56 protein-coding genes, 1 tRNA gene and 1 pseudogene are annotated in these 51816 nt (G+C 59.3%); 38 read left to right on the forward strand and 20 right to left on the reverse strand.

Going from position 1 to position 51816, the window contains the following annotated elements; all coding sequences use genetic code 11:
- The first annotated feature begins 613 nt into the window (after positions 1-613).
- The 9 genes from KGA89_RS19010 to KGA89_RS19050 are packed head-to-tail and all read left to right on the forward strand — an operon-like array spanning position 614 to position 9018.
- On the forward strand, positions 614-1525 hold the full coding sequence (locus tag KGA89_RS19010) for a methyl-accepting chemotaxis protein (RefSeq protein WP_371916752.1): 912 nt from the start codon (positions 614-616) through the stop codon (positions 1523-1525).
- 11 nt (positions 1526-1536) lie between these two features.
- Positions 1537-1905 (forward strand): response regulator, encoded by a 369-nt coding sequence (locus KGA89_RS19015; protein ID WP_003203044.1) that lies wholly within the window; start codon positions 1537-1539, stop codon positions 1903-1905.
- Positions 1906-1920: 15 nt separating this feature from the next.
- Positions 1921-2205, forward strand: coding sequence for a lipid asymmetry maintenance protein MlaB (locus tag KGA89_RS19020; RefSeq protein ID WP_003203046.1), 285 nt, complete (start codon positions 1921-1923; stop codon positions 2203-2205).
- Between the two features lie 39 nt (positions 2206-2244).
- Complete coding sequence (locus tag KGA89_RS19025; protein WP_003203048.1) at positions 2245-4347, forward strand: chemotaxis protein CheA; 2103 nt, start codon at positions 2245-2247, stop codon at positions 4345-4347.
- Positions 4348-4380: 33 nt separating this feature from the next.
- Entirely contained in the window at positions 4381-6039 is a 1659-nt protein-coding gene (locus KGA89_RS19030) for a methyl-accepting chemotaxis protein (RefSeq protein ID WP_223472270.1), read from the forward strand.
- 39 nt (positions 6040-6078) lie between these two features.
- Complete coding sequence (locus KGA89_RS19035) at positions 6079-6615, forward strand: chemotaxis protein CheW (protein WP_003203051.1); 537 nt, start codon at positions 6079-6081, stop codon at positions 6613-6615.
- Positions 6612-7448 (forward strand): CheR family methyltransferase, encoded by an 837-nt coding sequence (locus tag KGA89_RS19040; RefSeq protein ID WP_223472271.1) that lies wholly within the window; start codon positions 6612-6614, stop codon positions 7446-7448. Before KGA89_RS19035 ends, KGA89_RS19040 begins: the two co-directional genes overlap by 4 nt.
- Positions 7445-7942, forward strand: coding sequence for a chemoreceptor glutamine deamidase CheD (gene cheD, locus KGA89_RS19045; RefSeq protein WP_223472272.1), 498 nt, complete (start codon positions 7445-7447; stop codon positions 7940-7942). Before KGA89_RS19040 ends, cheD begins: the two co-directional genes overlap by 4 nt.
- Before the next feature lie 2 nt (positions 7943-7944).
- The gene (locus KGA89_RS19050; protein ID WP_003203057.1) at positions 7945-9018 is read left to right on the forward strand and encodes a chemotaxis response regulator protein-glutamate methylesterase; all 1074 of its coding nucleotides are present in this window, start codon (positions 7945-7947) and stop codon (positions 9016-9018) included.
- Between the two features lie 655 nt (positions 9019-9673).
- Here the strand turns inward: KGA89_RS19050 and KGA89_RS19055 are convergent.
- Positions 9674-10207 carry an REP-associated tyrosine transposase gene (locus KGA89_RS19055; protein WP_003203062.1) on the reverse strand — a complete coding sequence of 178 codons (534 nt, stop codon included), beginning with the start codon at positions 10205-10207 and terminating at the stop codon, positions 9674-9676.
- 222 nt (positions 10208-10429) lie between these two features.
- On the opposite strand from KGA89_RS19055, the gene KGA89_RS19060 reads away from it, so the two are divergent.
- Positions 10430-10597, forward strand: a complete 168-nt coding sequence (locus KGA89_RS19060) for a hypothetical protein (protein ID WP_003203064.1) — start codon at positions 10430-10432, stop codon at positions 10595-10597.
- Between the two features lie 39 nt (positions 10598-10636).
- Here the strand turns inward: KGA89_RS19060 and KGA89_RS19065 are convergent, their stop codons facing one another.
- Entirely contained in the window at positions 10637-10924 is a 288-nt protein-coding gene (locus tag KGA89_RS19065; protein ID WP_013693628.1) for a hypothetical protein, read from the reverse strand.
- On the opposite strand from KGA89_RS19065, the gene KGA89_RS19070 reads away from it, so the two are divergent.
- The 5 genes from KGA89_RS19070 (at position 10923) to KGA89_RS19090 (ending at position 16352) form a co-directional block, all read left to right on the forward strand.
- A complete protein-coding gene (locus KGA89_RS19070) occupies positions 10923-12671 on the forward strand; it encodes an ABC transporter permease (protein ID WP_411740644.1) in 1749 nt (582 codons plus the stop codon). The two genes, KGA89_RS19065 and KGA89_RS19070, sit on opposite strands and share 2 nt — an antisense overlap.
- A gap of 11 nt (positions 12672-12682) precedes the next feature.
- Positions 12683-13987: an AAA-associated domain-containing protein gene (locus KGA89_RS19075; RefSeq protein WP_223472274.1), complete on the forward strand. Its 1305-nt coding sequence runs from the start codon at positions 12683-12685 to the stop codon at positions 13985-13987.
- Between the two features lie 64 nt (positions 13988-14051).
- Positions 14052-15110 carry a sensor histidine kinase gene (locus KGA89_RS19080; RefSeq protein WP_080587815.1) on the forward strand — a complete coding sequence of 353 codons (1059 nt, stop codon included), beginning with the start codon at positions 14052-14054 and terminating at the stop codon, positions 15108-15110.
- Positions 15097-15735 carry a response regulator transcription factor gene (locus KGA89_RS19085; RefSeq protein ID WP_038855955.1) on the forward strand — a complete coding sequence of 213 codons (639 nt, stop codon included), beginning with the start codon at positions 15097-15099 and terminating at the stop codon, positions 15733-15735. The genes KGA89_RS19080 and KGA89_RS19085 overlap by 14 nt, the downstream gene beginning before the upstream one ends.
- Before the next feature lie 74 nt (positions 15736-15809).
- A complete protein-coding gene (locus KGA89_RS19090) occupies positions 15810-16352 on the forward strand; it encodes a hypothetical protein (RefSeq protein WP_003203076.1) in 543 nt (180 codons plus the stop codon).
- A gap of 231 nt (positions 16353-16583) precedes the next feature.
- On the opposite strand, the gene KGA89_RS19095 is transcribed toward KGA89_RS19090, so the two are convergent.
- Together KGA89_RS19095 and KGA89_RS19100 are read right to left on the reverse strand one after the other, a co-directional pair.
- Complete coding sequence (locus KGA89_RS19095; protein WP_003203078.1) at positions 16584-16781, reverse strand: MbcA/ParS/Xre antitoxin family protein; 198 nt, start codon at positions 16779-16781, stop codon at positions 16584-16586.
- Between the two features lie 224 nt (positions 16782-17005).
- Positions 17006-17923 (reverse strand): DMT family transporter, encoded by a 918-nt coding sequence (locus tag KGA89_RS19100; RefSeq protein WP_223472275.1) that lies wholly within the window; start codon positions 17921-17923, stop codon positions 17006-17008.
- A 102-nt stretch (positions 17924-18025) separates the two neighbouring features.
- On the opposite strand from KGA89_RS19100, the gene KGA89_RS19105 reads away from it, so the two are divergent.
- Positions 18026-18892, forward strand: a complete 867-nt coding sequence (locus tag KGA89_RS19105; protein ID WP_223472276.1) for a LysR family transcriptional regulator — start codon at positions 18026-18028, stop codon at positions 18890-18892.
- A 106-nt stretch (positions 18893-18998) separates the two neighbouring features.
- Entirely contained in the window at positions 18999-19520 is a 522-nt protein-coding gene (locus KGA89_RS19110) for an HIT family protein (RefSeq protein ID WP_223472277.1), read from the forward strand.
- On the opposite strand, the gene KGA89_RS19115 is transcribed toward KGA89_RS19110, so the two are convergent.
- Positions 19474-20145 carry a DUF2268 domain-containing putative Zn-dependent protease gene (locus KGA89_RS19115; RefSeq protein WP_223472278.1) on the reverse strand — a complete coding sequence of 224 codons (672 nt, stop codon included), beginning with the start codon at positions 20143-20145 and terminating at the stop codon, positions 19474-19476. The genes KGA89_RS19110 and KGA89_RS19115 overlap by 47 nt on opposite strands.
- Before the next feature lie 448 nt (positions 20146-20593).
- On the opposite strand from KGA89_RS19115, the gene KGA89_RS19120 reads away from it, so the two are divergent.
- A complete protein-coding gene (locus tag KGA89_RS19120) occupies positions 20594-20866 on the forward strand; it encodes a hypothetical protein (RefSeq protein ID WP_025569626.1) in 273 nt (90 codons plus the stop codon).
- 662 nt (positions 20867-21528) lie between these two features.
- Here KGA89_RS19120 and KGA89_RS30850 read toward each other — a convergent pair.
- Complete coding sequence (locus tag KGA89_RS30850; protein ID WP_223472279.1) at positions 21529-21999, reverse strand: topoisomerase DNA-binding C4 zinc finger domain-containing protein; 471 nt, start codon at positions 21997-21999, stop codon at positions 21529-21531.
- Positions 22000-22184: 185 nt separating this feature from the next.
- Between KGA89_RS30850 and KGA89_RS19130 the strand changes: the two genes are divergently transcribed.
- Positions 22185-23240, forward strand: a complete 1056-nt coding sequence (locus KGA89_RS19130) for a hypothetical protein (RefSeq protein ID WP_003203096.1) — start codon at positions 22185-22187, stop codon at positions 23238-23240.
- A gap of 153 nt (positions 23241-23393) precedes the next feature.
- Here KGA89_RS19130 and KGA89_RS19135 read toward each other — a convergent pair whose 3' ends face one another.
- Positions 23394-24185, reverse strand: coding sequence for an NAD(P)H-dependent oxidoreductase (locus tag KGA89_RS19135; RefSeq protein ID WP_223472280.1), 792 nt, complete (start codon positions 24183-24185; stop codon positions 23394-23396).
- Between the two features lie 85 nt (positions 24186-24270).
- Here KGA89_RS19135 and KGA89_RS19140 point away from each other — a divergent pair, with 85 nt between their 5' ends.
- The 3 genes from KGA89_RS19140 (at position 24271) to KGA89_RS19150 (ending at position 25960) form a co-directional block, all read left to right on the forward strand.
- Complete coding sequence (locus KGA89_RS19140; RefSeq protein WP_223472281.1) at positions 24271-25188, forward strand: LysR family transcriptional regulator; 918 nt, start codon at positions 24271-24273, stop codon at positions 25186-25188.
- A gap of 86 nt (positions 25189-25274) precedes the next feature.
- A complete protein-coding gene (locus KGA89_RS19145; protein WP_100264056.1) occupies positions 25275-25529 on the forward strand; it encodes a hypothetical protein in 255 nt (84 codons plus the stop codon).
- Positions 25530-25573: 44 nt separating this feature from the next.
- On the forward strand, positions 25574-25960 hold the full coding sequence (locus KGA89_RS19150; RefSeq protein WP_223472282.1) for a hypothetical protein: 387 nt from the start codon (positions 25574-25576) through the stop codon (positions 25958-25960).
- Positions 25961-26323: 363 nt separating this feature from the next.
- On the opposite strand, the gene KGA89_RS19155 is transcribed toward KGA89_RS19150, so the two are convergent.
- Positions 26324-27250, reverse strand: coding sequence for an alpha/beta hydrolase (locus KGA89_RS19155; RefSeq protein ID WP_027913173.1), 927 nt, complete (start codon positions 27248-27250; stop codon positions 26324-26326).
- 122 nt (positions 27251-27372) lie between these two features.
- On the opposite strand from KGA89_RS19155, the gene KGA89_RS19160 reads away from it, so the two are divergent.
- Positions 27373-28317, forward strand: coding sequence for a LysR family transcriptional regulator (locus KGA89_RS19160; protein WP_223472283.1), 945 nt, complete (start codon positions 27373-27375; stop codon positions 28315-28317).
- Positions 28318-28385: 68 nt separating this feature from the next.
- On the opposite strand, the pseudogene KGA89_RS19165 reads toward KGA89_RS19160, so the two are convergent.
- Positions 28386-28763, reverse strand: a pseudogene (locus KGA89_RS19165) (GNAT family N-acetyltransferase).
- An 18-nt stretch (positions 28764-28781) separates the two neighbouring features.
- On the opposite strand from KGA89_RS19165, the gene KGA89_RS19170 reads away from it, so the two are divergent.
- Both KGA89_RS19170 and KGA89_RS19175 read left to right on the forward strand, forming a co-directional pair.
- Positions 28782-29543: an SDR family NAD(P)-dependent oxidoreductase gene (locus tag KGA89_RS19170; RefSeq protein ID WP_223472284.1), complete on the forward strand. Its 762-nt coding sequence runs from the start codon at positions 28782-28784 to the stop codon at positions 29541-29543.
- An 85-nt stretch (positions 29544-29628) separates the two neighbouring features.
- Positions 29629-30324: an HAD family hydrolase gene (locus KGA89_RS19175; protein ID WP_223472285.1), complete on the forward strand. Its 696-nt coding sequence runs from the start codon at positions 29629-29631 to the stop codon at positions 30322-30324.
- A gap of 14 nt (positions 30325-30338) precedes the next feature.
- Here KGA89_RS19175 and KGA89_RS19180 read toward each other — a convergent pair whose 3' ends face one another.
- A complete protein-coding gene (locus tag KGA89_RS19180; RefSeq protein WP_027913169.1) occupies positions 30339-31232 on the reverse strand; it encodes a LysR family transcriptional regulator in 894 nt (297 codons plus the stop codon).
- 94 nt (positions 31233-31326) lie between these two features.
- Here KGA89_RS19180 and KGA89_RS19185 point away from each other — a divergent pair, with 94 nt between their 5' ends.
- The gene (locus KGA89_RS19185; protein WP_003203142.1) at positions 31327-32493 is read left to right on the forward strand and encodes an MFS transporter; all 1167 of its coding nucleotides are present in this window, start codon (positions 31327-31329) and stop codon (positions 32491-32493) included.
- 64 nt (positions 32494-32557) lie between these two features.
- Here the strand turns inward: KGA89_RS19185 and KGA89_RS19190 are convergent, their stop codons facing one another.
- Complete coding sequence (locus KGA89_RS19190) at positions 32558-33412, reverse strand: LysR substrate-binding domain-containing protein (protein WP_013693657.1); 855 nt, start codon at positions 33410-33412, stop codon at positions 32558-32560.
- A gap of 106 nt (positions 33413-33518) precedes the next feature.
- On the opposite strand from KGA89_RS19190, the gene KGA89_RS19195 reads away from it, so the two are divergent.
- Complete coding sequence (locus KGA89_RS19195) at positions 33519-34163, forward strand: FMN-dependent NADH-azoreductase (protein ID WP_013693658.1); 645 nt, start codon at positions 33519-33521, stop codon at positions 34161-34163.
- Between the two features lie 85 nt (positions 34164-34248).
- Here KGA89_RS19195 and KGA89_RS19200 read toward each other — a convergent pair whose 3' ends face one another.
- Both KGA89_RS19200 and KGA89_RS19205 read right to left on the reverse strand, forming a co-directional pair.
- On the reverse strand, positions 34249-34593 hold the full coding sequence (locus KGA89_RS19200) for a cupin domain-containing protein (protein WP_013693659.1): 345 nt from the start codon (positions 34591-34593) through the stop codon (positions 34249-34251).
- Between the two features lie 185 nt (positions 34594-34778).
- On the reverse strand, positions 34779-35666 hold the full coding sequence (locus KGA89_RS19205; protein WP_028237310.1) for a LysR substrate-binding domain-containing protein: 888 nt from the start codon (positions 35664-35666) through the stop codon (positions 34779-34781).
- A gap of 107 nt (positions 35667-35773) precedes the next feature.
- Between KGA89_RS19205 and KGA89_RS19210 the strand changes: the two genes are divergently transcribed.
- From KGA89_RS19210 to KGA89_RS19220, 3 genes are all read left to right on the forward strand, one after another.
- Entirely contained in the window at positions 35774-36148 is a 375-nt protein-coding gene (locus tag KGA89_RS19210; protein WP_223472286.1) for a tautomerase family protein, read from the forward strand.
- Positions 36149-36313: 165 nt separating this feature from the next.
- The gene (locus KGA89_RS19215) at positions 36314-38482 is read left to right on the forward strand and encodes a TonB-dependent siderophore receptor (protein ID WP_223472287.1); all 2169 of its coding nucleotides are present in this window, start codon (positions 36314-36316) and stop codon (positions 38480-38482) included.
- Positions 38483-38617: 135 nt separating this feature from the next.
- Positions 38618-38869: a hypothetical protein gene (locus KGA89_RS19220; protein ID WP_223472288.1), complete on the forward strand. Its 252-nt coding sequence runs from the start codon at positions 38618-38620 to the stop codon at positions 38867-38869.
- Positions 38870-39036: 167 nt separating this feature from the next.
- Here the strand turns inward: KGA89_RS19220 and KGA89_RS19225 are convergent, their stop codons facing one another.
- Both KGA89_RS19225 and KGA89_RS19230 read right to left on the reverse strand, forming a co-directional pair.
- Complete coding sequence (locus tag KGA89_RS19225; RefSeq protein WP_223472289.1) at positions 39037-40101, reverse strand: hypothetical protein; 1065 nt, start codon at positions 40099-40101, stop codon at positions 39037-39039.
- Between the two features lie 47 nt (positions 40102-40148).
- Positions 40149-40260, reverse strand: a tRNA-OTHER gene (locus KGA89_RS19230).
- Between the two features lie 150 nt (positions 40261-40410).
- On the opposite strand from KGA89_RS19230, the gene KGA89_RS19235 reads away from it, so the two are divergent.
- The gene (locus tag KGA89_RS19235) at positions 40411-40977 is read left to right on the forward strand and encodes an RNA 2'-phosphotransferase (RefSeq protein ID WP_003203156.1); all 567 of its coding nucleotides are present in this window, start codon (positions 40411-40413) and stop codon (positions 40975-40977) included.
- An 86-nt stretch (positions 40978-41063) separates the two neighbouring features.
- On the opposite strand, the gene KGA89_RS19240 is transcribed toward KGA89_RS19235, so the two are convergent.
- Complete coding sequence (locus KGA89_RS19240) at positions 41064-41468, reverse strand: acyl-CoA thioesterase (RefSeq protein WP_223472290.1); 405 nt, start codon at positions 41466-41468, stop codon at positions 41064-41066.
- Between the two features lie 121 nt (positions 41469-41589).
- Entirely contained in the window at positions 41590-42339 is a 750-nt protein-coding gene (locus tag KGA89_RS19245; RefSeq protein WP_003203157.1) for a substrate-binding periplasmic protein, read from the reverse strand.
- Positions 42340-42556: 217 nt separating this feature from the next.
- On the opposite strand from KGA89_RS19245, the gene KGA89_RS19250 reads away from it, so the two are divergent.
- The 4 genes from KGA89_RS19250 to KGA89_RS19265 all read left to right on the forward strand — a co-directional run bounded on the left by KGA89_RS19250 (position 42557) and on the right by KGA89_RS19265 (position 45525).
- Positions 42557-43357: a hypothetical protein gene (locus KGA89_RS19250; RefSeq protein ID WP_114731367.1), complete on the forward strand. Its 801-nt coding sequence runs from the start codon at positions 42557-42559 to the stop codon at positions 43355-43357.
- Between the two features lie 161 nt (positions 43358-43518).
- Positions 43519-43671, forward strand: coding sequence for a hypothetical protein (locus KGA89_RS19255; protein WP_003203160.1), 153 nt, complete (start codon positions 43519-43521; stop codon positions 43669-43671).
- Between the two features lie 39 nt (positions 43672-43710).
- Positions 43711-44358 (forward strand): VOC family protein, encoded by a 648-nt coding sequence (locus tag KGA89_RS19260; protein WP_223472291.1) that lies wholly within the window; start codon positions 43711-43713, stop codon positions 44356-44358.
- Positions 44359-44571: 213 nt separating this feature from the next.
- Entirely contained in the window at positions 44572-45525 is a 954-nt protein-coding gene (locus tag KGA89_RS19265) for an alpha/beta fold hydrolase (RefSeq protein ID WP_003203164.1), read from the forward strand.
- A 128-nt stretch (positions 45526-45653) separates the two neighbouring features.
- Here KGA89_RS19265 and KGA89_RS19270 read toward each other — a convergent pair whose 3' ends face one another.
- From KGA89_RS19270 to gabT, 3 genes are all read right to left on the reverse strand, one after another.
- Complete coding sequence (locus KGA89_RS19270) at positions 45654-46142, reverse strand: Lrp/AsnC family transcriptional regulator (RefSeq protein WP_003203167.1); 489 nt, start codon at positions 46140-46142, stop codon at positions 45654-45656.
- Positions 46143-46187: 45 nt separating this feature from the next.
- On the reverse strand, positions 46188-46844 hold the full coding sequence (locus KGA89_RS19275) for a hypothetical protein (protein WP_003203169.1): 657 nt from the start codon (positions 46842-46844) through the stop codon (positions 46188-46190).
- Between the two features lie 90 nt (positions 46845-46934).
- Positions 46935-48227, reverse strand: a complete 1293-nt coding sequence (gabT, locus tag KGA89_RS19280) for a 4-aminobutyrate--2-oxoglutarate transaminase (protein ID WP_003203170.1) — start codon at positions 48225-48227, stop codon at positions 46935-46937.
- Between the two features lie 288 nt (positions 48228-48515).
- On the opposite strand from gabT, the gene KGA89_RS19285 reads away from it, so the two are divergent.
- The 3 genes from KGA89_RS19285 (at position 48516) to KGA89_RS19295 (ending at position 51273) form a co-directional block, all read left to right on the forward strand.
- Entirely contained in the window at positions 48516-49442 is a 927-nt protein-coding gene (locus tag KGA89_RS19285; RefSeq protein WP_223472292.1) for a 2-hydroxyacid dehydrogenase, read from the forward strand.
- Positions 49443-49666: 224 nt separating this feature from the next.
- Entirely contained in the window at positions 49667-50524 is an 858-nt protein-coding gene (locus tag KGA89_RS19290; RefSeq protein WP_223472293.1) for a GNAT family N-acetyltransferase, read from the forward strand.
- Positions 50525-50565: 41 nt separating this feature from the next.
- Positions 50566-51273, forward strand: a complete 708-nt coding sequence (locus tag KGA89_RS19295; protein ID WP_013693669.1) for a cupin domain-containing protein — start codon at positions 50566-50568, stop codon at positions 51271-51273.
- Positions 51274-51816: the final 543 nt, after the last annotated feature.

Consider the following 51816-nt stretch of genomic DNA (forward strand, 5'->3'; position numbering starts at 1 on the left):
GGCATGGGGGCTCTGATGGCAGGTTCGAAATCCAATGCGGGGTAATTTAGCGCAATCCATTCAGTCTGTTTCAGAAGAATCAACCGGAGAGCACTCTTGAGGGTTCTATGTTGCGGCTTATACCTTCGTCGGGTGCATTCGACATTTCACAGACAGCGTCTAATCTGAAGTAGCACAGTGCCACGTACTGTGTAGGCCAATGCCTATGCAATACCGGTATCGGACAGCCGGTCTTAAAGTCCGAGTAGAGGTCGCAGATAACCAGTTATTCGCAAATAACCTGTTAGAAACTCTGTTCAAGGACCGAACCATGACGTCGTACCCACACGGTCATTCCTTCGCCCAACCACCTCGCATCCTCTGGAACACAGTGCTCGTCGCTTTTGTTGCTGCCGTTGGCGTCTTACTGCTCAACGGTCCAAGTGTTCAAAACATCATCCTGGCTGTTGCCCTCCTGGCCGTTGGCGTCGGTGCTGGCGTATGGGGTGCGCGTTCGCAACGTCAGCAGTTCGACCGCGCCATCGCCGCCGCCATGGCCCGCCACGACCTGCAAGCCAGCGAGCACCTGGCCCATAAAACCAGCGAGCAACTCAACGAAGTCATTCTTGGTGCGATGCCGATCTGGGCCAAGCAGGTCGAAAGCTCCAGGCAGCAGACCGAAACCGCAATCGTCTCGCTGACCAGCCGCTTTACCGGCATTTCTTCGCGCCTGGAAGAGACCGTGCAAGCCTCGCAACTGGCCGCCGGTGAGTTGGCCGGCAGCAGCAGTGGCGGTGCCGTACAGGTGCTGGCCCAGAGCGAAAGTGAACTGGTCAAGGTCATCGATTCCCTGAAGGCCACCCAGGCCAGCCGCGATGAAACCCTGGCCCAGGTGCGTAACCTGACCGCCTATACCGGCGAGCTGCGGACCATGGCCGCCGATGTCGCGGCGATTGCCGCACAGACCAACCTGCTGGCCCTCAACGCCGCCATCGAAGCCGCCCGTGCCGGCGAGGCCGGGCGTGGGTTTGCCGTGGTGGCCGACGCCGTGCGCAGTCTCTCGAGCAAATCCAGCGAGACCGGCCAGCAGATGTCGGCCAAGGTCGACATCATCAACAACGCCATCACCCAACTGGTGCATGCCGCGTCCAGCGGCGCGGACCAGGACAGCCATTCGGTCAGTGCCTCCGAGCAAAGCATCCAGCAGGTGCTGGAGCGCTTCAAGAGCGTCACCGGCAGCTTGGCCGACTCGGCCGACATGCTGCAGCGCGAGAGCTTCGGCATCCGCGATGAACTCACCGAGGTGCTGGTCAGCCTGCAATTCCAGGATCGGGTCAGCCAGATCCTCAGCCACGTGCGCGACAACATCGAGGACCTGCATGTGCACATGCAGCAGGCCAGCCAGTCGCCCGAACAGGCTGTTTCCATCGACGCCCGCCAATGGCTGGCGCGCATGGAAACCACTTACGCCACCGACGAGCAACGCCGTAATCACCACGGCGACTCGGGCGCGCAACAGACTTCACAGGAAATTACCTTCTTTTAGGAGCGCCGTTCATGGCTAAAAGTGTATTGGTTGTCGACGACTCCGCGAGCGTTCGACAGGTGGTCGGCATCGCGTTGAAAAGTGCCGGCTATGACGTGATCGAAGCCAGCGATGGCAAGGACGCGCTGGGCAAGCTCAATGGCCAGAAAGTGCACCTGATCATCAGTGACGTGAACATGCCCAACATGGACGGCATCACCTTCGTCAAGGAGGTCAAGAAGCTGGCCAGCTACAAGTTCACGCCGATCATCATGCTCACCACCGAATCCCAGGAATCGAAGAAGCAGGAAGGCCAGGCCGCCGGAGCCAAGGCCTGGGTGGTCAAGCCGTTCCAGCCGGCGCAGATGCTGGCGGCGGTATCCAAGCTGATTCTTCCTTGATAGCCGGAGGCTCCCATGCCGTGGCAATACGAGACACACGATGACACCGCCCAGGTGCACATCGACGGCGAGCTGACGATCTACACCGCCGCCGACCTGGCCGCGCAATGGTTGCCGCACCTGGGCGCAACACCGCGAATGGCCCTCGATCTGTCGCAGATCACCGAGATGGACGGCGCCGGCCTGCAACTGCTGCTGATGGTACAGCGCGAGGCCGCCAAGGCCGGCACCCAACTGACATTGACGGGCCAAAGCAAGGCCGTCACGGAAACACTTGCCCTGTGCAACCTGGTTGCCTAGGGCTGTTGCAATACGTCGGACACGACAAAGGATATGAGCGTGAGCATCAATCTCGATCAGGCACAACAGACCTTCATCGTCGAGGCACGGGAACAGTTGCAGGCGATGGAAGAGTCGCTGCTGCAACTGGAAACCGACCCCGGCGACGATGACGCCATTGGCGCGATCTTCCGGGCGGCGCACACGATCAAGGGCTCGGCCGGGCTGTTCGGCCTGGAACCGATCGTCAGCTTCACCCATATCGTCGAAGACGTGCTCGATCGCCTGCGCAATGGCAGCGTCGAGGTGGACGCCGGCCTGATCGCGGTGCTGCTCAAGTCCAGCGATCACATGCTGGAACTGATCAACGTGGCCGCCAACCAGGGCGGAGCGCTGCCGCCACCGGCCCTGCAGCGGGAAGTGGAGCTGTGCCAGATCCTGCAGGAGTACCAGGCGCCCTCGCCCGCTGCGGCCCCGACATCTACCCCTGAAATCAACACCAGCGAACCCGGCGAAACGCGCCTCTGGCACATCTCCCTGCGCTTCGGCCAGGACGTGTTCCGCAACGGCATGGACCCGCTGTCGTTCCTGCGCTATCTGCAAACCCTGGGTGAAATCGTCGACCTCACCACCTTGACCGACGCCCTGCCCGCCGCCGATGCCTGGGACGCCGAATCCTGCTACCTGGGCTTCGACATCGAGTTTCGCTCGGCCGCCAGCCACGGCGCGATCAACGAAGTATTCGACTTCGTCCGGGAAGACTGCGTGATCGAGATCGTTGCCCTGGATAACGACATCGCCCCCCAGGCCAACACCGGCCTGGTTGCCACGTCTCCGGAACAGGTCGAGGAAAACACCGCCCTGGTCACCACCGGCGAGTTGTTGTCCGACCAACGCAAGACGCCGCGCGTGCCTGCCCAGATCGCCAGCGACAAACAAGCGGTGACCAGCGACAGCAAGGCCAAGGACGGCACCTACGTGCGGGTCAATGCCGACAAGCTCGACGAACTGATCAACCTGGTGGGCGAACTGGTCATCGCCAGCGCCGGTGCCAGCCTGCTGGCCCGCACCTGCAACAACGATCCGTTGCAGGAATCCACCTCGACGGTGTCGTCACTGGTGGAGGAAATCCTCGACGGCGCCCTGCGCCTGCGCATGATCCCCATCGGCGAAACCTTCAACCGCTTTCGTCGGGTGGTGCGCGATGTCAGCCAGGAACTGGGCAAGGACATCGACCTGATCATCAGCGGTGCGGAGACCGAGCTGGACAAGACAGTGGTGGAAAAAATCGGCGACCCGCTCATGCACTTGCTGCGCAACGCCATGGACCACGGCATTGAAACCGCCGAGGCGCGCCTGGCCGCTGGCAAACCAGCCAAGGGGCACCTGCACCTCAACGCCTATCACGACTCGGGCAGCATCGTGCTGGAAATTGCCGACGACGGCGCCGGCCTGAACCGCGACCGGATCCTGGAAAAAGCCCAGGAACGTGGCCTGGTAACACCGGGCGCGAGCCCGACCGACCAGGAAATCTACAACCTGATTTTCGAACCTGGCTTCTCCACCGCCCAGGCCGTGACCAACCTTTCGGGGCGTGGCGTGGGCATGGATGTGGTCAAGCGCAACATCACCCTGCTGCGCGGCACCGTCGACCTGGACAGCCAGCCTGGCAAGGGCACCGTGGTCCGTATCCGCCTGCCGCTGACCCTGGCAATCATCAATGGTTTTCTGGTGGGCATCGGTCAATCGACCTATGTCATTCCGCTGGACATGGTCCAGGAATGCATCGAGCTGAGCGAAGACGATGGGCTCGCCAGCCGCGAACAAGGCTACCTCGACCTGCGCGGCGAGGTGCTGCCGCTGGTCTACCTGCGCGATCACTTCAGCCACGAAGGCCCGGCCGCGCGCCGGCAGAACGTGGTGGTGGTGCGCTATGCCGAACTCAAGGCCGGGCTGGTGGTGGATGACTTGCTGGGTGAATTCCAGACCGTGATCAAGCCGCTGGGCAAGCTGTTTGGTGCCCTTCGCGGCATCAGTGGCTCGACCATCCTGGGCAGCGGCGCCGTGGCGTTGATCCTCGACGTACCGGCGCTGCTCACCCAGATCGCCCAAGTGGAAAACCGCTACACACCGACTCAATTCCAACAAGCCAACGCTCGCTGACGCTTTAGCAATTCCATGGAGAGGTACTTCCCAATGAAATGGTTCTACGATCTTAGAATCGCCACCAAACTGATCACTTCATTTCTTGTGGTGCTGGCACTGACAGCCGTCATGGGTGTGTTCGCGATCATCCAACTGGGCGAAGTGAACGGCACCACGGTCGAGATCCGGGAAAACTGGATGCCGTCCATGCGTGCCGCCTCGGGCATGCGTTTCTTCGCGGCACAGTATCGCCTCAAGGAAAACCGCCACATTACCGCCGACTCCGAGCAGGAGCGCACCACCACTGAGCAAGAAGCGGAAGACGCCAGAAAAGCCTTTGAAACGCGCCTGGACACCTATGAAAAGCTGCTCTCCAACGCCGAAGACCGCCAGCTGTTCGAAACCACCCGCAATGATTGGGCCGCTTACCTCGCGATGAGCAAGGACCTGCTTGCGCTGTCCCGGCAAAACCTGACCGAACAGGCCCATGCCCTGCTCAGGGGCGAGTCCAAGCGTCGATTCGAGCTGGTGACCACTGATCTGCAAAAAATGGTGGAGCTCAATGATCTCGGAGCCGGCAAGGCCAGCGAGCGTGGCGCAGCGCTGTTTGAAAAATCGCGCCTGTCGATCATTGTCGTGCTGATTGCCGCCCTGCTGGTGGGCCTGAGCCTGGCGCTGTTCATTTCGCGGATCATCTCCCGCCCCTTGAAACAGGCCGCGGCCGTCGCCGAACAATTGGCCGAAGGCAACTTGAACGCAAAAATCGAGAGCGGCTCCAAGGACGAAACCGGCATGGTGCTCAACGCCATGCAGAACATGGTCGGCAAGCTCTCGCACATCATCGGCGAAGTGCGTAACGCCGCGGACAACCTGGCCAGCGCCTCCGAAGAAGTCAGCGCCACCGCGCAATCGATGAGCCAGGCCACCAGCGAGCAAGCGGCCAGCGTCGAGGAAACCAGTGCCTCCATCGAACAGATGAGTGCGAGCATCAACCAGAACACCGAGAACGCCAAGGTCACCGACGGCATGGCCAGCAAGGCTGCCAAGGAAGCCACCGACGGCGGCGAATCGGTGCAGCAGACCGTGGTGGCGATGAAGAAAATCGCCCAGCGCATCAGCATCATCGACGACATCGCCTACCAGACCAACCTGCTGGCGCTCAACGCCGCCATCGAGGCTGCCCGCGCTGGTGAACACGGCAAAGGCTTCGCGGTGGTCGCCGCCGAAGTGCGCAAGCTGGCCGAACGCAGCCAGGTGGCCGCCCAGGAAATCGGCGAGCTGTCGTCCAGCAGCGTCGACATGGCGGAAAAGGCCGGGAACCTGCTCAACGAGATGGTCCCTTCGATCAACAAGACCTCGGACCTGGTGCAGGAAATCAGCGCCGCCTCCGAAGAACAGGCCGCCGGTGTGGCGCAGATCAACACCGCCATGACCCAGCTCAACCAGGTGACCCAGCAAAACGCCTCCAGCAGCGAAGAACTGGCCGCCACCGCCGAGGAAATGAGCAGCCAGGCCGAGCAACTGCAACAGGCCATGAGTTTCTTCACCTTGGACACGCCGCCCAAACCGGCCAACCAACCGTTGAAGGTGGACAACACGCCGGGCCCGTCCAGCCGCAGGCCGGCCCGAGCTGCCGCGCCCGCCCTGCCCAAGGCTTTCGCCTACAGCATGGCCAGCGCGCCGGACGAATCCGAGTTCACCCGATTCTGACGGTTGGTTCCCACAGGCTCGCTTAAAGGAGATAAAGGCATGGGCGCCATCGCGACCACACGTCAAACCGCCATTGCGGTCGAGGAAGAAGCGCAATACCTGACGTTTATGCTCGGCACGGAGATGTTTGCCATCGGCATCCTGTGCATCAAGGAAATCATCGAGTACGGCAACCTGACCGTGGTGCCGATGATGCCGGCCTTCGTGCGCGGGGTGATCAACCTGCGGGGCGCGGTCGTGCCGGTGGTGGACCTGTCGGCCCGTTTCGGCCGGCCGAATTCGGCGATCAGTCGCCGCAGCTGCGTGGTGATCATCGAGGCGGCCAGCGCCGACGGCCAGGCCCAGGACATTGGCCTGTTGGTGGACACGGTATCGGCGGTGCTGGAAATCCCGGCCTCGCAGATCGAGCCGCCACCGAGCTTCGGCGCGAAGATCCGTGCCGATTTCATCAGCGGCATGGCCAAGGTCGACGGCAAGTTCGTCATCGTGCTGGAGGTGGACCGCGTGCTGTCCATCGACGAGATGTCCCTACTTGCAGAAGCCAGCCCGAGCGCGCTGGAAGTGGATGCCCCGTGAACGCCGATACCTGCAAGGAACGCACGGTGAATTCACTGGCGCTCACTGATCGAGAGTTCGGCCAGTTCCAGTCCTGGCTGTACCAGGCCGCCGGCATCAGCCTGTCCGAGGCCAAGAAGGCCCTGGTGGCCGGGCGTTTGTTCAAGCGCCTCAAGCACTATGGTTTGGACAGTTACGGCGAGTATTTCAAACTGATCATGAACGGCCAGCGTACCGATGAGCTGCAGGTCGCGCTGGACCTGTTGACGACCAACGAGACCTACTTTTTCCGCGAGCCCAAGCATTTCGACTTCCTGCGCCAACACGTGCTGCCCCACGCGACACCGGGCAAGACTTTCCGCCTGTGGAGCGCGGCCAGTTCATCCGGGGAAGAGCCCTACAGCCTGGCCATGACCCTGGCCGAAGGATTGGGCACCACACCCTGGGAAGTCATCGGTTCGGACATCAGCAGCCAGGTGCTGGCCAAGGCGCGCTCCGGGCATTACCCGATGGAGCGCGCCCGCACCCTGCCCCAGCCGCTGCTGGTGAAATATTGCCTCAAGGGCACCGGCAGCCAGCAAGGCACGTTCCTCATCGACCGGGCGCTGCGCAACCGGGTCAACTTCATCCAGGTCAACCTCAACGACACCTTGCCGGAGCTGGGGGAGTTCGATGTGATCTTCCTGCGCAACGTCATGATCTATTTCGACCAACCCACCAAAAGCAAAGTGGTTGCCCGCTTGTTCCCCCGGCTCAAGCCCGGCGGGTATTTCATCGTCAGCCACTCGGAAAGCCTCAACGGTGTGTCCGATGCATTGAAACTGGTGGCGCCATCGATTTACCGCAAACCATGAACGCCGCCATCAGGAAAGTGGCCGAGGTGTACCTGGCGCCCGGGGAGTTTCGTTTCGCCACCTGCCCGACCCGCCTGCGCACGATCCTCGGCTCTTGCGTGGCTATCACGCTGTGGCATCCGGAACGCAGGATCGGCGCCATGTGCCACTTCATGCTGCCCAGTCGGGTGCGCTGCTCCACCGCACTGAACGGCCTCTATGCCGACGAAGCCATCGAACTGTTTATCCACCAGGCCCGGGCCCACCACACCGAACCCGAGGATTACCAACTCAAGCTGTTCGGCGGCGGCGAGATGTTCCCCGAGCTGCAACGCCACGTGCCCTACGGCGATGTGGCGCGGCTGAACGTCAACGCCGCGCTGGAAATGGCCGCCCTCTATCGCCTCGACCTGATCGCCCAGGACATGGGCAGCACTGGCCACCGCAGCATCATCTTCGACCTTTGCAGCGGCGATGTGTGGGTCAGGCACCAACCTATAAGGACCCGGCACTGACTATGTCAAAAAAGATCAATGTACTGCTGGTGGATGACTCTGCCGTGGTTCGCCAGGTGTTGCTGGCGATCCTCAGCGACACACCGGACATCCACGTCATGGGCGCGGCGTCCGACCCGATTTTCGCCATGGACAAACTGGCCAAGGAATGGCCCGACGTAATCGTGCTGGACGTGGAAATGCCGCGCATGGACGGCATCACGTTCCTGAAGAAAATCATGAGCGAGCGCCCCACTCCGGTGGTGATCTGCTCGTCCCTGACACCCCGGGGCGCGGAAACCACCTTGCAGGCGATGGCCGCTGGTGCGGTGGAAATCATCACCAAGCCCACCACCGGCCTGAAGAACTTTCTGTTGGAGTCGGCGCCGGAACTGGTGTCGGCGATCCGTGCCGCCGCCCAGGTCAACGTGCGCAACCTGGGCAAGCGTCCCGCCCCGATCGCGCTGACGCCCGCGACCAAACTCACCGCCGACGCCATGCTGCCCGCCGCCAACGGCCACGCCATGGCGCAGACCACCGAACGCATCGTCGCCCTGGGCACCTCCACCGGCGGCACGCAGGCCCTGGAAGCGGTGCTCACTGCCCTGCCGCGAGTGTGCCCGGGCATCGTCATCGTCCAGCACATGCCGGAAAAATTCACCGCCTCGTTTGCCGCCCGGCTCAACAGCCTGTGCCAGATCGAAGTGCGCGAGGCGCGCAACAACGACCGCATCCACCCGGGCCTGGCGCTCATCGCACCAGGCGGCAAACACATGATGGTGACCCGCAGCGGCGCGTTCTATCACGTGCAGGTGGTGGACGGCCCGCTGGTCAACCGCCACCGCCCTTCGGTGGATGTGCTGTTCCGCTCCGTGGCCAAATTCGCCGGCCGCAACGCCACCGGCATCATCATGACCGGCATGGGCGACGACGGCGCCCGCGGCCTGAAGGAAATGCTCGACGCCGGCAGCACCACCGTGGCCCAGGACGAAGCCAGCTGCGTAGTCTTCGGCATGCCCAAGGAAGCGATCAAACTCAACGCCGCACAACGAGTGATGGGGTTGCAGGAGATTGCGCAGGTGATTCTGCATCGGTAACAACGACCGTCCCTACAGCGGAGCTTGATCTGGTGAACGATCGTTCCTCACGCTCCGCGTGGGAACGCCGCCAGGGACGCTCTGCGTTCCGCTTCTGGAAGGTGACGCAGAGCGTCACGGGATGCATGCCCACGCAGAGCGTGGGAGCGATCAGGTGGCGGTGGCGGTGAACGATCGTTCCTCGCGCTCCGCGTGGGAACGCCGCCAGGGACGCTCTGCGTTCCGCTTCTGGAAGGTGACGCAGAGCGTCACGGGATGCATGCCCACGCAGAGCGTGGGAGCGATCAGGTGGCGGTGGCGGTGAACGATCGTTCCTCACGCTCCGCGTGGGAACGCCGCCAGGGACGCTCTGCGTTCCGCTTCTGGAAGGTGACGCAGAGCGTCACGGGATGCATGCCCACGCAGAGCGTGGGAGCGATCAGGTGGCGGGGCGGTGAACGATCGTTCCTCACGCTCCGCGTGGGAACGCCGCCAGGGACGCTCTGCGTTCCGCTTCTGGAAGGTGACGCAGAGCGTCACGGGATGCATGCCCACGCAGAGCGTGGGAGCGATCAGGTTGCGGTGGCGGTGAACGATCGTTCCTCACGCTCCGCGTGGGAACGCCGCCAGGGACGCTCTGCGTTCCGCTTCTGGCGGAGGGCAGTGAACGCCGCGGTCAATACCATCGCTGAATCTCAATCAACCCTTCCATCCCCGCATAATTGCGTGCACTGGAGTAGCGCCAATGCTCCGGTAACTCCACGTACCCACGCTTCACTGGGTTGAAATGGATGTAATCCAGTTTCTGGCGCATGACCGCTTCGCTATGGATTTGCTCCGCATGTGAGCCTTCTTGCCAGAGCTGATAGACCCTGTCCTGCTTATGTGCTCGCTTGCTGAACCGCAGGCGTTGCAATGCCCGCGCAGCGCCCTTGCTCTGTAGGTCGTTGATGATCTGGCGCGCCGTAAAGGATTTGAACTGACGCAAGCACTTGCCCAGATTCGGCGCTTGGGCAACGAAATGCAGATGGTTTTCAAGAACGACATAACCGAACAACTGCAAGTTTTGATGGGTTTGCTGATAGCGCCAGCACCCAAGCAGGTGATCAACGAGATAGGGCCGTATGAACAGCGGCAACCACTCCATCAATGTGCAGGTGAGAAAGTGGGGTTTTTCGGGTTCGGTAATGACGTAGCGGCTCCGGCCCATGGGATGCCTTCCTTTGCGGCGTGAGGAACAACTATGTTGCCGGCTTGGAGCCATTTGCGGATAGACGAACAGGGCTCGGAGCATGTGGGAATGGTCGGAAAAAACTCGATGATCGTTCCCGCGCTCTGCGTGGGAATGCAGCCTGGGATGCTCTGCGTCCCTTCAAGAGCCGAACGCGGAGCGTCCGTGGAGGCATTCCCACGCAGAGCGTGGGAACGATCAATGAAATCGCTCTCCGCAGGCTTTCCAGCAGCCGTTGCCTACACGGGCGAAATCGTCGCCAGCACGCCGATCAAAATAGTCAGCGCCAAAAACCCACCTAAAAAAATCGCCATCTTCGCCATGAGCACTCCTGGACCAAAAAATTGCAGTACACGGGCCGTCCGATAGGCAAACCGCGTGGTTATTCTGGGGTGGGGGCCGGGTTCATTACAGAGGCACCTGACGCAGGAAAATACGGATCAGACGAACGCCCTCCCGCCCCCCTCGCGCAACTTTCAATAGGCGAAAAATATGGCGAAGTTCTTTCACCGAAGGGGAACGGATATACCAAAGTATATTTTCATGTCCCAAGTCAGCGTGGTCTTCAGCCCAGGCAGCCCTTAATCTTGCCGGGCATTTAACGCACCCGTTCAAGTGCGCTTCAACTTCATGACTTCCAATGATCGCAAGTGTGGTCGCAGCTCTGGCTTTGAACAGTAAATAGAGGTGATCCATGCGCCCTTCTTTCCTTGCACCTGTATTGACGCCCTTCAAAAACCGGGAACAACTTCCTGCTAATTCCTGGCGGGCCGATATAGCGCTGTTGGGCCTCCTGGTGCTCTTGGCTGCCTTTGTCTTCCATGGCCTGGATCAAATGAACCAGCCCCTCGGCGTGCTTGATGCTTCACCGCTGTCCCTTGATCTGGTGCACCTGCCGGAATATACCTTGCGCACGACTTTGCGCATGTTCATCGCCTTGTTCGCTTCGTTTGTATTTTCCTTGGTCGTCGCCACGTTGGCCGCCAAAAGCCGCAAGGCTGCAATCGTTATCCTGCCCGCCTTGGATATTCTCCAATCCGTGCCAGTCCTTGGCTTTCTTACGTTTACCGTTGTGTTCTTCATGGGACTGTTCCCGGGCAAGGAAACCGGTGTGGAGTGCGCGGCCATCTTCGCCATCTTCACCAGTCAAGTCTGGAACATGACCTTCAGTTTCTATCAATCGCTGAGAACCGTGCCCAACGATCTTTACGAGGTCAGCCGACAGTTCGCGTTTTCGCCATGGCAACGCTTCATCAGGCTGGAGTTGCCCTTCGCCACGCCGGGCCTGGTGTGGAACATGATGATGTCGATGTCCGGCGGCTGGTTTTTCGTGGTCGCTTCCGAGGCCATCACCGTCGGCGACACCACCGTCAGCCTGCCGGGGATCGGTTCATGGCTGGCGCTGGCAATCGAGCAGCAAAACATCGCCGCGATTGCTTGGGCAGTGCTGGCCATGGTCGCGGTGATCATTGCTTATGACCTGCTGTTTTTCCGGCCTATCGTCGCCTGGGCGGACAAATTCCGCTTCGAGCAAACCGCCTCCCAGAAGCGTCCACGGTCCAGGGTCTACGACCTGCTGCGCTCGACTCGCCTGGTGCCCTTGGTGTTGCTGGCGCTGGGCAGCATCAAGGCCTCGTTATTCCTGGAGAAACTCCCCCGGCTGCCGTCCATCCGCTTCAAGACCAGTGCCCGCGTCAGCCGCACAGCCGACCGGGTCTGGCTCGCCCTGGTCGCCGCTGCCTGCATCGCCGGCATCCTGCAGTTGTCGCGGTTCATCGGCAGCACGTTAGGTTGGGAGGACGTCGCCAGTACGTTTGGCCTGGGCCTGATCACCCTGGTGCGCGTCAGCGTACTCATCGTGCTGGCCAGCGTGGTGTGGGTGCCCATCGGCGTCTGGATCGGCTTGAACCCGCGCTGGGCCGAGCGTCTGCAACCCATCGCGCAGTTACTGGCAGCGTTCCCGGCCAACGTGCTGTTTCCGTTCGCGGTGATCGCCATCGTCGCCCTGAAACTCAACCCCGATGTCTGGCTTTCGCCGCTGATGATCCTGGGCACCCAGTGGTACATCCTGTTCAACGTGATTGCCGGCGCCAGCGCCCTGCCGACCGATTTGCGCGAGGCGGCGCGCAGCTTCCACATACGCGGCTGGCAGTGGTGGCGCCAGGTCGCGCTGCCGGGCGTCTTCCCTTACTACGTCACCGGCGCCCTCACGGCAGCGGGCGGCTCATGGAACGCCAGCATCGTCGCCGAGGCGGTGTCCTGGGGCGACCACCATTTGTACGCGTCCGGCTTGGGCTCCTTCATCGCCCAGGCGACCACGGCCGGGGATCTGCAACGAGTGGCGCTGGGCGTTTTGGTCATGTCGATTTTCGTGGCGGGTTTCAACCGGTTGCTGTGGCGCCCGCTGTACGGTTTCGCCGAGCGTCGGCTTCGAATTGATTGAGGGGTGATCCAATGCAAGTGATGGACAAACGCTGCCTCGTGGATGTGCAGCAAGTCGGCCACGTCTACGGCACCGCTGGCGGCGCCGAGCGCCGGGTTCTGGACAACGTCTGCATGCGCCTGGACGAGGGTGAAATCGTTGGCCTGCTCGGGCGCTCGGGCTCCGGCAAATCGACCTTGCTACGCTCCATAGCCGGCCTGATTTCGCCCACCACCGGCGTGGTGGATTTTCCAAGCAATGCCCAAGGGCTGGCGAGCTCGGTGCGCATGGTATTCCAGAGCTTCGCCCTGTTCCCCTGGCTGACGGTGCTGCAAAACGTCGAGGTCGGCCTCGAGGCCCTCGGCGTGGCGGCACCTGAGCGGCGTCGGCGAGCGCTGGCCGCCATCGACATGATCGGCCTCGACGGCTTCGAAAGCGCTTTCCCCAAAGAGCTGTCAGGCGGTATGCGCCAGCGCGTCGGCCTGGCCCGTGCGTTGGTGGTCAACCCGGACGTGTTGTTGATGGACGAGCCATTCTCCGCATTGGACGTGCTGACCGCCGAAACCCTGCGCACCGACCTGCTGGATTTGTGGCGTGAGGGGCGCATGCCGATCAGGTCGATCCTGATGGTCACCCACAACATCGAAGAAGCCGTGCTGATGTGTGACCGGATTCTGATTTTCTCCTCCAACCCGGGGCGGGTCATGAGTGAGATCACCGTGGACCTCAGCCAGCCGCGCAATCGTGCCGACCCGGCGTTCCAAGCCCTGGTCGAACACATTTACGTGCAGATGGCCGGTGGCGCGAATGCCGGCTCCCCACGCCAGGAAACCTTTGCCGGCAGCGGCGTGGGCATGGTCCTGCCGTCGATTTCCAGCAATGCCCTGGCCGGGCTGATCGAAGCGGTGCAGGACCAGCCGTTTGCCGGCCAAGCAGATTTGCGCGAACTCGCCAGTGCATTGCGCTACACCGCCAGTGACCTTTTGCCGGTCGCCGAGGTGCTGCAACTCATGCGCCTGGCCGACATGCAGGACGGCCACATCACCCTCCTGCCGGCCGGGCAGCGCTACGCCGATTCAGCGGTGGATGAGCGCAAGCAACTGTTTGCCCAGCACCTGCTCAAATATGTCCCGTTGGTGGGGCATGTGCGCCGGGTGCTGGACGACCGCCCTACCCGCACCGCACCGGCCAGGCGTTTCCGTGACCAACTGGAAGATTTCATGTCCGAGCACGACGCCGCCATTACGCTGGACTGTGTCACGCAATGGGGCCGCTACGCCGAGTTGTTCGCCTACGACGAAGTGGCCGATCAGTTCAGCCTGGACAATCCATCCTGAGACGCTGCGGTATAAACTGCGTGGATCAGGCCTGGTCGTTGGAGCAATGCGCGATGGACATTCAATGAGAAGAACGGCGTTGACCCTGCGTCTACTGCTTCTGCTGGGATTGGCCCTGGGCATCGCGGCGATCGATACCGTCACCGACCTGGAAATCGCGGTCGGGGTCTTCCAGATCGTGGTGGTGCTGATCGCCGTGAGAATCCTGCCGGCGCGCGCCGTGGCCGGGGTCTCGGTCATCTGCATGGTCCTGACGATCCTCAGTTATCGCTTCACTCGTTTTGGCGACACAGAGGCCGGGCTGATCAACGTGCTGATCAGCCTCGCCGCTATCGCCGGCACCACATACCTGGCGCTGCGTCTCTCGGCCGCCGTGCGCACGGTGCATCAGACCCGCGCCCACCTGGCGCACATCGCCCGCATCAACATGCTCGGCGAACTCGCCGCCTCGATTGCCCACGAAGTCAACCAGCCCCTGGCCGCCGTTGCCGCCAGCGGCAGTGCCAGCCTGCGCTGGATGGCCACCGAGCCGCCCAACCTGCCCAAGGCCCGGCAGGCGGTAGAGCGGATCATCGCCGACACCCATCGGGCCAGCGACATCATTGCAAGGCTGCGCGGCATGGCCCGGCATCAAGCGCCGACGAAGCAATGGCTGAACGTCGCCGACACGGTCCATGCCGCGCTGCGATTGTTGGCCGGCGAACTGAACGAGCAGAACATCACCTTGCGCGTACAGGTCCAGGAAGGCCTGCCGCCGATGCTGGCGGATGAAGTACAAATCCAGCAAGTGATCCTGAACCTGGCGATGAACGCGCTCGACGCCATGCGCCAGGTTGACGTCGACCAGAGGATTCTGCAGTTTCAGGTGACGCTTGAGTCGCCCCAGCAACTGCTCTTTTCAGTGTCCGACCAAGGCAACGGCTTGTCGGCAAGCGACCGGGAACGGGTGTTCGACGCCTTCTACAGCACCAAGCAGGACGGTATGGGGATGGGCTTGGCCATCAGCCGCTCGATCATCGAGGCCCATGACGGGCGGATCTGGGCCGCCAGCAACCCACCGTCCGGCTCGACGTTTCACTTCACCCTGCCAGCCGTTACAAGGGAATCCGATGAGCCAAACTGACATTCATGACCAGGTCGATTCGATGATCTATATCGTCGACGATGACCACTCGGTGCGTGCCTCACTGCAAGACCTGCTGGCCTCCGTGGGCCTGGCAAGCATGGCATTCGGCTCGGCCCGTGAGTTCATCGACGCCCAACGGCCGGACGTGCCGGCGTGCCTGATTCTGGATGTGCGCATGCCGGGCTTGAATGGGCTGGACTTCCAGCAGGAAATGGCCCGCTTGAACATCCTGGTCCCGGTGGTGTTCATCACCGCCCATGGCGACATTCCCATGTCCGTCAAAGCCATGAAGGCCGGCGCGCTGGAGTTCCTGACCAAACCATTTCGCGAACAGGACCTGCTCGATGCCATCACCCAGGGCCTGAACCGCGACCAGGAACGGCGCAAGGCCGCAGCGAGCATGGACGCGTTGAAACGCCGGCATGACACCCTGACTGACGGCGAACGCGAGGTGATGGAACTGGTCGTGTCAGGGCTGCTGAACAAGCAGGTGGCCGGCCAACTGGGTTTGAGCGAAGTGACCGTGAAAGTGCGCCGCGGGTCGTTGATGCGCAAGATGAATGCGGACTCGTTGGCAACACTGGTGAAGATGTCGGAAAAACTCAAGGAAGCAGATCGCTAGCGGCCCATGATCACGGCTATCATTGCCGCTCGCCCTGTTGACGGGCGATGTCGCAGCCCCTCAAGGACTCAGGTATGAACCTTCTGCCGTCACGCTCCACCCTCTTCGTCTCCAGCCTTTTGCTCAGCTCGCTGTGCTTCGCCGAAGGCGAGCCAACCGACGGCAGCCTCATCAAGGACTCAACCAAAGCAGCCGTCTCAACGTTCATTACCGCCGGCAAGAACCTGCTCGGCGGCGTCAGTGAAGGCGTGCTCGATGGCCGCGAATCGGCCCAAGGCACCGATGGCGCCGCGATCATTTCCTCCAGCGAGCAAATGAAAGACCGCATCGCCGTTGAAGTGCTGAAGCTCGAGCCCAGCGACGACAACGTCAGCATCACCCTCGGCTTCAAGAACAGCACCGACACCCAACTGCGCGTGGTCAACCTCGGCCAGACCGGCGTGCTGCTGGCCATCGACCAGGCGGGCTACTCCAACCGCCTCACCGGCCTGGACAACCCGGATGAAGTCACCATTCCGCCAAAGACTGCCGTGCGCCAGAAGTTCGTGTTTGAAGGCATGAACGAGGCGGTCAGCACGGTACGGGTGTGGGGGCAGGATTATCCGGTCAAGAAATAATGCACCCGCTCGTTCGGACGATCGTTCCCACGCTCCCGCGTGGGCATGCATCCCGTGACGCTCTGCGTCACCCTCCAGAAGCGGAACGCGGAGCGTCCCTGGCGACATTCCCACGCGGAGCGTGAGGAACGATCGTTCAAAGTTGTAGGCATAACGCAACCTGTGGCGAGGGGATTTATCCCCGCTGGGCTGCGCAGCAGCCCCAAAAAACCGCGCAGCAGAACACAGGATTCATTGATAAACCCCAAGCTCAACCCGGGTCAGGTAATCCTCTACTAACTTGAAACCCTGCGCATTATCGATCAGCTCCAATGGCACCTGACCGTCCAGGTACGTACAGGGCTTCCTCAACCAGTCTTCAGCCAACCGCTGGCTGCCGAAAACATTGGCGGCGTGTTCCAAGGCCTTGGCGTATGGGGCTCCAGGCATCGATCTGTCCTCACGATATAAAACCAAGCTGAGCGCGCCAGATGCCACGCTGAGCACTGAGACAATCCAGATCGTAAGGCTGGTACTTCCGAAGGCCAACCCTAAAAAGTTGTCAGAGACTTCTGTGATTTATCCCAAAGCGATCGCCTGTCTGTAGGACGGGGGTTCCATGGCACTCCGTGTGGCGACAACATCCAACGTCATTGCCGACACCCACAACAGAATCAACCGACTTTTGCCCCACTCCCCGGCTCAAGCCTCAACGCCAGCACGCTCACCAACACAATCACCGCCCCCACAATAACCATCGCTGACGGGCGCTCAGCCAGCACCAAAGAAGCCATCAACATCGCCGTGGGCGGTATCAGGTAAAGCGCCATGGAAGCGCGGCTCACGTTGCTGTGCGCCAGCACGTAAGCCCAAGCCAGGTACGCCAACGCGCTGGGAAAAATACCGAGAACCAATACCGCCAGATTCACCGAAGCCGAAGCCTGTCGCGCCGCACTCAACATCCCCGGCGCAAAAATGAACAACAGAATCGTGCCCGACCAAACGGTGTAGCAAACCAGGGTCAAACCGTCATAACGATGGGCATGGCGCTTTTGCAAAGCGAAATACAAACTCCAGGACAGCGCCGCCAACAGGATCAATAGCCCATGGGCGTCCATGTCACCCAAGCCACGATCCCCCGCGACCACCACGCCAGCGCCAAGCAAGCCGCACAGCACACACCCCCACTGCCAACCACTGACTCGGTCCTTGAAGACAAAATGCGCCAGTAGCGTGCTGAACAACGGCGTGGACTGGGCCAGCACACTGGCCGCCCCGGCGCTGACGCCCCGCTGACCGTAATTGAGGGCGATGTGGTGCAAGCTGACGGCAAAGAAACCCAACACCGCCAGCAACGGCAAATCCCTGAGACGCGGCGAGGAAATACCCTTCACCATCGCAACGAAGCCCATGAACACTGACGCGATGACAAACCGCATCAACGCCAACTGACCCGGCTCATAAACCTGCAAGCCAATGCGGATACCAATCGGCGAATAGGCCCAGCAAACGATCACCAACAGCGTCGCCAGGATAACCTTCACACCGGTTTTGCCGGAGCAACCTTCAACCCGCGCAAAACGCATTTCCATCTAAAATTCCTGCTCATTGGCCGATTTGCCTCGAAGTATCGAAACCACCCCACCTCAGCACAAGTGACTTAAACTCAGCCCATCATTCACTTTTGGTGAGCTATGGAACTGTCCCAACTGCGCATGCTCAAGACGGTCTGCGACACCGGCAGCATCGCCCGCGCCGCCGAAGTGCTGCACTGCGTGCCGTCCAACATCACCACGCGCCTCAAGTCCCTGGAACGGGAACTCGGCACGCCGCTGTTTTTCCGCGAAGGTCGCGGGCTGCGGGTCAGCCCGGCGGGCGAAGTGTTTCTGGAGTACGCGACAAAAATACTGAGCCTGACAGAAGAGGCCCGCCGCGCAGTCGCCCCCACCCGCGCACCGAGTGGCCCACTGCGCATAGGCGCCATCGAGTCCAGCGCCACCGGGCGCCTGCCGCAGTTGCTCGCTAAATACCACGCGCAGTATCCGCAAGTGTTACTGGAACTGAGCACCGGCACCTGGGCGCAGTTGCTGGACGATATCCAGCATCACCGGCTCGACGGCGTGATCGTAGCGGTGGACATCGAACGGCCTGGACTCAAGCGAGCCGTGATGTACCGCGAAGACCTGGTGCTCATCGCCTCCGAGTCCCACGGCCCGCTGCGCAGCGCCGCCGATTTGCAAGGCAAGGCGATCTTCATGTGGCCCACGGGCTGTCCGTACCGCTTGGCGCTGGAGCGGTGGCTGCTGCGTCACGACCAAGTGCAACCGATCACCAGCATCGCCAGTTATGGCGCCATTGTTTGCTGTGTCAGCGCCGGTGCCGGCGTCTCGCTGGTGCCCCGGGGGATCTATGAGCAATACCGCCAGGGGGCGGGTTGGACGGGGTATGAATTCCCTGAGCTGACGGGGATTGATAACCTTTTTTACTGGCATGAAAACGCTGGGAGGCATCCTGCCAGAGAGGCGTTTTTGACGATGCTGCAAACGGAGTTCGAAGGCTAGTTGCAGCTCTCTCCCCTGTGGGGAGGGAGCTTGCTCCCGCTGGGCTGCGCAGCAGCCCCAATACCCGATTGATAACCGAAGATCCCAACATTAGCAGGAGTCAGCTTTGGAAATAGCCCCACACTTCATCCTCCACGAAACCACCCACTGGATAGTCAACCACCACCTGGCATCCACCCTGCCCGGCTACCTCATGCTCGGCTCCAAGCACCACGTTAATTCACTGGCGCAACTGCCCGAACCCGCACTCGCAGAGCTGGGTGGCCTGATGGCAAACATCCAGAGCGTTCTTGAAACACAACTGAACCCCAAATGGCTTTACATCAGCCGCTTCGGCCACGATCCCCGCTACCCCATCCACTTCCATTTCATCCCGGTGTACGACTGGGTCGAGGCACTGTTTTGGAAAGATGCGCGGTACAGGTTGCTGGAAACCTTTGGGGCTCAAGAGAACACCCAGACATTGACCGATGGCGCAGAGCTGACGTTGTTCATCTGGCGTGAATTTGGTGAGAGCCCCACGCCGCCAGCGATCCAAGGGCCCTCTATCAGCCAGGTAATTGAAAAGTTGCGGCAAGCGTTCAGGACTCAGCCAATACCAAACCTTCCTCCAGCGCGTTGGCCATGATGTCTGCTGCAGGTGCGTTGACCCAGGTCGAAATATCAGTTTCGCCCCTCGACGCAAGCCAACGTTCGACCATTTGATAGCCCAACGAGTAACCGAGCCATTTGGGTTTGTCGCCGAAACCGAAGAACCACTCGTTGTGATCGTAATACCGTGATTCAAGAGTTTGCAGTCCAACCGGTGAGCGTAAAAGATCGGCAGATGCGATGGCATGCTCCCAAGGCTCCGGATCGCTACCAAGCACATGACGAACAAACTGACCGGCAAGCCCTTCGCTGACCAAAGCCTCGCCTAACGTCCAACCATAACCAGGGCCGCCCATGCGCAGGCAATGGTGAACCTCATGAACAACATGTCGACGCAGTGCCCCAGTGCGTAGGCTGGAAAAGAAATTCGGATTGTCGGGATCAAGGGTCATGGTAAACATGGAGCTGCGATACGCCCGTCCTACCAGGCCCATTTCCGGAATGGTTTCGCCCGGTAGCCTCTGAATCAGGACATCGAGTCGCGGCGGGGGCATCAGGCGAGCAATAGCCTCGTAAGCGGCGTCAAACTCATCAACCAGCTCGCGGCGAAGCTCGGCAAGACTCCCCGAGGCCTCCAGCCAGTGCAGCGTCCATTTCTCCATGTCCCCCTCTCCTTTATTAATCAAATCACCAGGCTCGATGACTCCGGGCCGCTCGCGACGGTAGACCCCCGCCGGGCAACTGTCCAGTGTCGATCAGGTTTGACTGCGCCTCTGCCTGCCTGGTTATCTCTGGCAAAAAACTGTCTCGATTCCTACAAGGCTCTCGGAAGCAGGTGTCTTGCCCGTCCAACCTGGCGAAATCTATAGTCATTCCCATCGCCGCAGAATGGCGATCAGGTTTGGCGACCTGAGGGATTGGGTGCAAAAGTACTGCGTTTTTTGCGAAGGCTTTGGCACACTTGCACGGCTGCCTGTTATGGCAGTTGTGCGTGGGAGGCCTTCGGGTCTGCCGGTCTCCAATCCCGGCTCGCCAACCTGCGTACAACTGCCGCCCAATTGTTTGGCGACGATTGAGCGGTTAAAACCTTATTAGATTGGAGTTTAGAACATGGAAAGATACGTCCCCATCACCGGCATCGACTGCACTCCCGCTTCCCTCCTCATAGATACTCAAGCTCCGCTGGACGTCCTGCATGCAACCGCTGATTACCGCATCCGTGTGGTGACGCAGGTACTGGAGAACATTGCGTTTCGCTCTGAAATCACCAGCGATACGGTGGTGCTTTCGGACTTTGCACAGCTTTTGGTGATTCCGTTACGCGATGGGTGTGATTTGCTGGAGGTGATTGGTCGGCGGCTTCAGGCGCAGGTTGAAAGCTGATGGAATGACGGGCGCCTGAAAGCGCCCGTTTTACGTAATTAGAGATGTGTATCTGCAGCGTGCCTCAAATCTGGCCACCTAGTTTAAAGGTCCCAACCGGCAGAGATCGGCCAGGAGCAGACCTTCCTTAAATCTCCAAATAGGTTTACAAGCCAGATACGTTCACAAGTTTAGGCAAGACGGCATGACACTTTCCAAGGGCAGTATCATAAAACTGATCACTATTGACCGGGCGGCGGCGGTACTCAGGGACTGGATGAGTTCTCGGGAGGCGGCTCCTGGAGATATCGCCGTGGTGGAAAGGGTTTCAATGGGGGAGGCTGGATGTACCGTTCTCTTGTTGTGCGAGCCAGAAGTAGGATTCCTTGAGTGGAGAGCATCATATTTTGAGGCTGGGTTGACCTATGAGGTGCTTAGTAGCAGTCCCACTGACGTCGCCTCTTGAATGTCTGCTCAAGGCCGATTTCTACCTGCCGCCACCGTCAGCTTTGGGTCGATAGCGGCCACTTGCGAACGGCTCTTTTGCCCAATTACGGACCGCCAGAACGAGAGCGCTAACCAGTAGCCCTCGAGTTGTACTTCTGGAGTAGGGTAGCTTAACCAGTGCCAACTGCAGAGGTACTCCCTACCAGTCATGCGAGAGTGGCTGGCGAGAAATTAGCTTAGCTAGGCTTGGATTGAGAGCCTCCGGGCTTTGAAGCTCCCTTCACGATCTTTCGCGTTCCTAAGCAGCGAGGGTAAGAGGTGCAGCCGAGGAATTGCTTGCCTCTGTTCCGACCCGTCTTGGCGGTTCTAGTCACCATAGGACTCCCGCAAAGCAGACACAGGGAGAGAGCATCCCACTGTTCTTTCGGAGGCTTTGCTCTCTCAATGGCCTCAAGGCGGGCTGTTTCAGCGGACTTTCTCTCAGCCTCTTTTTTAGCCTCCTTTCGCCCACTGAGCTTGACGAGGGCAAAAAAAACTCCGCCGATGCCGAGGAGCCATAACAGCCCTTTCCCGGACAGTGAGCCTCCTCGGCTGCCTGAGTGACCTCCTCTGCCGCGACCACCTCGTCCTCCTCGTGCAGAAGCGCTATTAGCCAGCAACAGCAGTGGACTGAGGAGAAGCAATCGCCGTGAAATTTTGTCAGCCATTGTCAGCAGTCCTTGCCACGTCGGTGTTCAAGGTAAACGGCCCCGGGAGCCCGAGCCCACCTCATTGCCACGAGAGCATTATCCCAATGGTCGGCTAGCGACCTCATGAGTTTCTCAATCTACACGATGCGGAAACCATAGCTATCATTCTGACATCCTTGTTCGATCATTTGGATGCGCATCGTATGAAATTAAAACGGGAAGCCAGGACGCTCAAGAGCAAAGCCATTGCTTCCCTTCGGCGAGGTCTGGAGGTGTTCAATGGTCACGACGACCACGGCCGTACTGAGGCAGTGCTTCTCCACCTTCAGCACAGCAGCGAAATGCTGACCAAGGCACTCCTGGTCCAGAAATCAAAGGAGGTCTTCGACAAGCAGAAAGGGCTCGCTATCGGGCTCGATAAAGCTCTCAACGTAGCGACCTCAAGCGGTTTTATTAGCGCTGCTCAGGCTGGCTCTATTCGTGCACTAGATACAATGCGGAATGCTGCACAACACTGGATGATTGTTGTGCCGGAGGATGCGTTGTTCGTCACTACTCGAGCGTTGATCACCACGCTGGATGAGGTGCTAGCGCAGCACTTTGCGGATACGCTGGCGAATAACCTTCCACTCCGGGTGATGCCACTGTCCACAACGGCGCTTCCAAGTTTCGATATTTTGGTGGATCGCGAGTTTCGGCACATTGCTGAGCTGCTGGCGCCGAACAAGCGTGCACGAGATGAAGCCCGTGGGCGTATCCGCACGCTGCTGGCGATGGAGGCGCACACGAGTGAAATCGTCGAAGTGTCCGAGCGTGACATTAATCGTATTGAAAAGGCCATCAAAGCGGGTAATCAGGTAGAACAAGTCTTTCCGAGGCTCGTAGCGCTCTCCAGTCAGATTACTGGGGAGGGGCCGACTCTCCGTGTCCATTTCAGCAAGAAAGACGGTGCTCCTGTTCGGTATGTGTCAGGTGATGATCCAGAGGCGGCGGGAGCGATCCGTGAAGTGGACCTCCAGAAGAAGTATCACTTGAGCCCCTCGGTGCTAGCTGAGCGAGTTGGGCTGAATCCCAGCAAGTGCAAGGCTCTTCGCGAAATGCTGAGGGTGGATGAGGATCAAGCGAACATGATGGTGTTCGAGTTCGGTAGCCAAAAGCACCCGCGCTTTTCAGATAACGCCCTGCGCATCCTGCTTGAGAACAATACGCCAGAGCAGGTCGAAACCGCTTGGCAGGCACGCCGAAGACGGGGCCGGTGAAGAATATCTGTCGATCGCGGGTCGAGGGACCACATGAGGATCCCCCCGCGGAGGCCATAACGTTCTGCGTGGTGCCGGACTTGTTCCGGACTATGGGCACCCTCCCCTCCCTGCGTCCAGATCATGGGCTATATAACCGGTTTCTCTATTACCTTAAACACTCTCACCGTCACTGATATGAATACCAAGATCACAACGACCCGATGCAAGATGCGGCTTAAGCGTCAACGCCGGGATTTCGTAATCGCCGTGATTCTGGCGACGAAATGGCAAGGGTTGATCACTGAAGAGCCCATCCAAGCGAGCGGCATAAGCCGTGCAAATGGATTGGAACCGGGCGGTGTCCATCTTGCTGGTTTTATAGATTGGGAAGGCCGGCATGACCGTGAAGCCAGGATAGAAAAGCACCCCATGCTGGATAGGAAATAGCAGGTCATCCAACGCGCCGTTCACCCCTCGGCCACTATAGTGGGATTCCCAACCGCCCATTGTGACCACCAACATGGCGCGCTTGCCTGTCATGCTGCCTTCGCCGTAGCGATCGCCCCAGTGGCTTTCGCTATGTTCGCCGACCCCATAGGCAAACCCGTAAGCGTAGACGCGTTCGATCCAGCCCTTGAGAATCGCGGGCATCGAGAACCACCACAGCGGAAATTGAAAGATGACGGCATCGGCCCAGCGCAATTTGGCCTGCTCTGCCTGGATGTCCGCCGGTTGGCTTTCAGCGGCAAATACACGCTGGGATTCAAGCGCTGGGTTGAAAGGCGTTTCTGCGTCATACCCTGGGGCGTCGTCAGGATCGAGGGATGCTTTCCACTGCATGCCGTAGAGATCTGAGACTTCGACCTCGTGGCCTGCTGCTTCCAGGTGAGTGATTGCAAAATCCTTGAGCGCGCCATTGAGCGAACGAGGTTCGGGGTGGGCGTAGATCAGCAGTATTTTCATGAGGGGCTCCGCGTTGAATGTGTCCCTCAGCGTAAGCATGCATCCGCTATGATAGAAATGAATTCCCGAAACACATGGTATTTGCATGCACAATAGCTTGCGCCGTCTGGATCTTAATTTGCTGGTCACATTGGACGCCTTGCTGGCGGAGCAAAATGTGACGCGGGCAGCGCGCTTGCTCAATCTCGCGCAACCGACCGTCAGCCTGCAACTGGGCAGGCTGAGAGATCTTCTTGATGATCCGCTTTTGCTGCCTTGCCCCCGAGGGATGTCGCCCACCGAGCGAGCTCGCGAATTGCAGGGGCCCCTGCGTGACGCGTTGGCCGCGCTGGAAAGCGCACTGAGTCCTGTTGCCGCTTTTGAACCCGGACGGTCCCATCAAACGTGGAAGATCGCTGCCAGTGATTATGCGACGACTGCCTTGATCTGGCCGTCGCTCTCGCGGCTCAGGCGCCTGGCGCCGTACACGCGGTTGGCGCTTGTGAATAAACCGACTGTCGACTTTGCCAAGGATCTGGAGAACGGCCTTATCGATCTGGCGCTGCACACCCGCGATGAAGCGCCGCCCAAGTTGCGCCAGCGTTCCTTGATTCACGAACGCTATGTGCTGGCGGCGCGGCGCGGCCATCCCGCTCTGGCAAACAGGCTGTCGCTCAAAGCGTTCTGCGCGCTTGAACATGCCGTCATGTCAGCTGATGGCGCCGGCTTCGTTGGCAGTACCGACCACGCGCTGGCAGCTGAAGGTCTGGAGCGGCGAGTGGTATTGTCCGTGTCCAATTTCAACTCGCTGGTCTCGGCATTGGTGCACAGCGATTTGGTTGCGGTGGTGCCGGAACGGCTGGTGAAACATGAGCCAGCGCTTCACGTCCAGGCACCTCCGCTCGCCATTCCCGGGTTTGAAATGCTGATGTTATGGCCCGAGCGACTGCATCGCGATCCTGCCCATATGTGGCTGCGCGACCTTATTGCTTCGACGTTGGAAACAACCGGCTCGCAGAAATAAATGGACCGGACCATGAAACGATGACGACGAACCCCCTGCCCCCGTGTCCCGTTAATAATGTCCAATTTACTCCAAGGAAGAAGCTAATGTCCTCCGATCCCCTATGCCTGGTTTTCGTACCCGCCCTTGCAGCTGTACTCACAGCAGCCGAGTCCAAAAAAGGCGCCCCACTCACCGAACTCGAAGTCTGCAACATCCGAGACCAAGCCACCTGCATTGCAGTAACCTTTGCCACCGCGCTGGCTATGGAACAAGAGCGGGGCTACGCGGATATCGTTGCTGAGGATTGCTGGAATGAGTGGCAACGGTTACGTCGCTCGATTCAACAAAGCCCACGTTGAGGGGCTGCCACCTCAGCCATTGAACACCCCGCCTGGAGCCTTTTATGCCACCCACCTCACGTGACGACGCCCGTATTGAGCGTCGTCTCATCGCCACCCTGACCGAAGCCTGTGAAACCGCCAAAACTGAAATCCCGGGCTTCGCCTGGCTGACCCACACCGTCGACTATCGCGCCTTTCCCCAAAGCTTGCGCGTGATCTGGATTTTCGACTGCCGCGCCAGCCAGGAACACGCCCTCTCAACGGGAGCAGACAAACGCATGCGTGACCTGACCGCCGCCGCCCTGAACGACGCCGGCGTACACGTCCCCCATATGGCCCGCTGCGTCAGTTTCGACTCCGAAGAAGAATGCCGCCTCCGGCATGGCGGCGACTGGCGCCTGCGCCTGGCCAAGGTACACACGACCAACGCGCCTGCGAGCCATCGATGACCCACTGCCGCGGACTCATTCTCGACAGCACCCGAGAGGACATCCGGACAGGTCATCTTGCAAACTGGAAGTCAGCTACGCCCGGAGTAACGGGTTGCTTTCGGCCAAAGCTGACACCGCTGTAATGGTTCGTTTAGCTAAATTAACGTGCGTATATGTTGAGCTGCTCAGGAAACAACTTCTCGGAAAGAGGATGTGGACCGCCAAGAATGTCTATCTCGATGCAATCAACCTTAGTGCCGGACAAAACCAGTTTTGGCCTCGTCGTCGACGCAGGTGCATACCCATCCAGGATGAGCCCCGTTGTTTGAATGCCAAGGGGTGAACCGCGACAGTCGGAAACTGCCGCGGTCGGTTTACGTTTTAGCGATTAGCGTCGGCCAGGCCAACCTCAATGAAGCGCACGGAACTCTCCATTGCCTGCTGACCTTCTGGCAGCATGGTGGCGTAGAAGTGCCAGGCATGGAACATCGCAGGCCATACTTCCAGGTTGACGCGAACGCGGTTATCAGCCAAATGAGTTGCAAGATGCATCGCGTCACTCAACATCAGCTCGTTCTCGCCGATCTGCACCAGAATTGGCGGAAGTCCAGTGACGTCCGCGAACACAGGAGAGGCCAGAGGATGATTGGCCAATGTGTCGCCCAAGAACGCCCTGGCCAGAATATCCAGGACAGGCTTGGAGTTCAGAGGATCCAAACCTTCACGATTGCTCATGGAAGCACCGGTGTGTTCAAGGTTTGCCCATGGCGAAATGGAAGCGCCAACCGCAGGCAATGGAAGTCCTTTGGATTTGGCCGCCACCATCACGCTGACAACCATCGCGCCGCCAGCTGACTCGCCAGAGAATGCAATCTTATTAGCCGGGATTTTCTGCTCAAGCAACCACTCGTAGGCGCGCAATGTGTCGTCAATAGAGGCTGGGAACTTGTGTTCAGGGGCAAGGCGGTAGTCCGGCATGTACACCCGAGCACCAAGCATCTTTGCGTAGTTGCCGCCGATGCCGTGATAGCCGTCTGGACGCCCAACAATGTAAGCCCCTCCGTGGATGTACATCACTACTGCGTCGCTTTTGATCTCGTCCGGAGTGACCAGTGTGCCTGGCACTCCACCCATGTCGACTGCTTCAAATTTGACGCCAGCAGGCGCTGGATTTAGCGCGAGCATTTTTGCGTAGGAGTCGCGGATGTCGCTCATCTTTGTGGTGGTATCGATTCCCTTAAGAACGGGTACCAGATCGCTAAGGCTGTTAGCCCAGGTTTGGACGGCTGCTTGTACTTGAATGTTCATAATGACCTCAATTGATCGCTGGGCAACGGAATGGCTAATTGAGATATTATTCTCATAATTGGGGAATAGGGTTCCCCATAGCCGGGTGCTAAGCCACCCGAACGTTGACGTCCAGAGGTCCCATGGAACTCCATAACCTGAACGATATTGCAGCGTTTGTAAGCTCGGTAAACGCTGGGAGCTTCACTGCGGCGGCCAAGCAACTTGGCCTTACTCGCTCGGCAGTGGGGAAGTCCATAGTCAGGCTTGAGGCTCGATTACAAGTACGTTTGCTGAATCGCACCACTCGTAGTTTGAGCATGACGGATGACGGCCAGGTTCTTTATGAGCGCTGCGTGGGCGTTCTTCAGGATCTGGACGATGTGGAGGATGCCCTTGCGTTTCGTCGTTCGACACCCAGTGGACGACTGCGGATGAGCCTGCCAGTTGCGTTGGGCAGACTTCATGTCCTTCAGCACATTGAGTGCTGTCTGAAGGATTGGCCATCCTTGAGCGTGGATATCACCTTTTCCGACAGGCTGGTCGACCTGATTGATGAGGGATTTGACTTGGCCATGCGCATCGGGCCTCCCAAGGAAGACTCTCGGTTGCTCACGCGCACCGTGGCCTACCAACAAATGATTACCTGCGCTTCACCCAAGTATCTGGCTGAGCATGCCCCCCCAAAAACGCCCGAAGATCTCTTCGAGCATCAGTGCCTGCATTTCGTAAGCGGCGGGAGACTGCTTCCCTGGAATTTTCGAGTGAACGGTCGCTCTTTGCCAATTACTCATGGTGGAAGGCTACAGATGGACAGTGCTGAGTCATTGCACCAGTCAGCTGTCGCAGGCCTGGGTATCGCGACTCTTCCTTCCTATGTGGTTAACGACGATTTGAGAAGTGGCAAGCTCGTTCAATTGCTCGCCGGATATGCAGAGGCCGCAGAGCCTATTCGGGTGATCTACCCTAGCAAGCGGCACCTCTCTCCAAAAATTCGACTCTTCATCGATAAACTTGTGGAGGCTTGGTCGCCTTTTCCACCATGGGAGCATAATCCGGCGAAAGGTACTCCTCTGTCTGCCCCCTGAGCGAAGCGCATGTATCTGGTCGGTCCGCGGCTTATACGCCGTAAATTCATCTCACACCGGCTTCGACTTCAGACTTTGGGCACGAATTCGGAGTAGCCAAGTTTTTGATAGAAGCCGGGGGCCTGAAAGCTGAAGGTCTCCAGCCAGATACCGGTGCAGTGCTTTTTCTGCGCGACTTCTTCGGCCATGGGCATTAGCCGTTCACCAATACCCTGACCACGCATCGACTCGGGAACACTGACAAGATCGATGAGCAGCCATCGATAAGAGACCTTGCCGTACAGTCCGCCAATGACTTAGTTACTGTCAGGGTCTCGTAGCAACAGAGCAAATGTTTCATGGGCGTCGTCTCCACCGTTGGCCAGGTTATGGGCCAGCAACGGGGTCAAAATTCCTAGTCGTTCTGCTTCAGTCGCATTTTCCGAAAGCTGGATTTCTACAGGCAACCCATTCGAGATATCCATATGAAACCCATTCCGACAATCGATAACGTATTACGCGTCGCGTTGGTGACAGGATCCACTTCCGGTATCGGCGCAGCCATTGCGCGTGTACTAAGCCGGGCAGGCTATGCGGTGGTGCTCCATTCGCGAAATTCTGCTGATACGGGACGCGCTATGGTTGCCGAAATGAAGCAGGCTATTTACGTGCAAGCCGATCTTGCTTTCGAAGCTGACAGGGTCAGGCTTATTAACGAGGCGATCGCTGCGTGGGGGCAGCTCGACGTATTGGTCAATAATGCCGGTATTAGCAGAGTCATTCCGCACAACGACCTTGCCGCGGCCAACTCGACGGTGTGGCACGAACTTAACGAGGTTAATGTCGTGGCGCCGTTCCACCTGGTCGCATTGGCCGAGTCGGCATTGCGCGATGCCGCCCGTTACCGTCGAGCCGGTTGCGTCGTAAACATCAGTTCCCATGCCGGCATCCGTCCTAAGGGCGCATCGATTCCCTATGCGGTAAGCAAAGCTGCGCTTAATCACATGACCCGCTTGCTCGCGGTATCGCTGGGGCCAGAAATTCGCGTAAACGCTGTGGCGCCTGGCTTGGTCGACACGCCTCTGACCGCAGAATGGACAGATGCCCAAGAGTTGTGGCGAACTCGCGCACCTATGCGCAGGGCCGCTAGCCCAGACGACATCGCAAAAGCTGTTGTAATGCTGGTCGAGTCGGACTACTTGACCGGCGAGATACTCCTCTCAGACGGCGGGTTGAATCTGACCTAGGCGAGCGTGCTCCGGTGTAGCAGGTGAGAAGACGAGCCACTCTGTAATCAAGTTAGCCAATGCATCGTGATCGCTGGGAGGGAACTTGGCACCGAAAGCTATTCTGTTCGATCTGGACAACACACTCACTCATCGCGCGCTCAGCATTGACCGCTATGCCGAGCGATTTCTGCATGAGTTCAAGACTCAAATCGCTGAAGCAGACATCCGTCAGATCTCTCATCTGATCGCGCGCACCGACAACGGTGGGTATCTGCGACCGGAATCTGAATATTCTTCCATCCGCGAGGCGGTTGGGTACACGCTAGCCCAGGAGCTGAAGTGGACTGGGCCAGTCGATCCCAAGCGATTAATTACACACTGGATGAATCACTTCCCGAGCGCTGCGGTTGAAATGCCAGGCGCTGGCGCGATGGTTCAAGCACTTCATCGCAAGGGTATTGCCATGGGCGTCATCTCCAACGGCGCCGAGCATTCGCGACGGCGGACTTTGGCGGCACTACCTTTCGGCGAAACCATTGAAACCATGATTTGCTCCGAGGCGTGCGGCATCGCGAAACCGACGCCTGAGATATTCCATCTGGGAGCGCAGGCGTTGGGAGTTCGTCCTGAGCATTGCTGGTTTGTCGGTGATCACCCACAGAACGATTACCTGGGAGCTACAGCAGCCGGAATGCTTGCCGTCTGGTTGAGTGGATTCCATCCATGGCCAGCGAGCATAACGCCAGCGGAGCGTTCCATTAAAACATTGGAAGGACTCCTGGACATGCTTACAACCTAGCAACGGTCCGGCGCTTACATCCGGTGATGCTCCACCAAAAAGTCCACAAACAACCGCACCCGCGCCGGCATTGCCGAGCCCCCTACGAACACCGCATGAATCGGTTCCCGATCACCTGGGTTCCAGGCTTCCAGCAGCGGTATCAGGTCGCCGCGCTGCAGGTCCTCGCTCACGGTGAACTCGCCGATGCGCGCAATACCGGCACCTACTCGCGCAAGTTGCGCCAGCGCTTCACCACTGCTGCATTCGATGTTGCCGCTGACCTTCAGGGAGAACTCTCGTCCGTCGCGGATGAACGGCCAGTTGGGTTCGGCACGTCGGAAGTTGAAGCGTAGGCAATTGTGCCGGAGCAGGTCTTCCGGTTCCTCGGGGGTGCCGTGGCGCCGCAGATAGTCGGGCGATGCCACCACTACCTGGCCGGTATCGCCGATCCTGCGCGCGGTCAGTGGGCTGTCGGGCAGATGGCCAAAGCGTACCGCTACGTCGGCCTGGCCGCCGAGAATGTCGACCACTTCGTCGCCGAGGGTGAGGTCGACGACGATGTTCGGGTAGCGGGCGCTGAACGCTGCCACCAAGGGAACGATGGCCAGCCGCCCATGGCCAAGGGCGGCGCTGACGCGCAAGCGACCCCTGGGTACGCCCTGGTCGGCGATAGCTTCTTCGACCTCGGCCATGTCGGCCAGGATACGCCGGGCGCCGCGCAGGAACGCCTCGCCCTCGGCGGTGAAGGTGATCGCTCGGGTGGTGCGCAGCAACAGGCGGGTGCCAAGGCGTTGTTCGGTACGCGCGATGATCCGACTGACCGCCGAGGGTGTCAGCCCCAATGCACGCGCGGCGGCTGAAAGGCTGCCTTCTTGCGCCACGGTGGCGAACACGCTCATTTCACCTGATCTGCCGCTGAAGTCCATTTGTGCCTCTTACGCAAAGGTGATTGCCAAAAATGCTATCTACCGCCTGAAAAAGTTGGATCGTAGCATTGGCGGCATAGATAAGGAGCCTTCCATGCGTATCAATCCACCACTTGTCGCACTCGCCATTGGTGCCTTCGGCATCGGCGTTACCGAGTTCGCCCCCATGGGCATGTTGCCGGGCATCGCTGCGGATCTCGGCGTCTCCATTCCCGCTGCGGGTCTGTTGGTCAGCGCTTACGCCCTGGGCGTTCTGCTCGGCGCGCCGCTGATGACCCTGACCACCGGCAGGATTCCCCGGCGCTATCTGCTGATCGGACTCATGGCGATTTTCACCTTGGGTAATCTGATGTCAGCCTTGGCGACCGATTACTACAGCCTCATGGTCGCCAGGGTGGTGACCTCACTGAACCACGGTGCGTTCTTTGGCGTTGGTTCCATCGTAGCCGCCAGTGTGGTCGCCCCAGAGAAGCGTGCTGGGGCGGTCGCGGCCATGTTCATGGGTCTGACCCTGGCGACCATCGGCGGCGTGCCGCTGGCCGCCTGGTTTGGCGAACTGTTCGGCTGGCGCACCGCTTTCTGGGGTATTACCGGCCTAGGCGTGGCGACCATGGCCGCGTTGTGGTTCGCCCTGCCCAACCTGCCGGCGCCGCAAGGCGTCGGTGTACTGGCCGAAATTCGGGTACTGGGCCGCGGACCGGTGCTGGGAGCGTTGGCCCTGACCGTCGTCGGCTCGGGTGCCATGTTTACCGTCTTCACCTACATCGCGCCGATCCTCAGCAGCGAGACCCATGCGTCCACAGCCTACATCACGGCCATGCTGGTGCTGTTCGGTGTGGGGTTGACGCTGGGCAACATGTGGGGCGGCAAGGCCGCCGACCGCTCGATAGACCGCACCCTGATCGTTTCGCTGAGCGTGCTGATTCTTGTCTTGCTGGCGTTCACCGTACTGATGCGTTGGCCGCTGCCGGCCGCCGTGGCCATCCTGATATGGGGTATCGCCAGCTTCGCCCTGGTGCCGCCGCTGCAGATGCGCGTCATGGAAGCAGCCAAGGACGCGCCCAACCTGGCCTCGGCGGTGAACATCGGCGCCTTCAACCTCGGTAACGCGATTGGTGCGGCGCTCGGGGGTGCGGTGATCAATGCCGGGCTGGGTTATCCGGCGATCTCCCTGGCCGGGGCGGCAATGGCGGGGTTGGGGCTGCTGATGGTGTTGGCTTTTGCCTGGCGTTCCAGAGCGATTGCGGCTGCGGTGGTGTGAGGATGATGTGAGGGGGGGTGTTAGTCGCCATTGAGGCGCTCAAGCAGCCCCTTTGAAATGACAATCAAGCCCTGCGCTTGGCGCAATACTCCAGCATGAGCTGAGTGACCGCTGCCACAATCGTCTGATCCGCATCGGGCGAGGTGAACAGCCGACATTGGGCATCCGGCAAATTCGGCAACCCATGTTCTACCCCAATGACCGCCAATCCTTGCCCCAACTGACTCAGTGGCATGGGCGCTACCGCGAAGCCTGCCAAGGCCGACGCTCGCAACCCGGCCGTGCTGCTGCACAACATCACTGTGCGTTGGGCGATCCCCGCCTGCGCCAGCCTTGTCAGCGCGGCCTCGCGATAAGGGCACGGCTCGGGGAACAGGGCCAGCGGCAACGGCGTGGGTAACCGCGCAACGGGTTGCGCCGACCAGGCCCACACCAGCGGCTCTTGCCATAGCAACAGCCCTGCTTCGCTGGTTTCGCACAGCGAACCAATGACCACCTCCAGATGCCCTTGCTTCATCAGCGCCAGTAACGTCCCCGGAATGTTCACCTGCACCTCGATCTCCATCCCGGGGTACTGCGCTGCAAAATCCTGAACAGTGCGCAGTAATCGAGCCTCGACAAAATCTTCGGACACTCCGATCCGCAGCCGTCCATGAAACGGCGTGCGTGTCAGGTCTGTCCAGGCATCACGGTTCAACGCAAGGATCGTGCGCGCGTAAGAGACCAGGCGCTCGCCATCGGCCGTCAGTTGCTGGGAACGGGTGGTGCGCGTCAACAGGGGTTTACCAATCTGTTCTTCCAATCGCCGCACGTGGCCACTGACGGCAGATTGAGTCAGGTGCAGCTTCTGGGCGGCGCGGCTGAAGCCGTCTTCATCGACGACCGTGACCAATGTCTTGAGCAGCAGAGCATCGAACATAGTTTTATACGTGATCAATTGAGCTTTAATTTACGATTTATATTTCAATTACAACTATGTTGCAATGCTCCCACCTGCCCTGCCTTCCCCTCATTCAAGGTGTGTCATGACGACTCTTCTCCACATTCAGTGTTCTCCACGCAAGCACCGCTCGGCTTCCCTTGAAGTCGCGCGCAGCTTCATTGCGCGTTATCAAGCAAACACCCCGGACACCGAAATCATCACCCTCGACCTCTGGAACATGGCCCTGCCGGAATTCGATGATCTGGCCATGGAGGCTAAATACGCCGGGCTCAATGGCACGCCGTTGACTACCGCACAACAAGAGGCCTGGAACACGTTAGAAGCGTTGGCAAGTCACCTGCACCGCGCGGATGTACTCGTGATGTCCGTACCGCTGTGGAATTTCAGCATCCCGTACAAACTCAAGCACTTCATCGATCTGGTATCGCAGAAAGACATCCTGTTCAGCGTTGACCCGCAACGCGGTCTGGAAGGCATGCTGCACAATAAACTCGCCGTGGTGATGTACGCCCGCGGCCTGGATTTTTCGGCGCAGTCGATCACACCGGCGGAGCGCTTCGACTTCCAGAAACCCTACGTGGAAGCCTGGCTGAAATTTATCGGCATCACGGATGTGCATTCGGTGATTGTGGAGAAAACCATCCTGGGAGAAGACGTCGATCGGCACGCACGTGAGGCCGCGACTCAGCAGGCCAGGAACCTGGCAGACAGCTTTATCAGCACCTGATGATCGATGAGAAGAAGGCAGAAGATCCGGCGTGTGGGCATTTGAAGGATTGGCTGGTTGCTCAGTTCAAGTAAAGTCAACGAACTTAACCTTGCCTGACAATATCGACCGAGATCTCCACCGCCGCAATCGTGCCTCTGTTCTCAAGCCAGTGCGTGGTGTTCCTGTCCTCGGGCCAGCCCACTCCCGGCCCGTAATCCGTGGCGACGCCATTTCGATGGTCAGTGATCGTTCCTTGCAGAATGTAGACGGTGCCTGGTCTGTCGACATGGTTGTGAATCGGCCCGAAGACGCCTCCAGGCTCGATGGTCACCCTGCGCATCCTGAGTTGGCGCCCGGCCATACCCTCGATCTCAGGCCCCAGGTCAATCGTCGACAGTAACGTCACCGTCACCCCTTTCGTCTCAGGCGCCACCTGTTCGTTGCTCATCGCGCGCTCCCAACTTTACTTACAGGGCCTAACTGGAAGTAAAGACCCTGAAAGGTGTGATCCGTTGGAAGGCGACAAAGGGTCGATTGCCGGCCTTCGCGACAGGCCGTTGTAGACCCAGGCTGTGTAAAAACGTATCCCTGCTTTTTGACCTATGTATCAAAATCCCAATCTGACACCTCCCACTACTGCGCAACCGCAAAACCGAACGTGTGCTCTTGCAGGCTCGTTTTGATCAACGCGGCCAGTTGCCGGATGGCCGGCGTCGGGTCTTCTCCACTGCTGTGAAGCACATAGCCAAGGCTTGGTACGGCCGGCAAGCCGGAAACGACAGCGAGATGACTCGGCAGCCCAATGCGAGTTCGCAGCGTCAAGCCCAAACCGGCGGCGACGGCCGCCCAGATACTCGCGACACTGGGGCTGGTCAGGGCGATTCGCCAGGGAATTTTCGCGGCATCCAGTGCCTGTGTGGCAGCGCTACGCAATACGCAAGGCGCGTCGAACATGATCAATGGCAGCGGTGAGTCAGCAAGGCGGGTAAGTGACGGCATGTCACGAGCCCCGATCCAGTGCATCTGCGTTTCGCCCAGCCGCGTGGCATAGGGCGACATATGCCCTGTGTCCCATGTCAGGGCCAAGTCCAGGCCAGCACTTTCGACCAACGCAAGCAGTTCGGCGTTACGCGCGATCCTGACCTCGAGAATCACCATCGGGTAAGTCTGGACGAAGCGTCGAAGGATCTCGCTCAGTAAATGTTCCCCAAAGTCTTCTTGAAGCCCGAGGCGAATTGTCCCCGCGGTTTGGCTTTCATGCAGGGTCTGGAAAATGCCGTCGTTCAGTTCCAGCAACCGACGGGCATGACTGAGCAGTGATTCACCTGCGGGCGTCAAGACTAACCCTCGACCGGATCTGGCCAGTACCGGAGTACCGATCTGCTCCTCAAGTTTCTTCAATTGAGCGCTCACGGCAGAAGTCGATCGACCGAGACGATCCGCCGCTTTGGCAAAGCTGTTGAACTCCACGCCGGTGACGAAAGTACGCAATACATCAAGATCGAAGGTCGGACGGCGCATTGAATAGTCCACTAATTTGGGATGATCTCCTCTATTAAATCTGATATTCGGAACTATCGCGACTTGATAGTTTTCCCCCTGTCGCTTTAGCCATAGGGGTAACTGTCATGCCGTTTTCACGTATTTCACTGCACCGGGGAAAGTCGGCCGAGTATCTACAAGCATTGTCCCAAGGGCTGCACGATGCCTTGGTTGATAGCTTCGAGGTGCCGAAGACCGATCGCTTCCAGGTCATCCACCAACATGAAGTGGGCGAGTTGATATTTGATCCCGACTACCTGGGTGGACCGCGTAGCCATGACTTTGTGCTGATCACGATTACCGCTGGCCGCCCTCGAAGCGTCGAGACGAAACAGTGTTTCTACCGCGACCTGGTCGAGAAACTGAGGCGAGCTCCAGGTCTCGACGCGGAGGATGTAATGGTGGTGATCACCACTACGGCCAGCGATGAATGGTCGTTTGGTGGTGGCCGGGGCAACTAGCCTTCAAGTTTGTGCGGGGTACGACGGCCATCGTGGATGACTGTACGGTGGCGGTACACCCTGCGCACCGCCTACTCCAACCGCAACAAACTTTATCGCTTAGATGAATCCTGTGATACTTAATGCGAATTACTCTCACACGCATTAGCATCTAAGGATCTATCCATGTCGACTTGTGCCACCCCGCCACGTCACTTCACCCCTGCCCGCAATCTTCTGGCCATGGCAATTTGCATGGCCACCCTCGCCCCAGCCTTTGCCGATGACAACAGCACCACCCCACCCGCCACCCTGGAACTAGACGCAACCGAGGTCTCCGGGAGCGGCCAACTGGGGAGTACCACGGAAGGCACCGAGTCCTACACCACCGGCGCGATGTCGACCGCGACCAAACTCCCGCTGACGATGCGTGAAACCCCACAAGCCGTCACCGTCATTACGCGCCAGCGCATGGATGACCAGGTGATGACCGACATCAACGACGTGGTCAAGGCGACGCCCGGTTTGTTCCTGGACTTTTCCTCTGGTCCTGGTCGGCAGATCTACAAGGCACGCGGTTTTGAAATCGACAACTTGATGTATGACGGCATCCCGAGTGGCTACAACGGCGTTAACGTTGGCGCCCAGCCTAACTTGGCCATGTTCGATCGAGTCGAGGTGGTGCGCGGTGCCACCGGCCTGGTGACAGGTGCAGGCAACCCTTCGGCCGCCATCAACCTGATCCGCAAGCGGCCATTGGCCGAGCAGAAAGTCACCCTGACCGGTGCGGCCGGCAGCTGGGACGACTACCGCGGCGAGGTCGATGCCTCCAGCCCGCTCAACGACAGTGGCACGCTGCGCGGCCGGGTCGTGACCTCTAACCAGGCCGCCAACAGCTTCATCGACAATGTCGAGGAGGACCACGGCCTGTTCTATGCCGTCACCGAAGCGGACCTGAGCAAAGACACCACCCTGACCCTGGGATTTTCCCATCAGAAGGACAAGACCAATTACTTCTGGGGCTCTTCGATGATCGGCCAGGACGGCCATCATCTGGACCTGCCACGTTCCTACAATCCGGGGACGGATTGGGAGAACAAGGATCAGGAGATCAACACCGTATTCGCCGAAGTCCGTCATCGCCTGGCCAACGACTGGAACGTTCAGGTCAACGCCAACTACTCCGAACAGAACGCGTTGTTCTCCGGCTCTTACCAATCGCGCTGGGTCAACAACACACTGGCCCGCACGGTCTACCAGGCCGACTTCGATGAAAACCAGGCCGGAGTAGACGCATTCGCCAGCGGGCCCTTCGAGGCGTTCGGACGCAGCCATGAACTGGTGGTGGGCGCCAGCAAGCGCATCTACGACATGACCACCCACAACTACAGCCCGTACGACACCAACTGGCCGTTCAATGCGGGTAAACCGGACTTCGTCCACACCAACAACCAGCGCGAAGTGACCACTCAGGATGGCGTCTACCTCACCACACGCCTGAGCCTGGCCGACCCGTTGAAGCTGATCCTCGGCGGGCGCCTGGACTGGTACGACTACGATAACCGGGATGGCGATGGCGACTACAAGGTCACCCGTAACCTCACCCGTTACGCCGGCTTGATCTACGACCTGGACGAGCATCACTCGGTCTACGTCAGCTACAGCGATATCTTCACGCCGCAGAGCTCCAAGGATACTTCCGGTAGCCCGGTCAAGCCGATCATCGGCAAGAACTACGAGGTCGGCATCAAGGGCGAATATTTTGATGGCGCGCTGAATGCGAGCGTGGCGCTGTTCCGCGTCGACAAGGAAAACCGCGCCGTGCAACTGTTTACAGCAAACTGCCCACAGGCAACCTGCTACGAAGCCTCCGGCGAGATTCGCAGCCAGGGTATCGACTTCGAACTGCAAGGCGCCTTGACCGAAAACTGGCAAGTCGGCGGTGGCTACACCTACGCACGAACACACACTATCAAGGACGCCGCCAACCCGCAGAACGTAAACAAACAGTTCGACACCGACACGCCGGAGCATCTGTTCAAGCTGACCACCAGCTACCACTTCCAGGGCCCGCTGGAAAAACTGCGCGTGGGCGGCAACGTCTCCTGGCAGAGCCGCATGTACAACGACATCCTGCTGGCTGATGGCAGCAAATACCGCCTCGAACAGGGCAGCTACGCGATCACCGACCTGATGGCCGGCTACCGGGTCAGCCAGAACCTGGACTTGCAGGTCAACGCCAACAACATCTTCGACCGCAGGTACTACTCGACCATCGCCAACTCCGTGAGCTATGGCGGTGACTCCTACGGCAACCCTCGCAATATGATGCTGACCGCCAAGTACAGCTTCTAGAAAGCAGAAAAAAGGGGACGTAACTTGGAGCGTCCCCTTTTCAACCCATAGCAATGCACTTGCGACCATCCTCATGGTCTACCGGAAGCCGCAAATTTCACCTCCCGCACACATCTGCGCTAGAGAGACAAGTACATGAAAATGGCTGCCATTTTTGCACTCACCTGGATTGGCTTCACCTCAGCGGGTGCATTTGCCGGTGATCGGAACCAGGACTATCGAGAGGCAAACAGGCGCCACTGGGAGCAGCAGCGGGAAATGGATCGAGCCGCAGACAGGAAACACCGCGAGCGCCATCAAGAGAGGGAGCGGGAAGAACGCAAGCATTATGAGAAAATGGAGCGGGAAGAGGCCAGGCGTAGAGCGCAGTACTATCAAGAGCGGTAGAACGTCTGCCGCGAGTGGCTTCATCAGGCGCCTGATTCTGTCACTGCCTATATATCCGGAATTGAACTGGCCTGTAGCATGCAGAGACCTATGCCTCAGCAGAAAATCCGGATCAGACTATAACTTGACAGCCGTGGTCTGACCCGACTCTGCGATTTTGGCGCGATCTAGTTACCTTTACAAATATCTGGAAAAACCAAGCTTGAAAGTTCCTTGAAATTATTAGCATCAAGAAAACTCATGTCCTGCTTCGCGATCACGCGTCCAGGATAGCTTTTTTTCTTTCTGTCAAAAGTTGTGGAAACGAAGCCATGGTTATCGACCATTCTAAGCGCCTTTGAAATACGCTCAGGATAGCTCTTGCCTGCCCACTTCCGCAGGGTATCTTCTGGCGCGCCACGCAAGTTCAGCTCCTCGCAAACGGCCTCTTGAACAAATCTACCAAGATCGCAGGATGCGATTAGCCGAGCATCAATTGCGGCTAGATACCGCATGAGTATGGAAACGAGTGTAGAAATATCCTTAAGAGATGGCTCGCTCTTAGAACTGTATCGCTCAAGGGTTTTTTCGAAGTCTATACCGGCATGCTCGGCAGCCAGATACTCCTTATCCGCGATCAAGTCCGAAACGACCTTGGGATCTAGCGGATCCGTATCCATGTCGTGTACGAGTACATTGCGCCATGCAACCAATAGGACCACAGCCGAGTGATAGGACGGTCTTAGAGGAATGGCGGAAATGGCAGGTCCGTTCAAGGTTTGAGCGTGGGAAAAAAGCCCACCACAACGAGCATTCAACGATAGCGTTTTTTGTTTGCCACAGAACTTTTCCGAAAAATCACGCAGGACAGACTTGATCTCGGATGGGCGATCGATGACTTCATTCAGTCGCGTCTCGAGCATTGATATGCCGCTTGGCGTGAGCGCCTGGCCCCTTTGGATAATCTGAGGCTCTTTTCTCAGCACTGAACGTAAGGTCATATCAGCCAATGGGCTCGGACCAACGCCTAAGTCTTCAAGGTAATGATCCAAGGCATCACAGGCCGTTACCATCAAAGACTTTATTGCAAACCCTCTTGCCTCACGCTCAGCCTGGATGAGATCACCAGGAGCCCAACTAACAGCAAGATCCTTGGGTTTCAACGCGATTCCTGCACCGACCCCGCATAAACCGATCACGACACTGTTCAGGTTTCGCACCGGATTGCCAAGCTTGGTACGGAACAGCTTCAAAGCTCGCGTACGTAAAATTATAGTGCTCGTCATATTGCTGCTTAACGTGAAGTAGGCCGGATTCGAACCGGCATGGAGAAAACTTCTTCTCCCCCGCGGATAATGTAAAGCCGAAGCTTAAGTAAAGGGCGGGTGAGCTTACCGATGCTCAACTACTCCGCCGCGGATAGTACCAACGCAACTGAGTGATATCAACTCAACATCACTCAGAATGAGCCCGCTTCGGCCTCCGGGTAACGTTCGTTTGAGTGCCTCCATGCCGCCAAGCACAGTACTATCTGTAATCAGCCAATGAAAAAGGACCTTTCCTTGAACAAGAAACAACGTGACGACATCAGCAAGCTCCTCAGCTACGTACTACGCCATGCCCCCGAATCCATGGGGCTCGTCCTGGACCGCGACGGTTGGGCCGACATTGATAATCTGATTTCGAACGCCAACCAACATGGCCATACCTTCGACTACCAGATGCTGCACGAGGTGGTCGAGACCAACGAAAAGAAGCGTTTCACGCTCTCTGAAGATGGTCAACGCATCCGAGCCGCACAAGGTCACAGCACCGGGCAGGTCCAGGTGCAACACGTCGAAAAAACACCACCTGCCCAGCTCTATCACGGAACCGCCAGCCGCTTCATGGCCTCCATCGAGGTGCAGGGCTTGATGCCAGGCAGTCGGCACCATGTCCATCTGACTGAAAGTCCCGAAACAGCAATGGCCGTTGGCAAGCGCTATGGACAACCTGTACTACTCGCTGTTGATGTACAGGGTATGAGAGAGGCAGGGGTTCGGTTCTTTCAGGCGGACAATGGCGTTTGGCTGGTGGAGTCGGTACCTGCGGCCCACTTGAAGACGGTAGAGGACAAAACTCACACATGAATGGGTCCGTTTTTTACCGTGGTCTGACCCCGATTTCCCGCTATGACCCCGATTTCTCATGCCCGGACGAACGTCTTTCCAGCGGATTATGAAAGAAGCGCTCTCAGTTGCGCGGGAACGGCTACAACTTCTTTGGTTTCCGGCGAGACACATACATGAGTGACATTCGCCACAAAAGATAAGGGCCCATTAACAATGAACCCTTCGACCAAAAACTTGAACGAATGAACGCCCAACTTCGCCACGCTGACTTTGATAGACAACTCATCATCCCACGTCAAAGGCATCAGAAACTCCATTGACATGGCGCGTACGGGCGGCAATATCTCAAAGCCCATCAGGGTTCTAAGACCGGGCGTGCCCAGCCATTCATCGAGTGCCACATAGATAGCCTCTACTGAAAAATATGAAAATCGCGGTGTGTAAACCACTCCTGCCGGATCACAGTCGCCAAACAAAACAGTTCTACTGACGAAAACCGCCTTGGGCATTGGTCTATTTCCCTTTAGTTTTCAGATCCTTGGTACATATTTGTCACTCAAGGATGATAACCATAATGAGCGTAGAAAGCCGTATTAATACCTGGGACCGGCTTTCGCCGGTTCCGTGAGTTCATTGTCCAACCGCCCCCTCATACCGCCGCTGAATCCGCTCCAACTCCCCGGAACGCCGCAACTGCTCTAACGCACTGGCCCACGCCGCCACCACTTCATCGTCACTGTCAGGGCTGAAGGCGATGTACAGCGACGAGCGATACAGTTCGATAGGAATTCGCCGCAGCGTGCCCGGCGCGATGTTCAACTGACGGCTGTAGTAAGCCACGCCCGCATCGGTGTCGCCGATGATGATGTTGGTGCGTCCGGCAAGCAGCATGCGGTAAAGCAGCTTGCTCTCGGTGGCGCTTTTATCCAGATTGTTGAAGCCCAGCGACTGCAACATCTGCGGCACCAGGCCGGCGTGGCGGGTGGTGATCTGCGGGGCACGCAGCAGTTGTTCCAGGGAGTTCACCGGCGGCGTACTGGCCAGTTGATAGGGATGGATGGACTCTTCCACGATCGGTCCGACCCATTTGTACAATGGCTCGCGCTCCGGTGTGCGGAACAGTGAGTACATGATGGTCTTGGGTCGCGTCTTCAGTACCTGGGTGGCTCGCATACTCGGCTGCAACAGCACCTCGAAGTCATTCCCGGTGAGCGCCATGATGGCCCGGACGATCTCGGTGGTCATGCCGGTGAGCTGATTGTTTTCCTGATAGTTGTACGGTGCCCACTCTTCGGTGATGACTTGATACTCCTCGGCCCCGGCATCAACCGTGCCGAGCAACAGGCAGAGCAGCGCTGCAGCCGGTGTCGAATGTCTCACGTGTTCTCCCGCCGGATTGTTCGGTGTTTGTACATGGATGAAGCCTGATTCAAGGGGGCAAGGTAAGCATAGACCCAAACACACGCCCAACAGTTGACGCAGTCCACATTCCGCCCCTTAGCAACCCCCAGGCCTTGGTGTACGATCAGCGCGATCCGGATATCGGCCAGCGTACGCGGCGCTCCCCTTTCGCCCTTCTCCCTGTGACCCCGCCCACATGAATCCAATCGACCCACTGTCGTTTCAACGCATCATCACCGCCCATGGCAACGTCGAAGGCGCGGCGTATTTCGACGCTGAGGAAAGCCTCGTCCATGACGTGTTTGCTGACCGCATCGTTTTCCAGACCAACTACCTGGATTACCGCAGTTATGAGGTCGATCTCGCCGAGGGCAGCGTACGCGTGCGCAAGACGCGGCTGGATAACTACTCGCGCGGCCATAAGGCACAGGTGATCGATGACGACATGGACGACGAGGACTGGGCCGAGCTCGGTAGCCTGTGGCAGCGCTTGAGCCACGACCTGGACACCCAGGAGCAAGGGCCGCAGCCCGATTTGGCCGAGACCCTGGCCGATCTGTTTGATTGCCTGTTCGACGAGGCGCGCGCGCAGGCGCTCATTCAGGACATCCCGGCGCCTACCGGGCAGTGGGATTGGGCTTGGAAGCAGGTTGAGTCAGCGCTCACCGAGGCCAATCAGTTGGCGGGGTTCGAATGGAAGGAGTGGTCGTCCTACGGGGTCGATGCCGTCAATGCCCTCGCCCCGCTGCGGCAACTGGGCATTGAAATCCCTGCACCTGAGCGTAAAGCCATCGATGCAGTCAACCGCGCCAACGATTGGGAACGTGCGCTCCTGCAGTATTTCAACGCCCAGCTGGAGGCCCATGACTTGAAGTTGTTGGCCATCGGCACGCACTTCGATGAATACCAGGCCTTCGCCTGCCTGCCCATGAACGGTCTGGGCCTGATCAACGCCCTGGAGATCATGGGCAGGCTGGGCATCGTCTACAAATATTAAGCAACTGACGCCACGCGCTTTCGGTCCGTTTTAACAAGCCCATAAAGGGCTACCCCTCCTTTGAGCCTCGAAGTGACGACATGACAAACTGTGATCAATGCGGGTTCCTCCTCCCTTACGACACTGCTGCTTGCCCGCGATGCGCCGGGGAAATTCAGTACATGGTAGAGGCACACGCGCCAAGGTCCCAGCCGTCGAAAGGGCAGAAAATCCTGAAATGGGTGCTGATCGGTATTGTGGTCGCAGTGCTGGCAGCGGTGGCGGCGGTCATGTGGATCTTGCACTCGCTGGGGCCGATGCCTTCTTTTGGTTGATGGCGACAGATACTTCCCAACCCACGGATGGATGAACACATGAAAACCACCATCGATCACCTCGTCATCGTGGCAACGGACCTCGATACCGGCTGCGCGTTCGTGACTGACGCATTGGGCGTCGCCCTTCAACCTGGCGGCGTCCATTCACGCATGGGCACCCATAACAGGCTGCTGCACCTTGGCCCCGGGCTCTACCTCGAAGTGATTGCCGTGGACCCGTCCGCCATACGTCCGGACCGGGCACGCTGGTTCGGCCTTGATCAATTGGCCCCCCATTTCCCGGCACGCCTGGCGACCTGGGTGGCACGTACCGATGATATCCATGCGGCTCGTGATGCCTGCCCTGACCTTGTCGGGGATGTCGAACCCATGACGAGAGGGACATTGAATTGGCAAATAACCATACCGACTGATGGAAGCCTCCCTATGGCCGGATCAGTCCCCACCCTCATTCAATGGGCGTCTGGGCCTCATCCGGCGGACATGCTCCAGGACAAGGGCTGCACGCTATTGGCACTGGATGTCTTTCATACGAATCCGGAAAAAATCAAAGCGATCCTGACGGCCATGAACTTTTCTGGCCCGGTCCATCTTCATGCACTGCAAGCGCCTTCGGCACCCTACCTGGTTGCGCATATTCAAACGCCAAATGGCCTGAAGACATTGCCGCTTTTACACGTGTGACCGTTTGGGGCGGCTTCGCCACCCAGCGGGAGCAAGCTCCCTCGCCACGAAGATTCACCTCGCAACCGAAGCGAAACGCAGCTATTGGAATTTTCCAATAGTTGCTATCGATACCGGCGCCGTTCTCGTCCACGGCCTCTCTCTCTAATCTGCCCACCAACGCGATCGACGACGATCGCCGCAGATCAAACCGACCTTATGGAGAGAGAAACGATGAACACATTCAACCGCACCCTCGCTGTCGCCACCCTGGCATTGGCCACCCTCAGCGCCGAGGCCGCGTCGCCTGTCCAGGCCGCTGCCAGTGCGTCTGCTGTCGGCAGCGTGGTCCAGTCCGCCAGCTACATCACCACCAAGGATGGCGTCCAGCTGTATTACAAGGACTGGGGCCCGCGCGATGGTCAGGTCGTGACCTTCAGCCACGGCTGGCCACTGGACTCCGACAGCTGGGAAGGCCAGATGATGTTCCTCGCCTCGAAGGGTTATCGCGTGGTGGCTCACGATCGTCGCGGTCACGGTCGCTCCAGCCAGCCTTGGGAAGGCAACGACATGGATCACTACGCCGATGACCTGGCGGCGGTGATTGAAGCGCTGGACCTGAAGGACGTCACCCTGGTGGGCTTCTCGACAGGGGGCGGTGAAGTGGCTCGCTACATCGGCCGTCACGGCACCGCTCGAGTGAAGAAAGCCGTGCTGGTGTCCTCTGTCCCGCCGTTGATGCTCAAGACAGACACCAACCCTGGTGGCTTGCCTATCGAGGTGTTCGATGGCCTGCGCAAGGCGTCCCTGGAGAACCGCTCGCAGCTGTACCTGGACATCGCCTCGGGCCCGTTCTACGGCTACAACCGCAAGGGCGCCAAGCCATCCCAAGGGCTGATCCAGTCGTTCTGGGTGCAAGGCATGCAGGGTGGCAGCAAGAATACCTATGACTCGATCGCGGCATTCTCGGCTACCGACTTCCGCGGCGATCTGAAGAAGTTCGATGTGCCGACGCTGGTGATTCATGGCGATGACGACCAGATCGTGCCTATCGACGCTTCAGGCCGGGCCTCGGCGGCGCTGATCAAGGGCGCTCGACTGATCGTCTACCCTGGCGCGCCGCACGGCCTGACCGAGACGCACAAGGATCGTCTGAACCAGGATCTGCTGACCTTCCTCAAGGAATAAAAGCCCAGATCCCTTGTGGGAGCGAGCTTGCTCGCGATGGCGGTAGATCAGCTTGCCTCAATGCTGAATCTGCCTACGCCTTCGCGAGCAAGCTCGCTCCCACAGTTGCTCCAGGATGGATCTCGGGTTCAATGCCGCAACAACTTACGCAATGGAATCTCATCCTTGCGCACCGGTGACTTGATGACGATGTAGCTGAAGTACTTGGAGATGCCGATGTTCTTGTCCAGCAGGCTTTCCATCACGTCCTGGTAGTCCTGGATGCTGCGGGTCATGAAGCGCACCAGGTAGTCGTAGCCGCCGCTGATGAGGTGGCATTCGAGTACTTCATCCACCAGGCGGATGTTGGATTCGAACTTGGCGAAGTCCTCACGCTTGTGGTCGCTCAGGGTGACTTCGGTGAAGACCGTTACCGAATCGGTAATCTTGGCCAGGTTCAGATGGGCCTTGTAGCTGGAAATGTACCCCAACGACTCCAGTCGTTTGACCCGCTGCAGGCACGGGCTGGCGGACAAGCCCACGGCATCGGCCAGGCTGACGTTGGTCATGCGGCCATCTTTTTGAAGCTCTACCAAAATGCTGATGTCGATCCGGTCCAGTTTCGCTAAACCTTCCATCGCATACCTCTTGCCTGCCGTTTGTAAGACAATCTTCTAACAAAATCAGCGTCGTAAGGACAGCTGATGCTGAGCGACCAGATCAGCCATGCTGTTGATGCAGTAGTCCGCCGCACAGGGCGCGGGAGACATATCGGCGTTGCGGCAGATCAGGCAGACAGCCCCAACCGACCGTGGGTGGGCGCCGGGACGGGTCACCTGGAGAATCGTCTCGGCGCTCAGGCCATTGGCCGCCAACCAATCGTGATCCTGCAACGGGTCGCTCGCCAGCGAAATAAAATCATCAGGCTCGATGCCCAGGCGCTCGCACAACACGCCCCGGTCCTCGGCATCGCGATCCCCCTGCACCAACAACCGATAGAACTTGCGCAGGTAGAGCATCGCACCCGGCGCATCCTCGAACAGCGTCCAACCGGCAGCCGAGCGGGCGAAGCTCATGCCCTCCTCCCAACTGACCTTGAGCTTCCAGCGCTCGGCCAATTGACGGTGGGCGAAACACAGCAAGCCGCTGAAGCCCAATTCGCCGAAACGCGGGTACAAGGCTTGCAGCACCTCGTCAAAATCGGCGAGCACCTGTGCTTTGTCCAACGGCTCGCCATGGTTTTCCAGCAACGGTTGCAACGCCGTCCAGACGCCGGAGTCCCGATCCACCAGGACCTCATCGCAGTCGATCAACAACGCCCGATATTCAGTCAGCCTCATCTGTAAAGCCTCCGATGATGTCCCATCGATCAACGCTCCATTAACAACCGCCACTGACGCTCGCCCAGGCAAACGTCATGAACGCGGGCGTCAGCCCAGGACGCGTGCCAAGGCGCCGTCGAGAATCTGCAACGCTTCGTCGATCTGCGCCTCGCTGGTCACCAGCGGCGCCAGGAAGCGCAAGACGTTGCGGTACACCCCGCACTTGATCACCAGCAAACCACCGGCCCGGGCTTCGTCGATCAGGCGTTGGTTCAGGTCGGCGTCCGGGGTGCGCGCGTCGTCATGCTTGATCAGTTCGATCGCCAGCATGAAGCCGCTGCCGCGCACGTCGCCGATCTGCGGGTAACGGGTTTGCAGATGCAACAGGCCCTGGCGCAAGCGCTCACCCAGGACTTCACCACGGGCCAGCAGCTGTTCCTGCTCGTACGCCTCGATCACCGCCAGCGCCGCCGCGCACGACAGCGCATTACCGCCGTAAGTACCGCCCAGGCCACCCGGCAGTGGAGCGTCCATGATCTCGGCCTTGCCAACCACGCCCGACAGCGGCAAGCCACCGGCGAGGCTCTTGGCGACCGTGACCAGGTCCGGCTGGATGCCGGCGTGCTGGAAGCCGAACCATTTACCGGTGCGACCGAAACCGGTCTGGATTTCATCGAGAATCAACACAATGCCATGCTTTTGCGTCAATGCGCGCAGGCCCTGCAAAAACTCGACGGGGGCCGACAGGAAACCGCCATCGCCCTGCACCGGCTCGATGATGATCGCTGCGACCCGTTCAGGTGCCACTTGAGTGGCCAGCAGCTCGTCCAGTGCCTGGAGCGCCATCGCGCTGGTGACGCCGCGATAGGCATTCGGATACGGCGTGTGGAAGACCTCCGGGGCGAACGGACCGAAGTTCTGTTTATACGGCTGGCTCATGCCGGTCAGCGTAGTGCCGAGCAAGGTCCGGCCATGGAACCCGCCGCGAAAGGCAATCACGGCCGAGCGGTTGGTGTGGGCCCGGGCGATCTTCACCGCGTTTTCCACCGCTTCGGCACCCGAGGTGAAAAATGCGGCTTTATAGGCATGCTGGCCGCCGATCATTTCGCACAGGCGCTGGGCCAGGTCCAGGTAAGGCTTGTAGGCCACGACCTGGAAGCAGGCATGGGAGATCTTCTGCAGCTGGGCCTGCACGGCCGCGACGACCTTGGGGTGATTGTGGCCGATGTTCAACACACCGATGCCGCCGACGAAGTCCAGGTAGCGCTTGCCGTCCACGTCCCATAATTCCGAGCCCTGGGCCCGATCGATCACCAACGGGTGCGCGGTGACCAGGCCACGTGGCACGAATTGATCACGCTGACGGAGCAAACTTGGGGTTTCTTCGACTTTACTGTTCATTGGCATTTCCCATCGTGAGCCTCGCACCCAGGAAGCGGCTGCGGTGTGTTCACAGGTTAAGCGTTCGACGCGATTGTCTAAGCCGAACTTGGTCGTTGAGAAATTCGGATCGACTGTTTACACCCCGGCAAACAGCAGAATCCTCCAGAGGCATTCCAGCCCCATGGAATCTGCCGCAAGAGGCACCTTGCAACGCAGCGTGATGCTGCTACACCGGCCCTTTCGACAGATCCTGCTCTTGCATTGAGGCATGCTAGGGGCTCCTTGATTTCAGGCGAGAAGTGACCCATGGCCCTGCTCTATAAAGCTGACCCGGTACGCGGCGAACACTGGCGGCGCCTGTTCGCCGAACACGCGCCGGACATCGAATGGCGTGCCTGGCCAGACATCGGCGACCTGCGGGATATCCAGTACCTGGCGGCCTGGCAGGCACCGGACGACATCGAAACGCTGTTGCCGAATCTGCGAGTGCTATTCGCCTTGTCAGCCGGCGTGGATCAACTCGACCTAAGCCGCTTGCCGACGACGCTGCCGGTGGTGCGCTTGCTCGACCCCGGCATTAGCCAAGGCATGTGCGAGTACGCCAGTTTCGCCGTGCTCAGCCTGCACCGGGACATGTTGCGCTATCGCCAGCAACAGGCCGAACGGTGCTGGCGAGCACACCGGCTGGTGCCGGCCGGGCAACGCCGGGTGGGCGTCATGGGCCTGGGTTTGCAGGCACGGCAGATACTTGCCACCTTGAAGACCTTTGGTTTTGCCTTGTCCGGGTGGGCCCGCAGCGAGCATCACATCGAGGGGGTGGCGTGCTTTGCTGGTGAGGAGCAACTGCCGGCCTTTCTCGGTCAATGCGAGATTGTGCTGTGCGTCCTGCCGTTGACCGAACAGACCCGAGGGATCCTCAACCGCCAGCTGTTCCAACACCTGCCCAAGGGCGCAGCGTTGGTCAACATGGGCCGAGGTGGGCACCTGGTGGAAGAGGACCTGCTTGAAGCCCTTGCCGACGGCCAACTCAGCGCCGCGGTGCTGGATGTCCTCGAGCAGGAGCCGGCGCCAGCGGACCATCCCTTCTGGCACCATCCCCACATACTGTTGACCCCGCACATCGCGGCGATGACTCAGCCTGAAAGTGCCTTTGGCGTGTTGCTGGAGAACATCCGCCGGCATCAACGGGGTGAATCGATGCTGGGCCTGGTTGATCGTGAGCGCAGCTATTGAGCCCTGACGGCCTCTGGTTTCGATCTGAACAGCGAAAAAACGACCCGGTATTTACTGCTGGCCAAGCGTCTGATTTGAGCAAGAAATGTGGCCGGCAGGGCCGTTGCTTACGCAAGATACCGAATCGATGTGCCGCCCTTGTCAGGCCCGGTGGCAGGTGAGATACAAAGACTTTCAGCGCACATATCCATCCGATTTCGTCCCTTATTTTATGGTGATCAGCCATGTCCATTTCGCAACGCCCTACTTATTTCTATCGCGCCATGACCGCCACCGACGTGCCTGCGGCCCATGCCTTGTCCGTGCAGTTGAAATGGCCCCATCGCCTGGAAGACTGGGCGATGTTGCAACGCGTCGCCCAGGGGTTTGTCGTGGAAGACCTGGGTCGTTTGATCGGAACGGCGTTCACCTGCGCCCAGGGGGACTACGCCACCATCGGCCTGGTGATTGTCGACGATGAGTACCAGGGCCAGGGAATCGGTCGCAAGCTGATGGAACTGGCAATCGAAGCTTGCGGCTCGCGAACCGCCATCCTCAACGCGACCCTGGCCGGTGCCCCGCTGTATGCCAGTCAGGGGTTCGTTGATTTTGGGCATATCCAGCAGCACCAAGGGCAAGCGCTGGTTCCGGCCCCACTGGAACTGGCCGCCGGCGAGCGCTGCCGCGAGCTGAGCGCAGCCGATCACGCCGAGCTGATCAAACTGGCCAATGCCGGGAGCGGGCTGGAGCGGAGCGTTGTGCTCAATGACCTGTTCGAGGTCGTTGAACATTCAGCGGGTATCGAGCGCGACGGTCACTTGTGCGCCTTCGCCCTGCTGCGCCCCTTCGGCCGTGGCCGCTGCATTGGCCCGGTCATCGCCCAGAACCTGGAACAGGCCCAACACTTGATCGCCGTGCTGCTGGCTCAGGTGCCGGACGCATTCGTTCGCATCGACATCCCTTCAAGCAGCGGCCTGGCCCCTTGGCTGGAAGAGGCCGGGCTCAAGCAGGTCGACACCGTCGCCCAAATGGCACGGGGCACGCCCCCGCAGGCGAGCGGTGCGGTTCGACAATTTGCGCCGGTGACCCAGGCCATTGGCTGAAACCCACACTCCCCTCAACGCTTCCCTGGAGAATCATCTTCATGCTCGAACCCACTGCAGTGCTGTTGGCACACGCCGATGGCAGTCTTGCCTCAACCCCGTTCACCCCGGGCTCGCTGGGCGCCAACGATCCGTTCGACCGACTCATCGCCTATGCCGGGGCGGATGGCATGGCTGCCGGCGTGGTCCGGGCGAACGGGCTGTTCAGCGTCGATGAATACCCCTTCAGTGAGACGCTCGTGGTGCACGCCGGCGCAGTGACGCTGCGCAGCCAGGGGCAGACGCTGCAGCTCAAGCCGGGTGAAAGCGCGGTGATCGGTCGGGGCACGGCACTTGAGGTCGAGGCGCAGCCCGGCTCGCTCTGGGCCTTCTGTGCCGAGACCCAACGCATCGAAGCGCACCTTCCCGGGCTGACGGCACTCCCCGCCCACACCCTGCTCTCGCCTTCTGCTGCCCCGGATGACGAGATCCTGCTCAGCCCGCCGCCGCAATGTCGCTCGCACAATCTGTTTGTCGAAGAAGCGAGCAACCTGCGCATCGGTATCTGGGACTCGACGCCCTACACCCGCAAGTCACGACCGCACAAACTGCATGAGCTGATGCACCTGCTCGAAGGCAGCGTCACCTTGCAGGCGGCCGATGGCAGCGACTTGACGGTCAACACCGGCGACACCGTTTTCGTCCCGCTGAATGCACCGTGTGCCTGGAAAAGCAGCGTCTATGTGCGCAAGGTGTACGTCGTCAAGTAATCCGGTGTATGGCAGCACTTGCTCGCGATGGCGGCGGCACAGCCAACATCACCACTAGCTGATCCACCGCTATCGCGAGCAAGCTTTGCTCCCACAACGGGTTGCGGGTGGATGTGAAATCTGCGGCCAACCGAGAACCCAATGTGGGAGCGGGCTTGCTCGCGATGGCGGCGGCACAGCCAACATCACCACTAGCTGATCCACCGCTATCGCGAGCAAGCTTTGCTCCCACAACGGGTTGCGGGTGGAGGTGAAATCTGCGGCCAACCGAGAACCCAATGTGGGAGCGAGCTTGCTCGCGATGGCGGCGGCACAGCCAACATCACCACTAGCTGATCCACCGCTATCGCGAGCAAGCTTTGCTCCCACAACGGGTTGCGGGCGGAGGTGAAATCTGCGGCCAACCGAGAACCCAATGTGGGAGCAACTGTCTTGGATGATTTATTTAGCCATCTTTTCCAGGGACAGCGAGGCTCCCACAGCTCTGGGCTATGCAAGTCTGAAGGGGATTCCCATAATCACAATTCAGGCGATGCGGCCCTT

The sequence above is a fragment of the Pseudomonas sp. A-RE-22 genome (assembly GCF_019956035.1).
GTDB classification, from domain to species: Bacteria; Pseudomonadota; Gammaproteobacteria; order Pseudomonadales; family Pseudomonadaceae; genus Aquipseudomonas; species Aquipseudomonas brassicacearum.

Bases quoted from the DNA above. Each gene is read 5' to 3' on its own strand.
- KGA89_RS19200 (WP_013693659.1), bottom strand. From the start codon at position 34,593: ATGAGCAACGAACAGGTGGCGCCTGAGACGAAAGGGGTGACGGTGACG.
- KGA89_RS19050 (WP_003203057.1), top strand. From the start codon at position 7,945: ATGTCAAAAAAGATCAATGTACTGCTGGTGGATGACTCTGCCGTGGTT.
- KGA89_RS19285 (WP_223472292.1), top strand. From the start codon at position 48,516: ATGGCCCTGCTCTATAAAGCTGACCCGGTACGCGGCGAACACTGGCGG.
- KGA89_RS19085 (WP_038855955.1), top strand. From the start codon at position 15,097: ATGAGCCAAACTGACATTCATGACCAGGTCGATTCGATGATCTATATC.
- KGA89_RS30850 (WP_223472279.1), bottom strand. From the start codon at position 21,999: ATGGCTGACAAAATTTCACGGCGATTGCTTCTCCTCAGTCCACTGCTG.
- KGA89_RS19150 (WP_223472282.1), top strand. From the start codon at position 25,574: ATGCCACCCACCTCACGTGACGACGCCCGTATTGAGCGTCGTCTCATC.
- KGA89_RS19015 (WP_003203044.1), top strand. From the start codon at position 1,537: ATGGCTAAAAGTGTATTGGTTGTCGACGACTCCGCGAGCGTTCGACAG.
- KGA89_RS19070 (WP_411740644.1), top strand. From the start codon at position 10,923: ATGCGCCCTTCTTTCCTTGCACCTGTATTGACGCCCTTCAAAAACCGG.
- KGA89_RS19145 (WP_100264056.1), top strand. From the start codon at position 25,275: ATGTCCTCCGATCCCCTATGCCTGGTTTTCGTACCCGCCCTTGCAGCT.
- KGA89_RS19260 (WP_223472291.1), top strand. From the start codon at position 43,711: ATGAAAACCACCATCGATCACCTCGTCATCGTGGCAACGGACCTCGAT.
- KGA89_RS19215 (WP_223472287.1), top strand. From the start codon at position 36,314: ATGTCGACTTGTGCCACCCCGCCACGTCACTTCACCCCTGCCCGCAAT.
- KGA89_RS19240 (WP_223472290.1), bottom strand. From the start codon at position 41,468: ATGCCCAAGGCGGTTTTCGTCAGTAGAACTGTTTTGTTTGGCGACTGT.
- KGA89_RS19155 (WP_027913173.1), bottom strand. From the start codon at position 27,250: ATGAACATTCAAGTACAAGCAGCCGTCCAAACCTGGGCTAACAGCCTT.
- KGA89_RS19095 (WP_003203078.1), bottom strand. From the start codon at position 16,781: ATGCCTGGAGCCCCATACGCCAAGGCCTTGGAACACGCCGCCAATGTT.
- KGA89_RS19115 (WP_223472278.1), bottom strand. From the start codon at position 20,145: ATGGAGAAATGGACGCTGCACTGGCTGGAGGCCTCGGGGAGTCTTGCC.
- KGA89_RS19075 (WP_223472274.1), top strand. From the start codon at position 12,683: ATGCAAGTGATGGACAAACGCTGCCTCGTGGATGTGCAGCAAGTCGGC.
- KGA89_RS19080 (WP_080587815.1), top strand. From the start codon at position 14,052: ATGAGAAGAACGGCGTTGACCCTGCGTCTACTGCTTCTGCTGGGATTG.
- KGA89_RS19220 (WP_223472288.1), top strand. From the start codon at position 38,618: ATGAAAATGGCTGCCATTTTTGCACTCACCTGGATTGGCTTCACCTCA.
- KGA89_RS19270 (WP_003203167.1), bottom strand. From the start codon at position 46,142: ATGGAAGGTTTAGCGAAACTGGACCGGATCGACATCAGCATTTTGGTA.
- KGA89_RS19010 (WP_371916752.1), top strand. From the start codon at position 614: ATGCCGATCTGGGCCAAGCAGGTCGAAAGCTCCAGGCAGCAGACCGAA.
- KGA89_RS19255 (WP_003203160.1), top strand. From the start codon at position 43,519: ATGGTAGAGGCACACGCGCCAAGGTCCCAGCCGTCGAAAGGGCAGAAA.
- KGA89_RS19055 (WP_003203062.1), bottom strand. From the start codon at position 10,207: ATGGGCCGGAGCCGCTACGTCATTACCGAACCCGAAAAACCCCACTTT.
- gabT (WP_003203170.1), bottom strand. From the start codon at position 48,227: ATGAACAGTAAAGTCGAAGAAACCCCAAGTTTGCTCCGTCAGCGTGAT.
- KGA89_RS19135 (WP_223472280.1), bottom strand. From the start codon at position 24,185: ATGAAAATACTGCTGATCTACGCCCACCCCGAACCTCGTTCGCTCAAT.
- KGA89_RS19105 (WP_223472276.1), top strand. From the start codon at position 18,026: ATGGAACTGTCCCAACTGCGCATGCTCAAGACGGTCTGCGACACCGGC.
- KGA89_RS19290 (WP_223472293.1), top strand. From the start codon at position 49,667: ATGTCCATTTCGCAACGCCCTACTTATTTCTATCGCGCCATGACCGCC.
- KGA89_RS19170 (WP_223472284.1), top strand. From the start codon at position 28,782: ATGAAACCCATTCCGACAATCGATAACGTATTACGCGTCGCGTTGGTG.
- KGA89_RS19250 (WP_114731367.1), top strand. From the start codon at position 42,557: ATGAATCCAATCGACCCACTGTCGTTTCAACGCATCATCACCGCCCAT.
- cheD (WP_223472272.1), top strand. From the start codon at position 7,445: ATGAACGCCGCCATCAGGAAAGTGGCCGAGGTGTACCTGGCGCCCGGG.
- KGA89_RS19195 (WP_013693658.1), top strand. From the start codon at position 33,519: ATGACGACTCTTCTCCACATTCAGTGTTCTCCACGCAAGCACCGCTCG.
- KGA89_RS19185 (WP_003203142.1), top strand. From the start codon at position 31,327: ATGCGTATCAATCCACCACTTGTCGCACTCGCCATTGGTGCCTTCGGC.
- KGA89_RS19295 (WP_013693669.1), top strand. From the start codon at position 50,566: ATGCTCGAACCCACTGCAGTGCTGTTGGCACACGCCGATGGCAGTCTT.
- KGA89_RS19120 (WP_025569626.1), top strand. From the start codon at position 20,594: ATGGAAAGATACGTCCCCATCACCGGCATCGACTGCACTCCCGCTTCC.
- KGA89_RS19140 (WP_223472281.1), top strand. From the start codon at position 24,271: ATGCACAATAGCTTGCGCCGTCTGGATCTTAATTTGCTGGTCACATTG.
- KGA89_RS19065 (WP_013693628.1), bottom strand. From the start codon at position 10,924: ATGGATCACCTCTATTTACTGTTCAAAGCCAGAGCTGCGACCACACTT.
- KGA89_RS19030 (WP_223472270.1), top strand. From the start codon at position 4,381: ATGAAATGGTTCTACGATCTTAGAATCGCCACCAAACTGATCACTTCA.
- KGA89_RS19100 (WP_223472275.1), bottom strand. From the start codon at position 17,923: ATGGAAATGCGTTTTGCGCGGGTTGAAGGTTGCTCCGGCAAAACCGGT.
- KGA89_RS19210 (WP_223472286.1), top strand. From the start codon at position 35,774: ATGCCGTTTTCACGTATTTCACTGCACCGGGGAAAGTCGGCCGAGTAT.
- KGA89_RS19205 (WP_028237310.1), bottom strand. From the start codon at position 35,666: ATGCGCCGTCCGACCTTCGATCTTGATGTATTGCGTACTTTCGTCACC.
- KGA89_RS19130 (WP_003203096.1), top strand. From the start codon at position 22,185: ATGAAATTAAAACGGGAAGCCAGGACGCTCAAGAGCAAAGCCATTGCT.
- KGA89_RS19160 (WP_223472283.1), top strand. From the start codon at position 27,373: ATGGAACTCCATAACCTGAACGATATTGCAGCGTTTGTAAGCTCGGTA.
- KGA89_RS19035 (WP_003203051.1), top strand. From the start codon at position 6,079: ATGGGCGCCATCGCGACCACACGTCAAACCGCCATTGCGGTCGAGGAA.
- KGA89_RS19020 (WP_003203046.1), top strand. From the start codon at position 1,921: ATGCCGTGGCAATACGAGACACACGATGACACCGCCCAGGTGCACATC.
- KGA89_RS19180 (WP_027913169.1), bottom strand. From the start codon at position 31,232: ATGGACTTCAGCGGCAGATCAGGTGAAATGAGCGTGTTCGCCACCGTG.
- KGA89_RS19190 (WP_013693657.1), bottom strand. From the start codon at position 33,412: ATGTTCGATGCTCTGCTGCTCAAGACATTGGTCACGGTCGTCGATGAA.
- KGA89_RS19060 (WP_003203064.1), top strand. From the start codon at position 10,430: ATGAAATCGCTCTCCGCAGGCTTTCCAGCAGCCGTTGCCTACACGGGC.
- KGA89_RS19265 (WP_003203164.1), top strand. From the start codon at position 44,572: ATGAACACATTCAACCGCACCCTCGCTGTCGCCACCCTGGCATTGGCC.
- KGA89_RS19090 (WP_003203076.1), top strand. From the start codon at position 15,810: ATGAACCTTCTGCCGTCACGCTCCACCCTCTTCGTCTCCAGCCTTTTG.
- KGA89_RS19275 (WP_003203169.1), bottom strand. From the start codon at position 46,844: ATGAGGCTGACTGAATATCGGGCGTTGTTGATCGACTGCGATGAGGTC.